The organism is Maribacter sp. UBA3344, assembly GCF_002362375.1.
Taxonomy (GTDB): domain Bacteria; phylum Bacteroidota; class Bacteroidia; order Flavobacteriales; family Flavobacteriaceae; genus Maribacter; species Maribacter dokdonensis.
The window spans coordinates 1-57,671 of sequence record NZ_DERI01000009.1 but is presented as its reverse complement, the minus strand read 5'-3'; the positions used below and the strand labels follow the sequence as shown (position 1 = coordinate 57,671).

The following is a 57,671-nucleotide window of genomic DNA, read 5'->3' as shown; positions in this document are numbered from 1 at the left end:
TTGCCCAGACACCGCAAACGGGATGCTTACTGTTGAGTTTAAAGTTAATCAAACACATATACTAGCGATAACTGGGCCAAATAATTTCTCTGCTAACTATACACAACAGAACGGGAGTACACTTATGGTTACTGATCTAGAACCAGGTTCTTATACCATTGTTGCCAATTCAGAAATCGGTCGACTAGTTGGCGCACCCAATGTTGAATTTAGTTTGAATATTGAAACCCCAGAAGAATTCATTTCAGGGAAGACGGTAATAGATTATACCGCTAAAAAAGCAAGCATTGTAGTTTCAGGCAGTAAAAATTATCAGGTTTTGGTTAATGACAAAACATATTCTTTTCAAGTGGAGAATGTTGACAATCACCAATTATCATTCCCACTAGATCAAGGGGCAAATGTTATCTCCATAGAAACCGATAAAATTTGCCAAGGAGTATTCAATGATAGTGTTGTAATCAGTAATGCCATTTTATCACCTAACCCGGTTGCCGATATATTAAAGGTTGACGGCTTAGATTTGATGACCAATGCTCAACTAATTCTATCAAACTTAAGCGGAGTTACCTTATTACAAGAATATCGCTTGATTGGCAACGGCACTTTAGAAATGAATATTTCTAACTTATCTCCAGGCATATATATGCTTACCATTATAGAGGGAGATAAAGAAATCAACTTAAAATTTGTAAAAAAATGAGATTAGCTATAAAATTAATTTTGGCAGGAATTCTAGTAGCTTCTTGCGGCGGCAAAGATAATGATACCACCACTCCACCTATAGAAAAAGAACTAGGCTCCTTTAATCTAATTTTTCCAGACAACAATTTAATTTGTACCGAAGGAGAAGACAATGGAACCGATGGTGTAAATATTGAATTTCAATGGTCGGCCTCTTCTAATGCAACATCTTATGATTTGGAAATCACGAACCAAGAAAACAATTCGACCGATACAAGAACCGTAAATGCAACCTCATTGGAAGTAGGTCTACCAAAGGGAACTCAATTCTCTTGGAAAGTTACAGCAATTCTTGAAGATAAATCTTTAGCAAGTGATACTTGGAATTTCTATTCCGAAGGTACAAGCACAGAGAATTTTGCGCCGTTCCCTGCTGAAATCACAGTTTCCGAAAATAATGACGGTACTGTGACCGTATCATGGATAGGCGAAGACCTGGATAATGACATTGTTAATTATGATGTATACATTGGCGTTTTTGGAAATTTGGAATTAATTCTAGAAAACACCACAAACCTGAACACCAACTATAGCATAACAGCAGGAGAACAGTATCATGTTCAGGTAATTTCTAAAGATAGTAATGACAATACGTCTACTAGCCAAACCTATTTTACCTTCTAGAAAGTTAAAGTTTATTTAAAGGGAGACGAAAATACATTTCTAGAACGTTAGCATATAGCGTACTTCTCTCATGAGGTACGCTATTTTTCATGAAAAGGATTTTAATCATTCTAGCTTTTACCATCTTTAGCGCTACCCAATTAGCGGCACAAGATGTTAAAGTTTTTCCTAATCCGGCAACCAACGTTATCAATGTACTTGGTCTAAAAAATGACAAGAATGCCGTTATAACCGTTAGGGATAGCTATGGCAACCAAGTAATCTTTCACCAATGGGACATTAAAAGAAACTCATTGAACATACCTGTTTTTAACCTAGAAAAAGGTTTGTACATGATTACCATACAATCTGAACATCAGAATATAAAAACAAAATTCTACAAGCAATAAAAAACCCTTGTCAATTGACAAGGGTCTTATTTTTTTTATACTTAGCAAACTTTTATCGTTTTACAAATATCAATTGTCCGTCTTCTGAAAAATTTGGAATATCCAAATCACTGGCATCAACCGTCATAATGTTTCCTTCTATAGAAACACCTATTGCCAACTCATCGCCATTTTCATCAATAGTTGTGACCGTTTCACCGTCAAAGGTATAGGTACTTTCATTAACATCCGAATCTGTAGGGCAAGGAATATCCAAACCTGTAGCGGTCGCATTTACTTCAATATAATTAGCAGAATTAGATGCGCTTGCCGTTAAATCCTCATTAAACTGTAATGTTATAATGAAGCAGTTATCAGCCGTAAGAAAATCCAATATTTGCTTTCCAAATTTTGCATCATCACTTGCTGTCTCATTATCTATTTCTAGCTCAGTAGCATCCCATGTACCAATTATGGCCGTGCTTTGAACTTCAGCTTCAGTCTGTGTTTCATCCTTATCCGAACTACAGGAAATTAGTGTTAACACTATCCCTGCAATACATAAAATATGCTTATACATCTTTTTGTTTTATTGGTTGTACACCCCTAAAAACGAAAAAAACTTGGTATTATTTCAAAAATCGATAAATGGATACCTTCAAGAATCAATTCTTTATAGAATAAACCTGTAAGTTGCTTTGAGCAAAATTGTATTATCCTTTTTCTGCCCTAGTATTTGTCGATCTAAATTTCTACCCAATGTTTCACTGGGATCACCTGTACCCACAACACCTTGAGACCATACCAAAAAGATTTCCGAACCAGGTATGTATTCCCACCTTAGTACAAGGTTTGATCTAAATTGAACATACGAAAAGTTAGGATTCTCTATTTGATAATCTATGGCACCATCAATATCTTCATCTATCAAATAATTATTGGTGTCGGCTGATCCTGATATTTGATTTTCGGAAAATAACGTTACACGTTCGCTCAAGTTCTCAGCAATAGGGTTATTTACATAATTAAAATCAGTGTAAGTTCCTCTAGAAATAAATGGCTCACCATAATATTGAATGGATAAGTTTGGATTTACACTATAATTAAAGCGGATAGCAGTACTAAATGTTTTCTGATCAATATTACCGGTAATATACCTTGCATCACCATCAAAACTAGTTTCCGTCACATATTGCGTTTTATTAGGGTTTTCTTCAAACTCAGAAGAGATAGAAAGATTAAAAGCATCAAAAGGTTGGTAGTATAATCTAAACACATATCGCTTTAAAGAAAAGTTATTTTCTGCCGCCTGGCTATTCACATACCCTAAAGTAAAGCTCATTTTTTTTCTACTATCCGAGCCAAAGAAAAGGTAAGCGAAGTTTTCATCAGACCAACGCCAACGAGGTCCGCCACGAAGAACGGTATTTGAAAAAATACGGGGTTTATGGGCAGCACCAACCTCTGTCCACCAATTATTTTTATAGTTTATAAAACCCTGGAATTCATATTGAATTCTATTATAATTTCCATCAAAATCAAACGTAGAGTATTGACTTAACCCTAAGTTTGCACGTCTATAAAAATTAGTAGGCTTTATGAACAACCTACGAACGTTAGCCGTTTGCTTAATTTCATCTGCCTGCCTTAAGAATCCAATATCATTGAGTTCCAATTCTGGAGACCTCCAAATAACTCCGCCATCATATCGCCAATTCCCACCTCCTGCTTTTCCGAGTGCCAACTTACCACCGCTACCCGTTAAAGAGGTACGATCAGGGTCTACATCAACATGACTAGCATCTACCCTTTGAAATAAGTGCGTAATACTATTCTGTGTTCGTTCAATAGCTTGTTGACTGCCCGTAATATGACTGCCTACAATATTTCCTTCAACATAATAATTTCTGTTTTTCCAACTATGTTTAAAATCTACCCCACCTGTGTAGGCACTACTTCTTAAAAAATCGAGATTATCAGGAATATTTCTATTCGTTGCAGTAAATATTCCTCCAATAAAAGAATTACGTTCGTTAAAATCCTTTTGTACCCTACCCACAATATAATTTGTAAGCGGCTCTACAAGTTCTGATCTTTCATTTCCTGCAAGATCCTCTATATCTGCATACATGTTGCCCGTAATACTTTCCAATAAGCCCAAAGACCATCCATTTTTGGTTTTACCTGAAAATTTTGCGGCACCCAGTATGGTTGAATTTGTAGGTTGATCTACAAATTCCGTTTCAGTACTGTTTGCAAACCCTTGTGGACTTCTACCAATTCTTCTACTGTAAAAAATATTATCATTACCATCGGCAAATTCAAAATCGAAAATATTTTTGTTTTCAATAAAGAACGGCCTACGTTCTTCAAAGAAGATTTGAAATCCGTCCAATGCAATAGCTCCTGGATCAGCATCTACTTGTCCAAAATCTGGATTAACCGTTAAATCTAGAGTAAGATCATTGGTCAAACCTATTTTGGCGTCTAACCCCACATTTAAACCATAATCACTACCATCACGAAAAGGGTTGCCCGCTTGTGACGGATAAGCATCATACTGATTTACCAAAAATGGTTGAATTTCCAACTGTTTTTGAGGCTGAATATCAATAAGACCTCTTAAGACTCCAAACTCACTAACCCAACCAGGAGCATCTAATGAGACAGGTTGCCAAAGTGACCGTTCTTCTTCCCTAAAGAAACGTCTGTTCAATTGAAGCCCCCAAATTTGCTCTTTTTGTTCTCCAAATTTTAATTGACTAAAAGGTATTTTCATTTCTGCCGACCATCCTTCATGATCAATCTGTGTAGCGGTATACCAAATAGGATTCCAGCTAGCATCCCAAAAATCGCCATTTTGAGAAATAAATTCATCCCCTTTTACACCGGCAGCAGAAACATTAAACGAAAAACCCGTTCTTTTATCGTTATAGCTATCAATGTTAATTTCTATCCAATCACCCGAAAAATTATCACGCCTTGCCAGCCTCTTTTCTATCTTAGAAGGTACACTATCATAACAGTGAATACCCACATAAAGAAATTTTTCATCATATGTAATCTTAAACTTTGTTGATTGACTAGGTTTTTCCCCATTATTAGGGTCAAATACGGTAAAATCACTAGCCCAAGGAACGCTGTTCCAAGCCAAATCGGTCAGCAAACCATCAATAGCAATGGTCTCACCTAAATTTACTTTTTGTGTAGTATATACTCTTTGTACCTTTGTTGTAACTGTTTGGGAAAAAGCAGTAGCTGAAATTATTAAATATAAAATACTTGTAACTAAGCATCTACGCATCATAACATGTTCTTTGATTGATTGATCGGTTATTACAAGAGACAATGAATATTTTAAATTGTTACAGAATCGGTAATAAAATCAATAAGAATAACAGTACTACGATGGCTATAAACCGGTTAGAAATTACATTTAATTAAAAAATGTAAAAAAATAAGAAACAAGTATTTGCAATTCAAGTTAATAATTGTAGATTTGCAGCCCCTTTCACGGGATTGATTAAAATAATAGTTAAAAATAGCAGTAGTGGATACATTAAGTTATAAGACCGTTTCGGCCAACAGAACAACTGTAAACAAAGAGTGGTTATTGGTAGATGCCGAAGGAGAAACATTAGGACGCATGGCTTCAAAAGTCGCCTATTTGTTAAGAGGAAAGCACAAGCCTAGTTTCACCCCTCATGTTGATTGTGGTGATAATGTTGTTATTATCAACGCAGAGAAAATTGTTCTTACAGGAAACAAGTGGTCTGATAAATCATATATGAGATACACTGGCTACCCAGGTGGACAACGTACTACTAGCGTAAAACAATTGTTGGATAAAAATCCAGAAGGTATTCTTGAAAAAGCAATAAAAGGAATGTTACCTAAAAACAGATTAGGTGCAGAACTTTTTAGAAACCTTAAAGTTTACGCAGGTACGGAGCATGGACAAGAAGCTCAAAAGCCTACTGTTGTTAATTTAAAAGATATTAAATAAGATGGAAGTAATTCATAAAATTGGTCGTAGAAAGACCGCTGTAGCGAGAGTATATCTTTCTGATGGAAATGGTGACATTACCATTAACAATAAAGATTTAAGCGTATACTTCCCAACTGCAACGCTTCAATACAAAGTAAAGCAACCTTTCAGCTTAACTGAAAGCTTAGATACTTACGACGTAAAAGTAAACGTTTACGGTGGTGGTATTACTGGACAAGCAGAAGCTATTCGTCTTGCTTTATCTAGAGCAATGTGTGAGATAGATGCTGAGAACAGATCAATCTTAAAACCAGAAGGTCTATTAACTAGAGACCCAAGAATGGTTGAACGTAAGAAATTCGGTCAGAAGAAAGCACGTAAAAAATTCCAATTCTCGAAACGTTAATTCGAGATTACAAGAGTACAGGGCACCCTTTTTGGGTGCCTATTTTTATATTTTATCACACTGGGAAACCAGATTATTAACAAGTTCATTGAAAGTCCGTTAAGGACAATTAAAAATCCTTTAATTCCAAAAAATTGAAGGTAAGATTAGTTTAGCATCTAAATGATGAAGGCTTCTTGATATTATATTTCGAGATACCACTTTGTCATTGCTAATTCAAAAGAACGTAAACTAAATTTAAAATGGCGAGAGTCGAAGTAAAACAATTATTAGAAGCAGGTGTACATTTTGGTCACCTAACAAGAAAATGGAATCCGAACATGGCTCCTTACATCTACATGGAGCGTAATGGGATTCACGTAATCAACCTTTACAAAACAGTTGCAAAATTAGATGAGACCAACGAGGCTCTTAAAAAAATTGCAGCGTCAGGTAGAAAAATACTTTTCGTAGCTACCAAAAAACAAGCTAAGGACATCGTTGCAGAAAAAGCAGCAAACGTAAACATGCCTTACATCACTGAAAGATGGCCAGGTGGTATGTTAACCAATTTTGTTACTATTCGTAAAGCCGTTAAGAAAATGGCTTCTATTGATAGAATGAAAAAAGATGGAACTTTCCTTACACTTTCTAAAAAAGAAAGATTGCAAGTTGACCGTTTACGTGCAAAATTAGAAAAGAACTTAGGTTCTATTTCTGAAATGACACGTTTACCAGGTGCATTGTTCATCGTTGATACAATGAGAGAGCACATTGCAGTTAAAGAAGCTCAAAAATTGAACATTCCAATTTTTGCAATGGTAGACACCAACTGTGATCCTAGAGATGTAGATTACCTTATACCTTCTAACGATGATGCTTCTAAGTCTATTGATATTATCATGACAGAAGTTACCAATGCAGTTGCCGAAGGTTTAGCTGAGCGTAAAGCTGAAAAAGGTGATTCTGAAGGTAAATCTGACAAAAAAGATAAAGGTGCCAAGAAAAAAGCAGTTGCAGACAAACCAGCGCCAACTCCAGAAAAAGTTGACACTAAACCTGCACCAGTTGTAGACAAAGTACCAAATGTTGAAGTAAACGTTGAAGCTACTAAAGAAGCTGTTGCGAACGATACAAAAGCAGAAGCTGATGACTTAACAAAAGTTGAAGGTATTGGCCCAAAAGCTGCTGAAGCTTTAGTTGCTGCCGGTATTGCTACTTACGAAGATCTTTCTAACGGAGATGCTGAAAAAATCAAGGAAATCTTGACAGAGGCAAGTTCTAGAATGGCTCATTTAGATCCAACTTCTTGGCCAAAGCAAGCTAAAATGGCTGCTGAAGGTAAGTGGGACGAGCTTAAAGAATGGCAAGACAACGTTAAAGGTGGTGTAGAATAAGTTACTACATTTGTTATAAAAATAAATCTAACGACCCCTTAAAACGGGTATATTAAAAGTAAAAAAAATGGCAAAGATTACAGCTGCAGAAGTTAATAGATTAAGAAAGACTACTGGTGCAGGAATGATGGATTGCAAAAAAGCCTTGGTTGAAGCTGAAGGTGATTTTGAAAGTGCAATCGAAATTCTTCGTAAAAAAGGTCAAAAAGTTGCAGCAAAAAGAGCTGACAGAGATTCTTCTGAAGGTGCAGCAATCGCTAAAGTAAATGATGACAACACTAGTGGTGTTATTATTTCTTTGAACTGTGAGACCGATTTCGTTGCTAAAAACGAAACTTTTGTAACATTGGCTACAGAATTAGCAGACTTGGCAATCAACTTTGATTCCAAAGAAGCTTTCTTGGCTGCTGATTATAAAGGTATGACCGTTCAAGAAAAACTTACTGAGCAAACAGGTGTTATCGGTGAGAAAATTGAGATAGGTGGTTTTGAAACGTTAAGTGCTCCTTTTGTAGGTTCTTATATTCACGCAGGAAACAAAATAGCTGTTTTAACAGGTCTTTCCGCTTCTGTACCAGGTGCTGAAGAAGTTGCTAAAGATGTGTCAATGCAAGCTGCCGCTATGAACCCTGTAGCATTAAACGAAGATGGTGTTGACCAATCCGTGATCGACAAAGAAATTGAAATTGCAAAAGATCAATTACGTCAAGAAGGAAAACCAGAAGCAATGCTAGACAATATCTCTAAAGGTAAAATAAAGCGTTTCTTTAAGGACAATACTTTAGTAAACCAAGATTTCATCAAAGATAGCAAACAAAGTGTTGCTCAATATGTAAAATCAGTTGATTCTAATTTAGAAGTAACAGGTTTTAAAAGAGTTGCATTAGGTTAATTACAATACAACTAACTCAATAAAAAACCGCCTTACTGCAAAGTAGGCGGTTTTTTTATTTAGCATCATTATTAAACCTTAGTCTTTTAACCAAGCCTTACGTAAGTCTATAATTTTCTGATCTACATTTTCTAAAGGAGCAATTTTCTTTACCTTTTTTACCGGTTGCCCTACCTTACCTTCAACCGAAACCAATTCACCATCTCTTTCTACAGTCATACTTACTACAGTTTCTGGCGTCCAACTAAAACTTTCCCCAATAATTGGTCTAAGCGACTCAAGATTAATCTCCTGTCCGTTTATCACCTTAAAAATATCACCTCCCTGTAGTTTTAAATCATCAAAGAAAGAATTCAACTCTATATTCTCACGTATAAAAACAACACTATCATTTTGCACATCAACATCCATATAAGGCACTTGCCCATCAAAAAAGTAACCTGTAGGCTCTTCAACATCTTTTGTAGCTAAACCTACCTTTGAAAAATAAACATCATAATCTATAGGTGTATCTCCAATAACATGTTCCTTAAAAAAAGTATCCACCTCCGGATAGGTCATCTGAACAATCTCACCGAATAAAACTTCATCTTCAAAAGGCACATCCGTACCATATTTTTTAGACAGCTCTTTCATCAACCAAAGCATACTCTTTTCGCCGTTGCTCTTTTCTCTTAATATAATATCTAAACACATATTTATTAAAGCACCTTTCTCATATACGTTAGCGTAATTGGGCTCATAAGGTTGCTCTAAAATATTCTTGCTCATTTCAGTGAAAGACATGCTATCATCATAAAATTTAGAATTGGTAATTTTACCCAACATGCGCTCATAAAAATCCTCTTCAGAAATTAAACCTTGCTGTACCTGAAATAAATTGGCAAAATACTCCGTAGTACCTTCGTACATCCATAAATGTTGTGACATTTTTGGGTCGTTAAAATCAAAATATTGTATTTCTTTAGAATGAACGGACAATGGTGTTACAATATGAAAGAATTCGTGCGAAACCACATCTACCATAGCTTGCTCCAAACGACCAATATCCATAGCTTCAGGTAAAACTACCACGGTAGAAGTATGATGCTCCAAAGCTCCAAAACCATGAGCATCGGGCTTATTTACATCAGACAAATACAAAAGAATATTATACTCTTTAGTACTATCTACATCCCCAAGAAACTTCTTCTGAGCCTCCATCATTTTTAACATTCTATTCTTTAAATCAGAAGCCTTGTACACGTTATTTGGTGAAAACAAGCTCAATGTTACCGTTATACCATTAATTTCAAAACTTTCAGTATTAGGTTTAGCGTACATTATAGGGTTGTCAATAACTTCAAAATACCTATTGGCAAGAAACGCGTCCCAAAGTGGATCAGGCTTACGGTCAATTTGATCAGAAAGGGTTGTTGTTGCAATTAAGTCCGCTGGCTTTTTAATATGAATAGCATAAGGAACCTCTTTAAACCCATCAAAATAGCCTACAAAACCATGTAGGTTCAGCATAAAATTACTGTCTTTCTCAATATTTGTACCTGCCGGGGAAAATACTGCATCAACCACTTCATTTTCCGTATCATAGGTATCATTTACCCAGTAACGTACTTTATCAAGCTGTGTTCCATTAGAAATACTCCAAGAATTTTCATCAAGCTTAACAAATTGCAATGGATTACCTTTATAATCCAAAGCTTCAAAATCCTGCAAATACTGTCCGTAGTTATCGCTACTATATGTACCTGGCACCGTTTTAGGAATTCTAAAAATAACCGTTGAAGAAGCAAAAGCACCAGGATCTACAATCACCTGCACCCTATCTTCTACCACATTGACCAAATCTATTGAAGTAAGAACAGGGCTTTTCTCAATAGCTGCCAATTGCTTACCGGCTCCACAAGCATATAATAGAAGAGCACTTGAAATAATTAATAAGGATTTTTTCATAAAATATTCAATTGTTAATTTTTAAAATAATGATATATCAAAGATAGAGAATAAGTAACCATAGTATCTTGACACCTATCTTTTACCAGAATAAAATATTGAACACGCCCATCAAAAATTTTCATTATTTTTGATGGCAAATTAAAAATAGAATGCACTACAAACGAATTCTTCTAAAATTAAGCGGTGAAGCCTTAATGGGTGAAAAGCAATATGGAATAGATTCTAACCGCCTAAATGAATATGCGGAAGAGATAAAAGAGGTAGTTGAAAAAGGAATTGAAGTTGCTATTGTTATTGGTGGCGGAAACATTTTTAGAGGCCTTACAGGTGCAGCAACAGGTATGGATCGCGTACAAGGGGACCACATGGGCATGCTGGCTACCGTTATCAACGGGTTAGCTTTACAAAGCGCCTTAGAAATGAGTGGTGTACAGACCAGATTGCAAACTGCTATAAAAATTAATGAAGTAGCCGAGCCTTTTATTAGAAGACGTGCCATGAGGCATTTAGAAAAAGGAAGAGTCGTTATTTTTGGCGGCGGTACAGGTAACCCATATTTTACAACAGATTCTGCTGCAGTTCTTAGAGCTATTGAAATAGAAGCTGATGTCATCTTAAAAGGTACAAGAGTAGATGGTATATACACTGCCGACCCAGAAAAAGATAAAAGTGCCACAAAATTTGACACTATTTCTTTTCAAGATGTACTTACAAAAGGACTAAAAGTAATGGACACGACTGCCTTTACCCTAAGCCAAGAGAACGAACTACCAATCGTAGTTTTTGATATGAACAAAAAAGGAAACCTATTGAAAATTGTTGACGGGCAAACCATTGGTACCACGGTCAACCTATAATTTTTGGTACAATTAATGTTATTGCGATAGTAATACACTTATTATATGAACGAGGAAATACAATTTGTTTTAGACGCTACAAAAGAAGGTATGGAAGCTGCCATAGCGCATTTAGAACGTGAATTTTTAAAAATTAGAGCAGGTAAAGCCAGTCCTACCATGTTATCTTCTGTATTGGTAGATTATTATGGCTCACAAACTCCACTAGCTCAAGTAGCCAATATCAACACGCCAGATGGTAGAACAATTTCTGTTCAACCATGGGAGAAAGGTATGCTTCAAGAAATTGAAAAAGCCATAATGAATGCCAATTTAGGCTTTAATCCTATGAATAATGGCGACATGATCATCATCAACGTACCGCCTTTAACAGAGGAGCGTAGAATACAGTTGACCAAGCAGGCTAAAGCTGAAGCAGAACATGCAAAAGTAGGAGTTAGAAGTGCAAGACAAGATGCGAACAAAGAAATAAAGGATTTGGATATTTCTGAAGACCTTCAAAAAAACGCAACCGCAGATGTACAGGATCTAACCGATGCTTTTACTAAAAAGATTGATGATTTCTTGAGCAAAAAAGAGGCTGAAATCATGAAAGTTTAAAGTTTTTCCAAAATATAGGATCACAAAGCTACCTGAATAGGGTAGCTTTTTTTATTTGTATAAAATTTAAACTTTTCAATCTAGGAACAATTGTAGCTAATAGTTACCTTTGCCACCTGCAAAAACAGTTATGGTAGCGAAACTTACGAAAGGATTTTGGCCTAAAACGGCAAACATAATTCTACGCAACAGAATCCTAATTTTACTATTGATTACCGGTTTTACCATTTTCATGGGCTGGCAATGGCAATACATGCGATTTTCTAGCTCACAAACCAACCTTTTACCAGATGATCACCCGGTTAACATACAATACCAGGATTTTTTAAGCAAGTTTGGCGAAGAAGGTAATGCTGTTGTTTTTGCCATACGGGATAGTGCTTTGTTTGAACCTACTAATTTTAACCGTTGGAATAGGCTCAGCAAACAACTTGCCGCTTTTCCAGAAGTTGAATTCGTTATATCAACCGACAACTTAAAAGAGTTGGTTAAAAATAACGACAAGCAAGAATTTGAAATGTTGCCGTTAATCAACGGTGAATTAAAGACCAAAAAAGAAATAGACAGTATAACAGATCATCTTTTTAATGATCTACCTTTCTATGAAAATCTACTTTTTAACAAGGAGAGCAAGACAATACGTACCATTGTCAATTTAGATAAGGATATAGTCAACACCACTGTTAGAAAAGATTTTATTCTACAGGACATCAACACCTTGGTTCGTAATTTTGAAAAGGAAACCAATCTCGATGTTCATATTTCCGGTATGCCCTATGTGAGGACCATGAACTCACAAAACATCATAGATGAAATAGGAAAGTTTATTTTGGCAGCGCTAGGCGTTACCTCCTTAATTTTCTTCTTTTTCTTTAGAAGCGTTAGAGCCACTTTCATTTCAATGTGTGTAGTTATCATTGGGGTAATGTGGGCTTTTGGTTTTCTAGGACTTTTACAATATGAAATTACGGTACTTACCGCCCTTATACCGCCACTAATTATTGTAATAGGTATACCAAACTGTATATTCTTGATCAACAAATATCAGCAAGAGGTTAAAAAACATGGTAACCAAGCACTTTCGTTGCAACGTGTAATCTCCAAAATAGGAAATGCTACGTTAATGACAAATATTACCACTGCTTCTGGTTTTGCTACTTTTATCATAACCGATAGTACTCTTTTAAAAGAATTTGGTATTGTAGCTTCTATCAACATCATTGGAATTTTCATTTTATCGCTTTTGATTATTCCTATAGTGTACAGTTTTATGCCATTACCAAAAACAAAGCATTTAAAACACTTGAACAAAAAATGGATAGATGCATTTGTTAATTGGATGGAACGCATCGTAAGACATAGAAGAATTACGGTTTATATAGTTTCTATATCACTATTGGTCTTAAGCATAATTGGTATTTACCAAATAAGAATCTCTGGCAGTCCTATAGAAGACATGCCTAAAAATGCAGAATTCTTTCATGATATAAGATTCTTTGAGAAAGAGTTTAAAGGAATAATGCCTGTTGAAATCGTAGTGGATACCAAAACTCCAAAAGGTGTTTTAAAGCCCGCTACACTTAAGCGTATGAATCAACTTGGAGAAGTAATCGATGAAATACCAGAACTTTCTTCTCCCGTTTCAGTAGTAAATTTGGTAAAATATTCCAAACAGGCCTTTTACAACGGCATACCAAAATACTACCAATTACCTACAAGTCAAGAAAACACTTTTATAATGGACGTTGCCCGTAAATCATCTGACAACGGAAATCTATTAGAGTCATTTGTGGATAGTACGGGACAAACCGCTAGAATTACTACATTCATGCGCGATGTAAACACAAGCCGTATGGAAGAAATAGAGCAACGTTTACTTGAGAATATCACTAAGATTTTTCCGGTAGAACGTTATAATGTTTATATGACCGGTAGCGCACTTTTATTCCTAAAAGGAACTAAATATTTGGTAAAAAACCTGATCATGTCGCTTGCTCTTGCCATTGCGTTGATTGCTTTATTTATGGCTTACTTATTCCGTTCTTTCAGAATGATCGTTATATCACTGATCCCTAATCTTTTACCTCTAGTAATTACGGCGGGTATTATGGGATTTGTAGGCGTACCCATTAAGCCATCTACAATTTTGGTATTTAGTATTGCATTTGGTATTTCTGTAGATGATACCATTCACTTTCTAGCCAAATACAGGCAAGAACTTACAGCGAATAAATGGCGTATTGAAAAATCGGTTTACAATGCACTTCGAGAAACAGGTGTTAGTATGTTTTACACATCAATTGTATTATTTTTCGGTTTTTCAGTATTTGTAATTTCCAATTTTGGGGGTACTGTAGCTTTGGGTTCATTAGTATCGGCTACCTTATTACTTGCAATGTTGGCTAATTTAATTTTACTACCCTCGTTATTGTTATCGCTGGAAAAGAGTATAGCTAACAAACAGACACTTAAAAAACCACAAATAGATATCTTGCCTCAAGAAGAAAACAACAATTGATCAATTTTCATTTTAAGGCAAAGTTTATATAACGGTATAGTCTCTTTATTTTTTAACAAAATCCTATCTTTGGAACTTTAATTTTCAATTCAACATCATGCGTTTAGTCACAATAAAAGAACTACTTTCAAGTAAAAACCTATTACAGGAAATAACCGTTAAGGGGTGGGTACGAACATTTAGAAGCAACAGATTTATTGCTTTGAACGATGGTTCAACTTTAGGTACAATTCAATGTGTAGTTGATTTTGAAAATTTTGATGAAGAATTATTGAAGAAAGTGAATACTGGTGCCGCCCTAAAAATATCAGGTACATTGGTAGAAAGCCAAGGCAGAGGGCAGTCTGTTGAAATCCAAGTTAGCCAATTAGAAGTACTTGGTATAGCCGATCCAGATGAATACCCAATTCAGCCAAAAAAACATTCACTGGAATTTTTAAGGGAGAAAGCTCACTTAAGAATTAGAACCAATACTTTTTCTGCCATAATGCGCGTAAGGTCAACCTTATCTTTTGCCATTCATAATTACTTTAGGGAAAACGGATTTAATTATTTTCATGCACCTATAATTACAGGGTCAGATGCGGAAGGTGCAGGGGAAATGTTTCGTGTAACTACCTTAGATGATAAAAACCCACCGCTTACAGAAGAAGGTGATGTGAATTATAAAGAAGATTTCTTCGGAAAAGAAACCAATTTGACCGTATCAGGCCAATTAGAGGCAGAAGCATATGCCATGGCCCTAGGCAAAGTTTACACTTTTGGTCCTACTTTTAGGGCAGAAAACTCAAACACCTCAAGACACTTAGCCGAATTTTGGATGATTGAACCAGAAATGGCGTTCTTTGATCTTGATGCAAATATGGATCTTGCCGAAGACTTCATCAAAAATGTAATTTCTTACACTTTAACCCATTGTCAAGAAGACCTTGAGTTTTTAGAGAAAAGATTGTTGGACGAAGAAAAGAGCAAACCACAAGCCCAACGTAGTGATATGGCCTTGATCGAGAAATTAAAGTTTGTTGTAGACAATAATTTTAAAAGGGTTAGCTATACCGAAGCAATTGAAATTCTTAAAAATTGTAAACCGAACAAAAAGAAGCAATTTACCTATCCAATTGAAGAATGGGGTACAGATTTACAGAGTGAGCACGAGCGTTACTTGGTAGAAAAACACTTTAAGTGTCCGGTAATTCTTTTTGATTACCCTGCCAAGATAAAAGCCTTTTACATGCGTTTAAATGAAGACGGCAAAACCGTTAGGGCAATGGATATATTATTCCCAGGTATTGGTGAAATCGTAGGAGGGTCTCAACGTGAAGAACGTTTAGATGTGCTAAAGGAAAAAATAAAAGATTTAGGTATTGACGAAAAAGAACTTTGGTGGTATTTAGATTTAAGAAAATTTGGAACGGCCGAACATAGTGGATTTGGTCTTGGATTTGAAAGATTGGTACTTTTTGCTACAGGCATGGGCAACATTAGAGACGTAATACCGTTTCCTAGAACACCACAGAATGCCGAATTTTAAGCAGATTTGGTTACTTTTACAAGTACTAGAAGAAAGTAATGCTAAAACAACATCTACAATTTAAATTATCCCAAAAATTATCTCCTCAACAGATTCAGTTGATGAAGTTAATTCAGCTGCCTACACAGGCGTTTGAACAACGACTTAAACAAGAATTAGAGGAGAACCCGGCACTAGAGACCGGTAAGGAAGATTTGGATAACGTTGTTGATGAGTATGATGATGTTTATGATGACAATGCCGATAGCGAAACCATCAACACTGAGGACATCAATATAGATGATTACTTAAGTGACGATGAAATCCCGGATTACAGAACCAAGGCTAATAATTACAGTTCTGATGATGAAGAAAAAAGTGTACCCTACGCAGCCGGAATATCCTTCAATCAGCATTTAATAAATCAATTGAATACTGTTTACCTTTCTGATGAAGAATGGAACATCGCAGAGTTTTTAGTAGGTAGTGTAGATGAAAGCGGTTATATAAGAAGACCTATTTCCGATATCATGGACGACCTGGCTTTTACACAAAATGTTTATACCGACGAAGAAACCATTACCAGAATATTATCTATTGTACAAGAGTTAGACCCACCAGGTGTAGGTGCACGTACTTTAGAGGAGTGTTTAATAATACAGTTAGAGCGAAAAGATGTCACTCCAAGTATTGAACTTGCAACAGAGATCTTAAAAAAGTCTTTTGAACACTTCACAAAGAAACACTATCAAAAATTAATTCAAAAACACAATATCACCGCAACGGAATTAAAGGATGCCATCGGTGAAATAGAAAAATTAAACCCTAAACCAGGTGGATCTTATTCCGGAAATAATAGAATAGTTGAACATGTAGTTCCGGATTTTGCAATAAGAATAACCGAGGGAGAACTAGAGCTAACCCTTAATGGTAGAAATGCTCCAGAATTACATGTGTCTAGAGAATACAGCAATATGCTAAAAGGCTATAAGGAAGCCAAGGACAAATCTAAATCTCAAAAGGACACGGTTATGTTCATAAAGCAGAAATTAGATGCCGCAAAATGGTTTATAGACGCTATAAGACAACGACAACAAACCCTATTCATCACTATGAACGCCATCATGCAGTATCAAAAAGAATACTTCCTGACTGGCGATGAACGTAATTTAAGACCGATGATCCTTAAGGATATCGCAGATGAAATAGGAATGGATGTTTCTACGGTTTCTAGAGTTGCCAATAGTAAATATGTAGATACACCTTATGGTACCAAGCTAATTAAAGAGTACTTCTCAGAATCGATGAAAAACGAACAAGGAGAAGATGTTTCTACACGGGAAATCAAGAAAATTTTAGAAACGGTTATTCAAAACGAAACCAAAAAGAAACCGCTTACCGATGATAAATTAGCGGCTATTTTAAAAGAAAAAGGTTATCCCATAGCTAGAAGAACTGTTGCCAAGTATAGAGAGCAATTGAATATTCCTGTTGCACGCATGAGAAAAGAAATCTAATGAAGGTTTTTTCACAAGTTATCTCATACTTACTTCATCCCCTATTCATACCCATTGGTGGCACTGTAGCTTACTTCCTCATTACACCCAAGTATACACCAATAGAAATAAAAAGTGCCAGTATACTGCCTATATTTATTCTTACTGTTATAATTCCAGTAGTAACTTACCTGATATTAAAAAATTTAGGTTTAGTAAACTCTATAGAGTTAAGTTCTATTAAAGAACGCAAATACCCACTTTACATTCACGCTAGCATCTTGCTGTTAATCTTATATAAAGTGATACCCAATAATTATGTAAGCGAGCTATATTTCTATTTCACCGGTTTATTAGGAGCTACGATAGCATGTATATTATTACTGTTTTTTAACTTTAAAACAAGTTTACACACCGTTGGTATAAGTGGTCTCTTAATGTACCTATTGAATTTGAGCATTCACTTTGAAATCAATTTAATATTGGCAATAAGCTTCTTTATATTACTAACAGGTGCAATTATAACAGCGCGTCTTTATTTAAAAGCCCATACAGCTATTGAAGTCATAATGGGTCTACTAATTGGCTTATTATCTCAGTTACTTACCGTACGCTTTTGGCTATAGAATATAGAAGATCAGACCAATACGTAAAGGTCTATATTGCAACACCTCTCCATTAACAGAAGCATTGCCATTAAACAGTTCGGTAAGCGCATAATACGCATGTAAATTAAAGGTATTGTACCCAAAACTTAAGGTTAGTCCATACTGAAATTTGGTAAGATCGGTATTCTTAAAACCCTCACTTATATCACCAAGATCATACTTTGACCTAGCACCTAAAATATAAGCGGCCTTGACACCACCATAAATACGCCAGAATTTGTAATCACTTGCGGTGGAATTCCGCCATCTAAATTCCAATGGGAATTCCAAAAGGTGAGTTTCTAACTTACTTCTAGTTATATCATCATTGATACTATAACTAATATCATCGTTTAGAATATCTGCAACCAAGTTTGAATAATAACTGTTTAACGCCAAACCAGCCCCTATCCCTATAGCCTTAGTTCCAGCTTTATTTAAAGGAATATCTTTGATAATACCACCTTGTAGACCATATGATAAATTACGTTGATTAGACCCCTCCGGATGGTTTAAAATGAAATTATACGAAAGACCAACATAGAATTGATCCTCAAAATATCGGGGGTTATCCAATGTATCTAAAACCTCTTGGGCATTAGATTGTATTACCACCAAGAATAAAACAATACAGAAACGCATAAAGTAAAGTTAATGAAATAAAAAACGCTTCAAATAAATTTGAAGCGTTTTAAAATAAGTAATATTCTACTAACTAACTATTGTAGATTATTGAAAGCATCACCTTCATAGGTAGTATAATTTACCTTTAAAGCATTAACCTTTCTTAACTCTTGTTTAATATCGGATATTAATCCCATACTTGCGTTCTTATCGACTTTAAGTGCCGTGGTCAAAACGTTTTGAAGTTCTTGTGGCTTTTTAGCCCTTTCCATCAAAATGTAATCACCAACTTCAGATGGACTAGATAATTTATCGTTTAATTGAATCTTTGGCTCACTACCAAATAATTTCTCATATTCTTTAGTTGGCTTACCAACATAAATATAAATTACACGATCCTTCTTTTCAAGCTTCTTTACTTCACTAGCGTTAGGAAGTACATTTTCTACTTTCAAAGAACTATCCTTCATCACGGTTACCGTCATAAAGAAAAACAAAAGCATAAATACAATGTCAGGAAGGGAAGCTGTTGATACCGCAGGTACCTCTCCATCTTTTTTCTTTGCAAATTTTGACATAGTGTTACTTTTATTTTAATTAATTAATCACTTGAAGTTTCGGCCTCAGACAATTTCTGTGGAAACAAATCTTGAATCTTCTTCACCTTTTCCTTCAACTCTTCCTTTACATCGTCATCAGTTTCAGGGTTAAGATATTCAGCTTCCATATCAACGAAGTTCTTCTTATATAAACGCTGTGCCTCTCTATTTCTTAGATCGTTGTAAGCTCCTACAAGTTCGTTCTGCACAGTTATGTAAGTACTATACTTTGTTTCACGATCGTTCTTTAAAGAGATAATCGCTTTAGAAGGATTATCTGAAGATTCAGCATTTTTTCTTCCTTGACAATAAGAACATGTTCCATCACCACCATTATCTAAAAAAGCCATGGCTTTTGATCTTAGGTCTTTAAGCTCAATCAACTCATCATCAGCCAATAATTGACCGTTCTTGTTGATATTTACTTGAAAGATGTTCTTTTGTTTAATTACTACATCCGTATCGGGCGGTTCAATTGGTGGAAGCATACGATCCAATCCTGCATCCGTTTCAATAGTAGTTGTTACCAAGAAAAAGATAAGTAAAAGGAAAGCTATATCCGCCATGGAACCGGCACTTACTTCTGGTGCTCCTGCTCTTCTAGCCATAGTTTTCTATTTTTTATTTACTAAACATATTTTTAACAGCTGGTATAACCAAAGAAAGTACAGCGATAATAGTTAGAATAAAGAATACATTCAATCCCATTCCAATCTTTTTAATCGTACTCTCATCTTCCATTGCCAAGAATTCAGGATCAACATCCGTTCCACTTGCCAAGACATAAGAAACACCAACTACCAATAAAAAACCTCCTACTACAAACAATGTCTTTTTAAGACCCTGTGGGTTAGAAAATAAGTTTTTTAAAGTAAACACTAAACTAACCACAACAGCAATACCTAACAAAAGGTAAGTAATGATAAACATAGTGTTCATAGCTCCACTTTGAGCAGCTTCAGCTGCCGGCATATCTGCACTTGGTAACAAGTACCAAAGCACTGCACTTAATACACCTATAGCAATTAATGCTATTTTAATAATTTTTTGCATAATTTTTAGGTATTAAAAGTGAAACTTATTTTTTGTGATCTACCAACATATCGATCAATGTAATAGAAGAATCTTCCATATCATTAACGATGCTATCAATTTTAGCGATAATATAGTTGTAGAAAATTTGAAGTATAATAGCCGTAATAAGACCGAATACCGTTGTTAATAATGCAACCTGAATATCACCTGCAATAAGAGATGCACTTAAGTTACCAACAGCAGCAATCTTTTGGAAGGCCTGAATCATACCAATTACTGTACCCATGAAACCAAGCATTGGTGCAATTGCAATAAATAAAGACAACCAAGAAACGTTTTTCTCCAATTGACCCATTTGAACACCACCGTAAGCAACAACAGCTTTTTCAGCAGACTCAATGCTCTCACCAGCTCTGTCTAAACCTTGGTAGTAGATAGAAGCAACAGGTCCTTTTGTATTTCTACAAACCTCTTTTGCAGCCTCAACACCACCTGACGCCAATGCATCTTCAACTTGTTGTTTCAACTTGGCAGAATTTGTACTTGCCATGTTCAAATAAATAATTCTTTCAATAGCAACTGCCAAACCAAGGATCAAACATAAAAGAACGATACCCATGAAACCGGCACCACCTGTAATAAACATTTCTTTTAAAACCTGAGTAAATCCTTTTTCCGCTTCAGGAGCTCCTTCTTGAACTAGCAACGCTACTGCTGCTACTTTTGCACTTACAATATTTGTACCTGCTACAAATGCCCCAGCGACTGCTAGGCTTGGGAATAATTTTTTCATTTTTTCAAACTTAAATTAGTTAGTTAATAGGGTTAAAGATAAAAAAAAAACAATATAAAAAAAGTAAAACTTACTTGCAGAGAGGAAGGGATTCGAACCCTCGATACCCTTTTGGGGTATACACACTTTCCAGGCGTGCGCCTTCGACCACTCGGCCACCTCTCTAAGTTACCTTTTTTAAGGGTGGGCAAATAACAAAAAAAATATTAGTTATCGAAATTAAACTACTGTTAAATTTACAGCATTTCTCCACGCAAAGAGGTTTCGAAAACGGTTTTAAACAGGTCATGGGAAACACCACTACCCAATAGATACATAGCCTTGGCTATAGCAGCTTCCGTCGTAATATCCTTACCATTAACCACTTGCATTTTCTTTAATCTGGAACTTGTTTCATAATGCCCCATCATAACCGCACCACCAGAACACTGGGTGACATTAATTATATGAATTCCTTTATTTATTGCATTATTTAATTTCTTTAAAAACCATTCTTCCATTGGAGCATTTCCCGACCCATAAGTTTCCAAAATCAGCGCTTTTAAATTTTTGGCGTTTAAAATTGCGTCGATAATATTTTCATTAATTCCCGGAAAAATTTTTAAAATAGCCACATTGTCATCCATATTTTTATGTGATTTTAACGGCAATTTTCGTTTTTGGGGCAGTAAATATTCTTTAAAAACCGATAAATGCACTCCCGATTCTATTAAATGAGGGTAGTTCAAAGAAGCAAAAGCTTGAAAATGTTCCGCATTTATTTTAGTAGTTCTATTTCCTCTATACAATTTATACTCAAAATACAACCCTACTTCTTGTATTACAGGTTTTCCTTTTTCATACAAAGCTGCAATTTGAATAGCAGTAATAAGATTTTCTTTAGCATCTGTCCTTAAGTCACCAATGGGCAATTGAGATCCTGTTAAAATTACCGGCTTTGAAAGGTTTTCCAACAAAAAACTTAAAGCAGACGCCGTATAACTCATAGTATCACTACCATGTAACACTACAAAACCATCATATTCATGGTATTTATCAGCGATAATATCTGAAATAGCGATCCAATGACCAGGGTTCATATTGGATGAATCTATAGGATAATCAAACGAAAAGCTTGATATCGTACAATCTAACTGATTAAGTTCTGGTATATTTTTTTGTAATTGCGAGAAATCAAAAGCCTTTAACGCTCCAGATGAATAATCTTTCATCATTCCGATCGTACCACCTGTATAAATCAATAAAATACTTCTTTTATCCATATTACAACTACCAATTATTCATTCAACTTTAAATACCGAACACTTCTCTAGAATTGTTAGTGGTCACTAATGCAATTTCTTCATTAGGAACCCCATAAACATCAGCCATTTTCTCCAATACATTGACGATGTACGCACTTTCATTTCTTTTCCCTCTATATGGAGTTGGCGCCAAATAGGGTGAATCTGTTTCCAGAACAATATGCTTTAATTCTATCTCCTTTAAAAATGTATCTATTTTACCATTCTTAAATGTGACCACACCACCTATACCCAATTTCATATTATACGAAATAGCTTTTTTCGCCTGTTCAAGTGTACCGGTAAAACAATGAAAAATACCTCTTAGTCCATTACCCTTTTCCTCCTCCAATACTTCAAATACCTCATCAAAAGCATCACGACAATGTATGACAATAGGCAAATTCTTTCTTTTAGCCAGTTGTATCTGCTTTTTAAAAGCAATTTTCTGCTCTTTTAAAAACTTCTTTTCCCAATATAAATCGATACCAATTTCACCCACTGCATAATAGGTATGTTTTTCAAGCATTTCCTCTACATGTAAGAGCTCTTGCTCAAAATTCTCATTTACATGTGTAGGATGTAATCCCGACATCAAAAACATGTGTCCTGGAAAATCCTTTTCAAGTGCCAACATGCTTTCCGTATAGGAAGAATCTATAGCGGGAATAAAAAACCTTTCCACTCCCAAATCAATTGCTTTCTCAATCGCTTCTTTTCTATCTTCATCAAAAGCCTCACTATATAAATGCGTATGCGTATCTGTTATAATCATGCGGCAAAAATAGGCTTATCTTTGAAAAAAATGAATTATGAGTACCCTCAAAAAATTTTTGAAGGATAAAGATTACGTACGCATTCCCTTAGAGTTAACCGCAACCGATCATTTTGAAATCTATGCCGAAATAAATTCGGTGCCAGGCAGATTTATATTGGACACAGGCGCATCGAATACCTGTATTGGTATGGATAAAATTGAGCGCTTTAAATTAATTTCCGAAGAGTCTGTTATAAAAGCTGCCGGTGCCGGTGCCACGAATATGGAAACGTTAGTCTCTAAGAGCAACACCATCAATTTAAATTCATGGGAATTTCATAATCTTGAAATTGTGCTTTTCGATTTAAAACATGTAAACGAAGCCCTTACCGCACATAATGCAGAGCCGGTAGACGGAATTATAGGTGCCGATATTCTAAAAAAATCCAAAGCAATTATCGACTACGGTAAAAAATGCATCTATTTAAAAAAGAAAAAGCGTTGAGTGACCTCAACGCTTTTTACTTTATTCTAGTTTTAGAAAATTACATTTCCAAAGCTTTCTTAACGTTATTGTCCATCAATATTTCTTCCGGATTTTCTATTGCTTCTTTGATTGCCACCAAGAACCCTACAGATTCTTTACCATCAATAATACGGTGATCATATGACAATGCAACATACATAATTGGTGCAATAGCAATAGCCCCGTCACGTGCAATTGGTCTTTCAACTATATTATGCATACCCAAAATAGCACTTTGCGGTGGGTTGATAATAGGCGTAGATAACATAGAACCAAATACACCACCATTAGTAATAGTAAATGTTCCACCAGTCATCTCATCAACGGTAATTTCACCTTCACGAGCTCTAATAGCCAATCTTTTCACTTCTGCCTCTACCCCTCTGAAGGTTAAGTTTTCAGCGTTACGAATAACAGGCACCATTAAACCTTTAGGACCCGATACCGCAATACTGATATCACAGAAGTCATAAGAAATCATTTCCTTACCATCAATCATAGAATTTACGGCAGGATACATTTCCAAGGCTCTCACTACAGCCTTTGTAAAAAATGACATGAAACCTAAACCAACCCCATGTTTGCTTTTGAAATCTTCTTTATACTTATTTCTTAGCTCAAAAATTGCAGACATATCCACTTCATTGAAAGTGGTCAACATTGCTGTTTCATTTTTTGCAGAAACCAATCTTTCGGCAACTTTTCTACGCAACATTGATAGCTTAGACCTAGATTCCCCACGACTACCACCTGTAGGCGACCCCATTGAAGGCACTGCATTTACAGCATCTTCCTTGGTAATTCTGCCATCTCTACCTGAACCGGAAACTGCACTACTATCCACACCTTTTTCATCTAAGATTTTCTTAGCTGCAGGTGATGGCACACCAGAAGCATAAGTTTCTTTAACCTGAGCTGGCTGCGGAGCTTTTTCTGTTTTAGGCTCCTCTTTTTTCTCTTCTTTTGGTGCACTTGCGGTTTTGGCTTCACCATCTGGTTTGGCCGCACCCGTATCAATTAAGCAAACAATGGCACCTACCGCAACAGCATCACCTTCCTCTGCTTTTAAAGTAATTGTACCACTTGCTTCAGCAGGCAATTCTAAAGTAGCTTTATCTGAATCTACTTCTGCAATCGCTTGATCTTTTTCTACATAATCACCATCTTCTACCAACCATTCTGCAATTTCCACCTCTGTGATAGACTCTCCCGGCGATGGGACCTTCATTTCTAGAATCATTCTTTCTATAATTTGATATGTTATTTTATTTTTTTGGTTTGGACATATTGTCCTTCGTTTTATCAAAAACGTAATCTATAACTTGTTGATGACGTGCTTTTGAACGCACAGAACTACCTGCTGCCGGAGCTGCATAAAAACGCCTTGAAGCAACCCTAAAAGTTCTAGCTTCATCAAAATGCATTAATAAATGACTCCATGCACCCATATTTCTAGGTTCTTCTTGAGCCCAAACAATATCGTTTGCATTCTTATATTTTGAAATAGCCTCCTTCATTTTCTTTTCCGGAATAGGGAACAATTGTTCTACCCTTACCAGTGCCACATCATCTCTACTGTTCTCTTCTTTAACAGCTAAAAGATCATAATAGAACTTACCTGTACAAAATACCAATGATTTTACTTTTTTAGCATCCGCAGTCTCATCATCTATGACCTCTTGGAAACCACCACCTGTTAAATCCGCTATTTTAGACACAGCTTTTGGATGTCTCAACAAACTTTTAGGAGTGAAAATGATCAATGGCTTTCTAAAATTAGCCTTCATTTGTCTACGCAAAATATGGAACATTTGCGCTGGTGTAGTTACATCTGCTATGTACATATTATCTTTTGCACACAATTGCAAGTAACGTTCCATTCTAGCGGAAGAGTGTTCTGCACCTTGACCTTCATAACCATGTGGCAAGAGCATTACCAAACCATTTTGAAGTTTCCACTTATCTTCTGCGGCAGAAATATATTGGTCTATCATAATTTGGGCCCCATTACTGAAATCTCCAAACTGAGCTTCCCATATCGTCAATGTTTTAGGGCTGGCCATGGCATAACCATAATCAAAACCTACAACACCGTATTCCGATAAAAGTGAATTATAAATCTGAAACTTTGCTTGCTTATCAGAAAGCTGGTTCAACAAGATTACTTCTTCCTCGCTCTCTTCAACTTTCATTACGGCATGACGGTGAGAGAAAGTACCACGTTCTACATCCTGTCCGGACATACGCACAGCATAACCTTCCTCTAAAAGAGAACCATATGCCAATAATTCACCCATGGCCCAGTCCAAATTATCCGCTTCAAAATACATATTGTAGCGATCTTTGACTAGTTTTTCTACTTTACGTAAAAACTTTTTACCCTTTGGCAAAGCAGTTATCACCTTGGCAATTTTATCTAATTTGGTCTTGGTGAACTTGGTATTCACCGGATCCATCATTTCCCATTCACGAACATTTTCAAAACCTTTCCATTCATCTGCCATGAACGGGGTTATTACAGTTTTATCTTCCTTACGTGAATCTTCAAGTTTTTCCTCTAATGAATCTTTATACTGTTTTTCCAATTCAGAAACATAGGTATCGTCAATAACACCTTCTTGAATTAGTCTTTCAGCATAAATATCCCTTGGGTTCTTATGCTTGGAAATAGCTTTGTATAGTTTTGGCTGGGTAAATCTTGGCTCATCACCTTCATTATGCCCATACTTTCTATACCCTAACAAATCTATAAATACATCGCTCTCAAATTGCATCCTATATTCCAATGCAAAAAGTGATGCGTGTACCACAGCCTCGGCATCATCAGCATTAACATGCAATACTGGACTCAAAGTAACTTTGGCTACATCTGTACAATAGGTAGATGTTCTAGCATCTAGATAGTTAGTGGTAAATCCAATTTGATTGTTTACTACAATATGTATAGTACCTCCGGTTTTATAACCATCAAGACCGGCCATTTGCACAACTTCATATACCAAACCTTGACCTGCTATAGCGGCGTCACCATGTACTACAATAGGAAGCACTTTTGAAATATCATCTTGATAGTCCGCATCTTGCTTTGCCCTTGCAATACCTTCAACCACTGCACCTACAGTCTCTAAGTGAGAAGGATTTGGTGCAATGCTCATGTTAATTTTATTTCCGTTATCAGATTTTCTATCTGAAGTCCAGCCTAGGTGATACTTAACATCGCCATCAAAAATCTCCTGCTCATAATCCTTTCCATCGAATTCACTAAAAATATCTTTAGCGGATTTTCCGAAAATATTGGTGAGAACATTTAATCTTCCACGGTGTGCCATACCCATAACAAACTGCTTTACGCCCATTTCTGCGGCACGCTCAACAATTACATCTAAGGCAGGTATCAATGATTCATTCCCTTCTAAGGAGAATCTTTTCTGACCTACATATTTTGTATGCAAAAAAGTCTCAAAAGAAATGGCATGATTCAACTTTTTAAGAATATGCTTTTTTCTATCCGGCTCAAAATCAGGATGGTTGTCATTGACATTAATCCAGTCTTGAATCCATTTTACGCGCTCTGGTTTTCGAATATACATATACTCAACACCAATAGCATCGCAATAGATACTTTGTAAATGTCTAACAATTTCTTTGAGGGCACTTGGACCTATACCAATTATATCACCTGCATTAAAAACGGTTTCAAGATCAGACGATGAAAGTCCGAAATTTTCTATTTCCAATGAAGGTTCATAATGTCTTCGCTCACGAACCGGGTTTGTTTTCGTAAATAAGTGACCTCTGCTTCTATAACCGTCAATAAGTCTGATTACCTGAAACTCTTTTTGCAAGGATTCTGGCATTTCACTCTTATTACCGTTTACTACAACAGTAGTTCTGTTCTCATCAATTTCAAGTTCATGTAATGAACTTTCCATTCCAAAGTCGAATCCTTGAAAAAAGGCTCTCCAACTTGGTTCTACACTATCCGGATTTACTAAATACTTATCGTATAACTCTGAAAAAAAAGAGGTATGAGCGGTATTCAAAAAGGAATATTTATCCATGAATTACTTTCTGTATCTTTAGAATAAATTTCTAACAAAAATACAACATTTACAATATCTAACGATAGAATGCCAAGTATTATTGAAAAAAATGAAACTTTAAAACAAAATCGCCCTATGAGCTTAAAAAAAATGATATTCATTGGTTTTATCACATTAAATATCACCTTTTCACTGGCCCAAACCACTAGGAACAATTCTGATTTCTGGAATAACGTAAGATTTGGTGGAAGTATTGGATTAGGATTTACAAATAACGGATTCAATGGGTCTATTTCCCCAAGTGCCATTTATCAATTTAATGAGCAATTTGCTTCTGGTGCCAGTTTAAGCTTCAACTATGCCAAATTTGATGAAGACAAATTTCTAGCATACGGCGGGAGTGTTCTTACTCTCTTTAACCCTTTTCCCCAACTTCAAATGTCCGCAGAATTTGAACAGCTTAGGATCAACAGAACAATTGCGACCTCAACTATAGATATTGAAGATAACTACTGGCTACCTGCATTGTTCATAGGTGCGGGTTACAGCACCCGAAACGTTACTATGGGATTGCGATATGATTTACTGTACGACGACAACAAAAGCATATACGGAAATGCACTAATGCCATTTGTACGCGTGTACTTCTAAAAATTACTACCTTACCAATACCAAACCAACCAACATGAATACATTGAAAAACAGGTATCTTTCATTAGATGTCTTTAGAGGCATGGATGTCGCTTTAATGATCATTGTGAATTCCCCCGGAAATGGCGATACCAGTTTTGGCATTTTAAAACATGCGGTTTGGAACGGATTTACGTTAACGGATCTAGTATTTCCTACTTTCTTATTCGTAGTAGGAAACGCTATGAGCTTTAGCATGAAAAAATACCAAAATGTGGCAAGTTCTGAATTCTTAAAAAAGGTTTTTAAACGTTTTGCCATTATTTTCCTATTAGGGTTTTTAATGTATTGGTTCCCATTTTTTGAAAATGGGAGTTTAAAACCAATTGCAGAAACCAGAATTTTTGGTGTACTGCAGCGTATTGCCCTCTGTTACCTATTTGCATCGATCTTATTACATTATTTCAAGACTCAATCTGTTTTGATCTTTAGCGCCATTGCTCTTATTGGTTATCATATTATCCTAATGGTATTCGGAGATTTATCATTAACCGGGAATGCCGTATTAAAACTTGACAAATTCATTATTGGAGCAGACCATATGTACCACGGAAATGGCGGTGTTGCTTTTGACCCAGAAGGATTATTAAGCACATTGCCTGCCATTGTAAATGTTATAGCCGGATTCTTTACTGGTAAATTCATTCAAAAGAACGGTCAGAATTTTGAGACCATTGCCAAATTGATTATGGTTAGCGGACTTCTCATAATAGCAGGATTTGCATGGGACCTCACATTCCCTTTCAATAAAAAACTATGGTCCAGTTCTTTTGTTTTGCTAACCATTGGAATAGATATTTTTATAATCTCCATTCTTATTTACTTATTAGATATGTCCAAACCTGAAAAATGGACTTATTTCTTTGAAGTATTTGGCAGAAATACACTGTTTATCTACCTATTATCTGAACTTTTTATCATCAGTTTGGCAGAAATATCAATGAAGGGCACAACCGCCTACAACTGGATTGCAGATAACATCTTTATACATATAGCAGGTGACTACTTTGGCTCGTTATTCTTTGCTTTATGGATAATGTTCACTTGTTGGTTAGTAGGTTATATCATGGATAAAAAAGGCATTTATATAAAGGTGTAATCTTGATATCATCTTATTGATACCTGTTACGGTACCACACTTTTTTATATTCCCTCTTTAAAATCAAAAAAGTAATTTGATCAGCTACATCTACAGTATCCGTAATTTGAATATGCTCAAACTCCTTTTCAGGAATATCTATGATATACATAAGATTAAGGTATTCTGCGAAATGCTCCATCATTAAGTAATAGACCTTTTCACGAATAAGGGCAATGAAGCTAACGCCATCTATAGTTTTCGTGATTTTCAATGGATTATTGGCAAGAATGAAATCTTTCTCCACTTGTTTAACCAATTTTTCAAAAAGGGAGTCACCTAATGCTATTTGCACCAACTGCCTACTAGTATCAACATTGATTTTCATGCAAAGCTTATTTTCAAGAATTAGCCAAACCTTCTATACCATTATTGTTTATAAACGACCCCTTCTTTCATCACAAAAACTACATCTGTAAGGGTTTCCACATTATTTAAAGGATTTTCATTTACAGCAACAATATCAGCAATATACCCTTCTTTAATTTGTCCTAAATCAGCCTCGCCTAAAAGCATAGCATTGGTTATTGTAGCTGAACGTAATGTCTCAATAACGGGCATACCCGCCTTGTTCATATAAACAAATTCCTTAGCATTATCACCATGGGGAGACACCCCTGAATCTGTACCAAAGGCTATACTTACCCCTTTCTTATAAGCTTTTGCAAAAGTTTCATTGAGTTTAGGTCCTATTTCCAAGGCTTTCTTAGCCACTACCGGCGGCAAATAGTTAGGTATTTTGGCTAACCTAGCAGCCTCTTGACCGGCAGAAATGGTAGGCACCATAAAAGTATTATGCTTGATCATAAGATCCATAGTTTCCTCAGACATTAATGTACCATGTTCAATAGTTTTAATTCCGCCTAAAATAGCTCTTTGCATACCTTCATCACCATGTGCATGTGCAGCGGTCAACATACCATAATCTTTTGCAGTATCTGTAATCGCTTTTATTTCTTCAATAGTAAATTGTGGGTTTTGACCACTTTTAGCTACACTTAAAACACCCCCAGTTGCGGTAATCTTAATAACATCTGCACCATCTTTATATCGTTGACGAACTGCTTTTCTGCCATCCTCTGGAGAATTGACCACCCCTTCTTTTGGCCCTGGATCACCCATTAATTCTTGACTTCTTCCGTTGGTAGGATCCGCATGACCACCTGTAGAAGCAAGAGATTTTCCGGCGGTGAAAATTCTTGGACCAACTATTGTTCCTTTATTAATTGCTTTCTTGAGGGCAATATTTACACCAGAACCACCTAAATCCCTAACTGTTGTAAAACCGGCCATTAAAGTCCGTTTAGCATACACTGTAGATTGAAATGCCACATCAGCTTCGTTCAAGGTAAATGCTTCTAAATATCTAGATGGGCTAGATTCGCTTTCTATATGCACATGCATATCTATAAAACCCGGTAATATGGTCTTGGATTTTAAATCTACCACCATATCCGTATCATTACCCGATACATAACCATTTTTAATCTCCTTGATCTTATTACGCGATACTATAATTGTCTTTTGAGATAAAATTTTACCAGATTCAACGTCAACAATTTTACCGCATTGTAAGTAAGTGTCCTGTGCATTAGCCAGACCTATAACAAACAGGAATAATACAAATAGAGAATTTTTCATAAGAGGTGGTATTTAAATTAAATAAGGGGAAATATAACCATATTTCCCCTTATTTATATTGATAGTATCAAAAAATCAATCCCTAATTTTCTGCTCCCAGATCCAAGCGTAATTCATTGCCTCTTCTAAAGTATATTCAGCTTTCCAACCTAACACTTTATTTGCCTTGGTAGTATCTGCATATGCTGTTGTAATATCTCCAGGTCTTCTATCTACAATTTTATAATTTAACTTTTTACCTGAAACCTTTTCAAAACTCTTAATAGCCTCTAAAACCGAGCTACCTTTACCCGTACCAACATTAAATACTTCGTAGTTAGATGCATTGTCACCATTAAGCAAGCGCTCTAAAGCTACCACATGTGCCTTGGCTAAGTCCACCACGTAAATATAATCTCTAATACATGTGCCATCAGGCGTAGGGTAATCGTCTCCAAAAACAGATAACTCTTTTCTAAGTCCAATACCTGTTTGAGTAATGAACGGCACCAAATTTTGTGGAACCCCTTTTGGCAATTCTCCAATTTTCGCACTTGGATGCGCTCCCATAGGATTAAAATATCGTAAGGCAATAGCATTAAGACCAGGAGTAACTTTACAGGTATCTGCAATAATTTCCTCACCCATTTGTTTGGTATTGCCATATGGAGATTCTGCCACCTTGACCGGTGCATCTTCGGTAATTGGCATTTTATCTGCCTGTCCGTATACCGTACAAGAAGAACTAAAAATAAAACTTGCCTTATTCTTTTTACAAAGCTCCTTTAATATGTATACCAAAGTACCAATGTTGTTTTCATAATACAATAATGGTTTCTCAACACTCTCTCCCACCGCCTTAGATGCGGCAAAGTGTATAACTCCAGTAACATCTTGGTATTTTTGAAAAAAGTCCTCGACTTTTTGTTTTTCCTTAAGATCCAGTTTTTCATAAAGTGGCTTTTTACCGGTAATGGCCTCAATACCCTCTAGCACACTTTCATCAGAGTTAGAACAATCATCAATTATGACCACTTCAAACCCTTTATTCTGTAATTCTACTACAGTATGTGAGCCAATAAAACCTAAACCTCCTGTTACTAATACTTTCATCTATTATATTATTTGAACGTTGCCAAATTAAAAAAACTTTGCACTACCCATTAACAAACCCGATAACCAACTGCGTAATATAGTTAATCTGTTCTTCATCCAATTCCGTATGCATTGGTAGAGAAATTACTTCTTTCACCAATTGATTGGTCACAGGAAAATCTGCCTCATTATACCTATCATCCAAATATGCCTTTTGTTTATGCAACGGGATAGGATAATATACACCAAAAGGAACTTCATTCTTTGCTAAAAATTGTCCCAGCTCATCTCTTTTGCCATTTGTTATTCTCAACGTATATTGATGAAACACGTGACAATCGCACACATCGCAAATTCCCTCACAATTATTCACGGTCACAGGGGTTATGATATGCTCTTGACCCTCAAACGCTTTGGAATATGCTCTTGCCGCATTTCTTCTTGCTTCGCAATAGCTATCTAATTTTGGCAATTTTGCCCTAAGTACCGCAGCCTGTATAGAATCTAGTCTAGAATTTACCCCAACCACATCATGATGGTAACGCTCATACATACCATGGTTAACAATACCACGAAGTGTATGTGCCAATTCATCATCATTAGTAAAAATAGCGCCGCCATCACCATAGCAGCCCAAATTTTTAGAAGGAAAAAAAGAAGTGGCACCAACATGCCCAATACTTCCGGCCATCTGCTTAGCACCATCCTTAGCATAATACCTGGCACCTATTGCCTGTGCATTATCTTCGATAACAAATAAATCATGCTTTTTTGCCAAATCTAGAATTGCATCCATATTAGCACATTGCCCAAAAAGATGTACCGGCACTATAGCCTTTGTCTTAGGGGTAATCGCCTTTTCGATCGCTTCAATGTTAATATTAAAAGTATCTGGATATACATCTACCAAAACCGGCGTAAGTTGTAACAATGCAATTACCTCAACCGTAGCGGCAAAGGTAAAGTCGGCAGTAATCACCTCATCCCCAGGTTTTAGACCCAACCCCATCATTGCAATTTGCAAAGCGTCTGTACCATTTGCACAGGGAATAACATGCTTTACCTGTAAATACTCCTCCAGTTCCTTTTGAAATGCATGAACTTCTGGACCATTGATAAATGCTGATGTCTCTAATATCTGAGAAATTGAGTTATTTACCTGTTCTTTAATTTCTTGGTATTGACCACCTAGGTCTACCATTTGTATCTTTTTCATCTGTTGTAATTACATGAAGTGCAACAAAAATACGAAACGGGCAACACTAATTTTATGGAAAGAAACGTAATTTAGCCCAAAAGCATCAGTTTGTATATTCTTTATAACTTCATAGCGGTAATTGCTTCTGTAATTTTAAAAGGCTTGGCATTGGTAAACACTAAGCTTTACCTTTTTGTAAATGGTAGAAAAAATTCGCTTTCCATAATTGAAAAGTCCATTTCTAAAGAAGATAAAGTAATTTGGATCCATGCCGCCTCTTTAGGTGAATTTGAGCAAGGGTTACCAGTATTGGAGCAATTAAAATTATCATATCCACATTACAAAACCCTACTTACTTTTTTCTCTCCTTCAGGGTACGAAGTAAAGAAAAACAGCAAAGTTGCCGATGTAATATGTTATCTACCGTTAGACACCAAAAACAATGTAAAATCATTTATAAAAATGGCACACCCAGATATTGCCATTTTCATCAAATATGAAATATGGCCTAATTACTTAGCCGCCCTTAAAAATTTGAACACCCCCACTTTTTTAATATCCGCCTTATTTAAAAAGAAACAATCCTATTTCAAGTGGTACGGTCATTTTATGCGTAAAGCTTTAAAAAGTTTCACTCATATTTTTGTTCAGAATTCCATGTCTTCAGACTTACTAAAATCTATTGGTCTAAAAAATGTGACCGTTGCAGGAGATACTCGTTTTGATAGGGTACTTGAAATAACAAAACGCAAAAACGACCTGGAATTTATGAAATTATTCAAAGATGAACAGTTCTGTTTTGTAGCAGGTAGTACTTGGCCTGAGGATGAAAGACTACTAATTGATTATATCAACCAAAGTAAATATGCTATTAAATATGTGATCGCGCCGCACACTATGAAAGCTGATCATATAAAAAATATAGTTTCATCTATTGATAAATCTGTTATATGCTATTCAGATTTAAATGAAAAGGTAGTATTAAATGATTACGATGTTATAATTATCGATTCCATTGGGTTATTAACCAAAATATACAGTTATGCAGACATTGCATATGTTGGCGGTGGTTTCGCTACAGGATTACACAATACATTAGAGCCTGCAGTTTTTGAGATACCCGTAATTATTGGGGAAAAATACGAAGGTTTTGCAGAAGCGGAAGAACTAGTAACATTAGGTGGTATTATTTCTGTAAATAGCTTTTTAGAATTAAATAAGCAAGTAGACGAATTCTTCAACGACAACGATAAACGGGAATTAACCGGACAAATCAATTCTAAATACATCAAAGAAAAGGCTGGGGCAACACCATGTATACTGAATGAATTAAATTCAGTTTTAGCGACAAAAAATTGAAGTATTCACACCAACCAAACTTATAAACTACCGAATATTTAGCTCAAAAATTCGACTACCATAGACTCAATTTGGGTGCATTCCTCTGATTATATGATACGTTAATCGATTTTACATCACTATATTACAGCACTTTACACTTCTAATACTTATATTAAGAACAGAACAATATAAGTATGATTATGGAACAAGAACTAACTTCTGGAGTAAAAATGCTCAACGGATTTCTCAAATTAATGATTACATGTTTAATTCTAATTCTTCTAGCAGTACCACTTGCAGGTATAGCAGATTGGTTAGGACTGATCAAATAATTACAATTAACATTTACATCAAAGCTTTTAAAAGTTGACTTCAAAACATTACTGATAGTTCAACATCGATGAAACACCAATTTTACGGTTAAAATGCATCTGTCAAGAACTATCAACCACAAATAAGTAAGGTTTTACGTTGTTTTTGTAAGTTTTTACAACAATTACTAGGTAAAAGTTGCTCATTTCAACTAACTTTAGTAGAGTAACTTTAAAGTAGGTAATGTTATGAACAATTTATCATTTAAAACAGGGGTAGAAACTTATCTATCCGTACTTATTATAGCAATGAATGCTTTTTTGGCTGTTGTTGCGGTAGGTGCAATATTAACCCTTTTAGGGATTGTCTAATCTTTTAAATTAAAGCTTATTGCAAAAAATTACATTATAAAAGCCCCTTTTAAAGGGGCTTTTTTATATTTATCCGTCATTAGAGAAAAGCTTCTTCCAACTACATTTACTTTATAATGCTTTTCATAAAATCCTCTTTATAGGCTCTACCAATAGGCACCCTCACATTCCTTTCCAATACCACATGATTTCCAATCACTTTTTTAATCTTGCTCATATTTACGATGTAAGATTTATGTACTCTTAAAAACTTAAGGCTATTTAGGTGCTCTTGCCAGTATTTCAAGGTTTCTTGAGACAGATATTTGTGTTTTACCAAATGAATCTCTGTATAGTCCGCATCGGATCTAATATGACTTATGTTCCTCACTTCAATCTTAACATGTTCATAGCCAGATTTTACAAAAATCACATCAGGTAAAACATTATCATTTTGAACCGTTCCATCCATTAAAAAATTTTCTTTGGTTGGCACTTTATGGACCGCTTGTACAAATCGCTTAAATGAAAACGGTTTTAAAAGGTAGTCTACCACCCCATACTCATAACTTTCCAAGGCATAATCTGAAAATGCCGTGGTCAATATTACGCTAGGTTTTTGCTTTAAAACATTCAAAAATTCAATTCCTGAAATCTTAGGTAAATGAATATCTAGAAAAATAAGGTCTACATGCTCCGTTTTTAGATACTCCATTGCCAAAATTGCATCGGCAAACGTAGCCTTTAACTGCAAGTTGCCAATATCTGAAATATACTTCTTAAGCACTCTTTGCGCTGGCGGTTGATCTTCTATTATAATACACTGCATCATAAGCTTGCCTGTATCAATTGTAATTTTAAATGTACATAATAAATATGCTGTTCCTTTTGAATATGCAATTTATGCGCGTTTGGGTATAGTAATTCGAGTCTTTTCTTCACATTTTGCAAACCTATACCATTTGAAATACTTTGGGTATTAGATAGTTTTAAGAATGAATTTCTACACTCAAAATTTAAAACTCCCTTCTCATCCAATGACACATTTACATCTATAAAAATACCATGAGACTGACTTGCCGTACTATGTTTAAAAGCGTTCTCTATAAAAACAGATAGAATTAAAGGGGCAATTAGATAGCCGCTCTTTATATTTTCGGTTTTAAAGTTAACACTACCTCGTTCCTCTATCTGCATTTCATTTAATTGCGTAAAGTTCTTTAAATGTTCCATTTCTTTGGGTAAGGCTACATACTTTTCCTTACAATCATAAAGCATATATCTTAGCACTGCAGACAATTCAAGAATAATAGAAGGCGTTTTTGAGGATTCTTCTATGGCATAAGAGTAAAGGTTATTTAAATTGTTGAATAAAAAATGTGGATTGATCTGTGACTTTAAAAACAACAACTCACTTTCCTTAACGGAAGTACGTAACTCTTCTACCTCCAATTGTTTTTTAGAGGCATCCCAAGCAAATTTGAACCCTACTAAAATTAATATTACCGGCATTACATCTAACAGACTATAGACCACTCCCGGAAAATACACTGCACGTGTATTGGGATAAAAAATTTGCTCTAGAACCAACTCTTCAAAAGATATAATAGCACTAATTAGAAGAATCAGAAAAAGAAAAAACTGCAAATATCTTTTCCTATAGTAATATTTGGGCAATAATAGGTAATTGATCACAAAGGCACCTATGGCGTAGTTTAAAAAAGCCAACACTTTAAAACCTTCAATTTCAGGTTCATTTCTATCGAACGTAAAAAAAAGAAAGACCACAATATGCAGTAGCACCTGAAAGATAATTTCTTTGGTTGTGCTATTATTAAATTTAGAATTTATGGTCATTATTTAAAAATACTACATAATTGGATTACGCTATTTATTAAGGCTGTCATCGACATTATTTTACTGGTAAACGCCACGACAAAAAGAAATGTCGTTTGCACTACTACAAACGTCGTTTGCAGAATTTAAGAATAAAACAAAATTAGTTATGTGCACTTTTACGGTTCAACTTATCAACCTTTAACATGTACAAACCAATTTACTACTCATTTATAATATTAGTTTCAATGCTTTTTAGCCAAACAGCATTGGCACAAAATACAATTACGATCACTGGTAAAATTATAGAGACCAATAATGGCGAACCTATAGAATTTGCCACAGTTTTGGTAGGCGATCCAATTAACCAAAAGCCAATTGTTGGCACAACTACCCTACAGGATGGCAGTTTTGTTCTTGAAACTACGGCTTCTGATTTTTATATTGAAGTCAGTTTTATAGGGTTTACCACCCAAAGATTTGACAATCCTACTATTACCAATAACAAAATTGAATTAGGCTCTGTTTCCATTTCAGAAGATTCACAACAATTAGATGAAGTTGTTGTAGAAGGCGAAATTAGCCAAACCGTATTTAAACTGGACAAACGTGTTTTTAATGTTGGGGCAGACTTAAGCAGTACCGGCGCTAGTGCATTAGAGGTTTTAAACAACGTACCATCTGTTAACGTTAATATAGAAGGAGCCGTAAGCTTACGTGGAAGTCAAGGTGTACAAATGTTGATCAACGGTAAACCTTCCGTAATTGCTAATGAGCAAGGGAACGCATTGGGAACCTTAACCGCAGATATGATAGAACGCATTGAGGTAATTACGAACCCATCTGCAAAATATGATGCAGAAGGCACATCGGGCATTATAAACATCGTCTTAAAAAAAGAGGAGCAAAAAGGACTTAACGGTGCCGTTACCCTCAATACAGGTGTACCCAACAACCACAGTTTGGGCCTAAGTCTTAACAGACGAACAGAAAAATTCAACTTATTCAGTCAAGTTGGTTTTGGTCGTAGAACTTTTCCAAGTGATGAGGAAACTGAAAACAGAAATTTAGAAGATGGTACCTACATTAGCAGTTTTGGAGAAAATGACAAAAACGAGACGTTTTTCAATCTCATCTTAGGAACCGATTATCATATAAACGAACTAAACATCATTACCCTTTCAGGAAATTTTGCCTATGAATGGGAGAAAGAAAATGCAGATGCCATTTTTAGCACATTTGATGCAAGCAACTCGTTGACCGATGCTTTTAGAAGACAAGAATTAACCGAAGCAACCAATCCAAAATACTCGTATGAACTTCAATACAAAAAAGACTTTGAAGGTAATGAAGAACAATCTCTACTATTAAGCGCTACCGGAAATCTGTTTGCGAAAGACCAGACCAGTAATTTCACGAATACTACAACTTTTGGTAATGAAGATGACATGCTTCAAAAAAGTAGAACAGATTTTAGCCAGGCAGAATATACGTTCAAAGCAGATTATACACATCCTTGGTCAGAAAAATTTACATTGGAAACCGGTGCACAATATCAAATTAATGATGTAGAAAACGATTTTGCCATAAGTAATTATGACGGTACAAACTTTATAGAAGACCCAAACCTGACCAATATTTTTGAGTGGACCCAAAAGGTATTGGGCATTTATGGCACTACAGCTTACGAAGGCGATAAATGGGGCCTTAAAGTAGGGCTTCGCTTTGAAGATACCGATGTTGCCACACTATTGAGAAACACCAACGTTGCCAATGACAACAAGTATAACAACTTATTTCCTAGTGGGCACACTTCTTATAAGATCAATGATGACCTTTCATTACAAGCAGGGTATTCTAAACGTATATTTAGACCACGACTATGGGATCTGAATCCGTTTTTCAATATTAGGAATAACTTTAGTATCAGTACCGGTAATGCTGATTTACAAGCTGAATTCACGGACAGTTTTGAGGTAACCAGTATCTATAAGATTGGTAAAATGTCTATGAACCTGGGCGTGTTTTACAGACATACTGAAGATGTTGTGGAACGGATCGTAGAATTTGAGGACAATGTAAGTATATCCAGACCAGAAAATGTGGGCACAAGCAACACTACTGGTATTGAATTCAATGCTAAATACATACCTGCAAACTGGGTGTCGTTTACAAATGATTTTAATTATAGCCACTTTGCCCGTGAAGGGGATTTTGAAGGAAGCTCATTTGATTTTACTGGAGATCAATGGTCTACGCGACTTACAGGTAAGTTTAAATTACCTGCAGATATTGACATTGAACTTATAGGTAATTACCGATCAAATTATAGAACCTTGCAACAAGAAGTATCTGAAAATTTATTTATGGATTTTGGGGCAAGAAAAAAGATTTTAAAAGGTAAAGCTATTGTAAACTTGAGCGTACGTGATGTATTTGCGTCGCGTATAAGTGAAAGTATAACCACACAACCTACCTACTACCTAAGAGATTATAGTAAGCGCGGAAGATTTATTACATTGGGTATAAGTTTTGGTTTCGGTAAAGGAGAGGCTATGGAGTTTTCTGGACAAAAACATTTTTAAGTTAAAACATATAAAACACATGTTCAGCTATTTTTAAATAATCTAAATACATACTACTGAACTACAGCTATTTAAATTGCTTCTAAACGTATGTGAATGTAAATTTATTAGGAACTTAAAATAGAAGATTATGTCGATAAGATTTGGAAATAGTTGTGTTAATTGTGATAATTTGGTTGAAGGCAACACGTGTAAAGTACATGGCGTAAAAGTAGGAAATAGTTATACGTGTGATAGTTTTGAAATGAAAGCAGCCTTAAAAGATGAGACTAATTGTGTAACCTGTGTAAAGTTTGAATCTAGCGATTGCGCTAACCCACAAAAAGCAGCTCCAGGTATGTCATGCAGTCACTGGGCACCACAGAATGCCACAGCATAGATAAAAATACAAGCTTAAAACAAAAGGACCGGTTGTTCCGGTCCTTTTTATTTCACTTTACTTCTACCCCTTTCCAAAAAGCGATATACCCTTTAATACCTTTTGCCAATTCTGATACTTCTGGATAATACCATGCGGCATCTTTGTTGACATCACCATCAACCTCTATATCATAGTAAGATGCTACTCCTTTCCAGGGGCAACTTGTATGTGTATCCGTAGTTTTAAAATATTCTTTTTTAATTGTTGAAGGTGGAAAGTAATGGTTGCCTTCAACCTGTACCATAGAATCACTTTCTGCAATTACCGTATTATTCCATATAGCCTTTACCATATTATTTTAGTTTATTTTATTTAAGTTTTGTTATTATAACCGATGTTGCGGACAAGGTTTTATGTACAGGACATTTATCTGCAATTTCCATTAACCTATTCTTTTGACTATCGTCTAAATCACCGAACAATTCTATACTTCGTTTAAAAGTATCGATCTTTTTAATAGTCGAAGTATTTTGAGAATCAGGAGCATGTTCTTTACCGTGATCAACATGTACTATAACCTTTTGTAAGTCCCACTTTTTTCTTGAAGCATACATTCTCAACGTCATGGCCGTACAAGCACCTAATCCTGAAGAAACATAATCATAAGGGGACGGACCAAAGTCATTACCGCCAAAATCCTTTGGCTCATCTGCGATCAACAAATGATTACCAGCCACTATTTCAGAGGTGAAACCCTCATTACCAATACTTACTGCCACCTGGTGAGATGTTTTTAAAGGTGTACCTTTAGGAATATCCAAATACCGCTCTGCCCAACCTGCAATAACATTACCTACATAGGTAGAATCTACACTATCCATCAAAAGATGATCGGCCTTATCAATAGAAATAAAGCTCTTTGGATGATGAGCATATTGGTACAATTCTTTTGCATTTTCAATATTTACAATGGTATCTTGAGGAGAATGCAGCACCAAATACGGTTTTCTTAAATTCTTTAGGACCTCTTTCATGGGTTTAGATTCAATATCATCTATAAAATCCTTTTTAATGGTAAAATCGCGTCCTCCGATATTCACTTTTGCCTTACCTGTTGCATTTATTTCATCTACATTGGACTTAAATAAATGTTGTACATGAGCTGGTGAAGACGGCGCCCCAATTGTAGAAACTGCAGCAACAGAATCTAATTCAGACGCAGCAAATATTACGGCAGCACCAGCTAAAGAATGACCAATTAATAAAGATGGAGCTTTATAATGCTGTTCTAAATATTTCGCAGCCTCAATAAGATCGGACACATTAGAGGAGAAGTTGGTCTCTTCAAATTCCCCTTCGCTCTCTCCAAGTCCGGTGAAATCAAATCTTAGCACGGCAAGACCTTTACTCACCAATGCCCTTGATATATTACGAACCGCAGAAAAGTTCTTATTACAAGTAAAACAATGCGCAAAAATAGCATAGCTATGAGGTTCTTGGTTATCAGGTCTTTCTAGTCGTGCCGCTAATTTTTTTCCTTGAGAATTAATAAAAGATACTTTTTCAAAACCCATAACTATTGTTTTAATTACAATTCAACCAATATTAAAGTATTAGAGGTGAATTCAACCAAAAACTTACAACACCTACTATACTTCTAAACCATATGATCTACACAAACCTACTCATAGTTATTATGAACCAACAGTTTATTTGGTACAGGTAATCACCCATAAATGCTGATTTGAAGCATTTTTCATACCCTTTACAGGCTCAATAATTTCTCTTACATCACTTATACCATAATCACTAAATTCCTTGTGAATAGAAGCGATGTCATGAAAATATAATTCAATATGATGTTTGGATAAATAATGGTTTTTGGAAATCTTGGTTCCTTTACCAAATTGATGATCATTAGTAGACAACGTAACAAAAACCATAGAACCACCTATATTAAGCTGGTTATAACAATTTCTAATTAAGTTACTTCTTTGTACACTATTTAAAAGGTGCAATAACGAGTAGCAAAAAATACCATCATACAACTTTTGATCAAATGGCATATCGGTTACATTACCATTATAAATTTTGAATTTATCAGGTACCAAATTAGATGCAATAGCTATAGCTGTAGCCGAAATTTCTATTCCTGTAACATTCATTGCCATAGCAATAAAGGGCAAGGCATTTCTACCATAGCCACAGCCGGGCATTAAAATTTCATCGTAGCCTTTAACCTTAAAACTATTGGCTACCATAACCGCGGCATCGGCTGGTTCCTTTCCCCACATGACAGTGTTTCTCTTAAAACTAAGCTCCCAAAAATCATCCATAACAATCAGTTTATAAGGCATACTTTATTACAGAAAAATGACTTTGTTCACCACTAACCTTAATTATGATCTCACACATATTTTATTGAACGTTAGCAATAGCCTGTAATAGCAATTATTTAAATTGCTCATTGGCCAAATCTGCATTGACCTTGGCACCGGTAAAGTTTCCGGTATTAACTGCGTTTGCAACTGACCTTAACATATTTGAATTATCTCCACAGGCATAAACACCTTTTATAGAAGTTTCTTGAAAAGGGGTAACATCAATATACCCGTCATCAGTAAAGGTACACCCTAGTTCTTGAGGTAATTGTGAATGCTGTTCAAATGGTAACGATGCGTATAGAGCTTCAAAAGAATGTTTTTCTCCATTGCTAAAACCTATACTTGTTAAATTACCCAAATCATGTTCAATTGAAGTAATATCAGCAACTATGAACTTAACTTGATTATTCTTTAATATTTGAATTTCATCTTCTTTTAAATCGGTCATATTTTTTATGATCAATGTTAGGTTACCAGTAAGATTCTTGATCAATGGAGCCAAATGTAAAGCTCTAGGTATACTGGCGTAAATAGCCGTTTTTTTACCTTTATTTTCAAAACCATGGCAATAAGGACAATGAATGATAGAGATACCCCAACAATCAGAAAAACCCGGTATATCTGGCATAATATCTTTTATACCGCTACTAAATATCAATTTATGGGCATTGAAAACTGTACCAGATAACGTCGTAATATTAAAACCTGATTCAGTTTTTTTGGCATTAAGGGCAAAATCTTCAATGAACTCCACGGTATCATAGTTAAGCACTTGATCTTTTGCTAGTTCATTAATACGGCTCGGCTCTACACCGTCTTGTGTAATAAAATTATGTGAGTGTGGTGTTTGCCTATTGCAGGGCTTACCACCATCAATAATTAATACGTTTCTCAATGACCTACCTAAGGACATTGCAGCTGATAAACCTGCATAACTACCTCCAATAATAATAACATCAAAAATTTTACTATCTACCATATAAGTGTATTTTGAATATTGATTTAAAACAAAACATTTTCATTAATGCGATTATGTCGCTTTAACACAATGCAAATGTAATGAAATTTTAGTATATTGCAACATAGTCGCATTAAAACTATGAAGAGAAGAAAAACACCATCTAAAACCGAAATTTTGCAAGTACTTAAATCTTCGGGGAACGCCTTGAGTCATGATATGATACAAGCCAATATTGAATCTGATATTGATAGAGCTACCATTTATAGAGTTCTAAACAGATTCTGTGAAGACGGTAAAGTACACAAAATTGTTGGCGACGATGGTAAACAATACTTTGCCCTATGTTCCAATTGTGGAGAAGAAAAGCAGCTACATTCTCACAACCACATGCATTTTAGATGTTTAGAATGCGGAAAAGTGGAATGTTTAGAACGAGATATATCTGTACCATTGCCGGATGGTTATGTGGCAAAAGTCCACAATCTAATTATATCCGGTTTTTGCAATAATTGCTCACAACTATAATCTCTTGTTGTAAAAACCTGATAGAATTCAACTGATGAAGTATCAGAAAGAAAACATTCAAAGTATCCATAAAAAAAGCCTCTCAGTTTCCTGAAAGGCTTTCGTTGTACAGGCGGAGAGACTCGAACTCTCACACCTCGCGGCACTAGATCCTAAGTTCAGCTTTTAAGCATATCAAATCATACCAAAATAATACAAATCATTGATATTTAATTACTTATAATTTTATTTATACTCATTTGAATCGATATGAAACCATAAAATGTGTTACCCATGTGTTACCCCGAATGTTTATCTTTATAAAAAATCGGTAAGATATGGCAACCTTAAAAACAGTTTTACACACTAAAACCGACACAAAAGGAAACAGAGATTATAGACTTGCTCTAAGGCTCACCGTAAATCGTAAACGAAGTTATTACCATTTGGGGCAAAAGGTAGACCCGAAATTTTGGGACGAAAAAGCCGGAAAAGTAAAATCTTCCCATTCAAGAAATAAGCAGTTGAATAGGCTAATAAGAAAGAAGTATGATGAGATTGAAGATATCATATTTGAAATGGAAACTTCGAAACAGAATTATTCCGCAAAACAAATTATAGACTCCATCAGAAAAAACACCAAGAGGCTATCGTTTTTCGAACTTGCCGATGAGCATGTCGAAGATTTAATCAAAGCAAATAATCATAATAGGGCAATCTCTGATAGAAGTAAAATAAACAGAATAAAAGAATTCGCTAAAAAACGGAACTTCGAATTTGAGGAAATTGATGAGAATTTATTAAAAAAATTAAAAATTTATCTCAGAACTACATCAGGACTATCTGAACGCTCAGTAATGAATATATTCGTTATGATTCGATTACTGTACAATAAAGCTATTAGCAGAAAAATTGTGGATAGAAAATTCTATCCTTTTGGTAAGGACAAAATAAAGATTAAATACCCCCAGACCATTAAAATCGGTCTTGATGAACATGAAATTCGAAAAATCGAAGAACTTGACTTGGACACAAGAACAGCAGTTTGGCATACTAGAAACGTTTTTCTTTTTTCATTCTATTTAGCGGGAATCCGGATTTCGGATGTCTTAAGAATGCGTTGGAGTGATATTGTGGCTGAAAGGCTATACTACAAAATGAGTAAGAATGATAAGGCTGATTCTTTAAAACTTCCAGAACCTGTAATTAAAATTTTATCCCATTACCAAGTCGATAAAAAAAACAAGTACGATTATATTTTTCCAGAACTTAAGACAATACCCATCAATGACTCTAAGGCTATTTACTCTAGAATTAAAACTTCAATCAAAAGACTAAATACGAACCTAACTGTAATTGCAGACCTTGCCGAAATCGACAAAAAAATCACCAATCACATTGCCCGTCATAGTTTTGGAAATATAGCCAGTGATAAAGTTTCTCCGCAAATGCTTCAAAAATTATATCGACATACTCATCTAAGCACTACCATAGGTTATCAAGGCAACTTCATTCATAAGAATGCTGATGAAGCTTTAAACGCAATAATTAATTTTTCTAAATAATCATAGAATTGTAAATATCTACAACGAAGTAATTTTTTCTATCCCGTAAAAGCTTAATTAAAGAGAATACTAAAAGAGACCGGGAATAGGACTATCTATGAAAAAGGTTTTATCCCCTTTAAAATGCCCCATAAAACGGCCGTTTTGTGAATCCCCATAACAACAGGAGGAAAATTGATATTGAGGTTTAACCTGACCTTCATTTCCCAAGAAATTTTCTTATAATAAGGTCAGTTTACCTTCCGTAGTCACTTTTATTGATTAAAGCGCTGCTAAAGACCCTAAACTTGTGACCAATAGATAATGGTTAATTCGAATTTTTATTTCTCCAGGTCCTTTTAATAAGTCTTCAATTGTTTTGGTCATTGTTTTTTCTATAATAATTACTCCTGTGGTGACATCCACCCCCTCACTGTATTTCAGGGAACACTTGATATTATACCTATGAATTCTTTCAGCCATCAATACCTACCTAATTATTAGGTAATGATTCTTGCGAAACATCAAAACATTGTACTATACTCTACATTCCATAATTATATGAGAATTCGAAAGGCCTCAATTACAGATTATTAAAATCAATTTCGCACAATTTTATAAATTTTTGTCGTTATGTAAGGTAGGGTATAGGAGCGTTGAGTTGTTTATACCAAATAAACCCCAAATCATTTAACATGAAAAATTCACAATTAGTAGATTTAAATTATTTCAAGTTCGTCTTTTTCCTATCGATTATGACACTTGTTGGCTGTTCTAAAGAAGATTCCCCCAATGGTCCAGGTACGCTGAGTGTTAGCGCGAAAAGCTCTTTCAGTAGTCCTACTGGGAAATCCCTTACGGCCAAGACCACCAATAATGATGTAGTGGTCACTGATTTTCGAATGAACCTTAAAGAATTTGAGTTGGAATTCGATCTTGAAGATTCGGGAGATGACTATGAGGCCGATGATAACGAGCAATGGGACGATAACGGCTATTATGATTTCGAGGATGATATCGAACTAGCCGGTCCTTTTGAACTTGATTTGATGGCCGGACAGATCGGTTTCCTGAACGTTTCCCTACCCATGGGCAATTTTGAGGAACTGGAATTCAAGTTCGACACAAGTACCGATGCTACAAGCGATCTGTTCGGAAAATCCGTACTTATCCAAGGTACGATTCAAGGAACTCCTTTTATCTTTTGGCACGATTTTGAAGATGAGGTAGAAGTGGATTTCGAAGATCCGACCTTTGATATTGCGATTTCTTCTACCCCAGAAAGTATCGTGATCGATTTTGACTTAAGCCTGGTTTTTGACAGTACGGTAGGGGTGAATCTATCCCAAGCTTCTGATGGTAATGCCGATGGAACAATTGAAATCAGTCCTTCTGACCCAGATGGAAATAATGATTTGGCCCAGAGCATTCGTAATGCCATTAAAGCACAGATTGACCTTTTAGAAGATTAATCTAAATCTATTTTCCAAAACTTCTTAAGCGACAACCCAAATCCCTTTATGAAATTTAAAAGCCGGTTTTACCGGCTTTTGATTTTGGCATCAAAAAAATAATAGGATGTCCCATACCAAAAAATTCCTAGGTTCAATGACTTCGATTTAAATAGGTAATCGTAGATAGTATTTTAAAACGAACGATTTTCAGGACACTGCCCTGAATTCTTATCTCGGTCTTTTTAACTGTCCTTATATAAAACGTCTATATCCCTTTCAAATACCTTCTACAAGCTATCTTGAATAATTCGAAATACATCCAGTAACAGTATGTTGCCAAATAAAAGGGACAATAAAGTAGGGTTTTGCCCGTTAATGTTGTTATTAAAATGAAATAATCAAATCTTATAAATGTTATGAAACTTACAAATTTATTTTTTACAATTCTTACTGCCGTCGCGGCGACCACTTTTGTTGGATGCAGCAAAGATGACGATGCTTTTGCAAGGGTATCCGTTAATGGGACCGAGTTAAGAGCCACCCCATCTGATTTTGTTGTTGGTGACCGTTCAGATTTTAATGGCGATGTTGATGCAAGCTTTACGGGAAATGGCGGTTCTGCAACACGCGTATTTAGTTGGAACAACAATCTTACCACTGCAGATTATAATGCTGACATTACGGCAACTACCGAAGGTACTTTCAATATGGTTGTGTTGGATGCCGATGGCAATACCGTTTTAAACAGGTCTTTGAACGGAGCGGTTGAGCCTGATTCCTTTTCTGGGGTAACCGATGCAGGAACCTCTGGTATATGGTCGGTAACGATTACCGTTAACTCTTTCACTGGTGACGGAAGTTTTTCGTTGAGCGAGGGCAATTAAATTCTAAAATTTATTATTAAAGTAAAAGACCCCTCAGCGGGTCTTTTTTCATTTTTAATGGTGCAGCATCTTGAAGTAGTATTAAATAACGAACCATTGTAGAAACAACTTTTTTCAAACCTCATAGAAATCATTATAAAAAATCTAAATACTATTCTATTGGTCACTAATGAAAAAAAGCGGTGTTACTTTATTTCGGCCAGACATTTTGATGAAACGATGACGGAATATGTCGAGGTCAATTTTTACGGTATCTGATGCTGTCATCATTTTGTCATCAAAAAAAATAATGATGACGGAACAGCCTTTGAAATATTAAAAAATGATGCGGTGATGACAAATCGATGATGCTTAAAGCATAATGATTATGGGCTGTTACGGACATTGTCATCATATCATCAAAAATTTAGGTAAAACTGTCCGGCTACTGAAAGAAAAAAATAATTGTTTCATCGTCGTGAAGGTTGAAGGGTCCACCGTCCAACAGTATTGACCGTTTCACTAAAGCAAACTTTACTGATTACATTTGACACCAGTTTTGTAAAGCAATTTTCTCCTGAATGTTATCCGTGAAATTTTAGAAAATATGGAAAAGTACCTACCTAGTTACCTAGGAACGAAAGAGGCAAGTGGCACTAGGACATGGAACTGGGTAACTTCTATAATCCTAATCCTACCTAAAGGTTACCTCTCCTTCCTAAACGGTAATATAGGTTACTTGAATTTAAGTACCGACCTAAGCTTTAGGCCCTTTCATTATTAAGTTGGGTAAGAAGGTAGGTGAAATTGGAAATAATAAGCTGGTGAAGAAAAAAAGATTTAAAATTTCAGATTTTCAAAATGCGTCCTTGAAAATGGATGTATTAGAAACGGACCACAAACTTAGTACGATCAGCAATAAAGAAGATTCTATTTTTTCCTTCATCAGCAGTCTTTAATGAATATAAAAGGGTAGAAATTAAGCAGGAAAACTTAAAAGCTTAGCTTGAAAAGTGTACCACTGAAGACCGAAAAGTAATATTGGCAGTATGGCACAAAAATGGATTTGGTCAGGAAGCGCGAGATGTGTTCTTGTGGCCACAAAAACAAACTCGCTTTACTCCCGATGGTCGCAAAGTGAAAGAAATCGAAGAAAAGTGTTCCAAATCAAAAGTAGGGGCGCCCTATTTCGATTTTACCTTACGCTTATCTGCCGGAACACTATAAAATCGAAACAGGATCCAGGCGCAATTAAGTCATGGTAAGATTTGGGGCTCGTCCCTGAAACACCCATAAAAGACTAACAATTATTCAATTTGACATCAAAAGGTTGGAAATGGTATCATCTAAAATGTCCAACCGAAAAATATCCAATTGTGTTACCCATGTGTTACCCAGAACTAAAAAAGCCGACTCCTAAAAGTCGGCTTTCCCTTGTTGTACAGGCGGAGAGACTCGAACTCTCACACCTTGCGGCACTAGATCCTAAGTCTAGCGTACATTTGCCCAAACAAGAACAAAGTCATTCATTTCCAATTGTTTAAGTGATTTCACATTTTATTTGATATCATCTAATATCAATTGATTTCAGCATTTGTTGTACCTATGTTGTACCCAAAGAACCCAATAATATTGTATCTTTATACTGGTTCTAGAACCAAATGTTGTACCTGATTTGACTTTCGTATTAAAAACAGGTAACAATGTCATCAAACGCAAAAATAGTTCTTCGCAAAAAGTCGAATAAAGAAGGTCTTTACCCTCTTGCTATTCGCATCACAAAAAATCGTAAATCAACATACCAATACATAGGTCACTATATTGAATTGGAAGATTGGGACGAAAAGAATATTCGTGTTAAAAAGTCAAACTCCAATTTTGACAATCTAAATAGTTTACTATCCCAAAAACTTTCAGAAGCTAATAAAGCGCTTATCACGTTGCAATCTGATAATAAAGATGCATCCGCGAACCAAATAAAGAAAGAAATTTATTCATCTGGAAATAGCTCAACCTTTTTTGAATTGGCTCAAGAACATCTTGACGATTTGGAAAGTTCGGAAAAATTAAATCGTTTGTCTACGGATAAAGCTTGGGTAAGTTTTATTATTAGGTTCAATAAAACTAAACAGCTTTCATTTCAAGAAATAGATGAACGTTATCTTAAAAAGCTAATGCTAAACTTAAAGGTAAAACATTCTCTTTCAGAAACCTCGATTATGAATATTTTGGTTCTTATCCGGCTTTTGTTCAATAGGGCTATCAAGCATAAAATTGTAAGTCGAGAATTGTATCCATTTGGAACAGACAAAATTCGGATTAGGTTCCCTGAAACCTCCAAAGTTGGTCTGAATATTTTAGAGATTCAAAGAATTGAAAACCTCACTAATTTATGTCCAATAGAAACACATACTAGAAATGTATGGCTGTATAGTTTCAATTTTGCCGGTATGCGTGTCTCTGATGTTTTGCGAACAAGATGGTCAGATATTTATGACAATAGACTGCATTATAGAATGCATAAAAACGCAAAGCTTCTATCATTAAAAATTCCTGAAAAGATACTGAAGATTCTAGACCAATATAGAGAAGATAAAAGAAGCGATGATGATTATGTTTTTCCTGAATTGAAAAAGGCCGACCCTGAAAATGCGAAAGACTTATATAACAAGAGAAAAACTGCTACAAAGAGGTTTAATAATAATCTAAAATCAATCTCTAAAAAGGCTAAAATAAATAAGAAAATAACTATGCACATCGCCCGTCATAGTTTTGGGAATATTGCTGGGGATGCAATACATCCTTTAATGCTTCAAAAATTGTATCGCCACAGTGATTTGAAAACCACCTTGAACTATCAAGCCAATTTCATCCATAAAGAAGCAGATGATGCATTGGATAGTGTTATAAACTTTTAAGGAAAATCAAAAAAACAACGAGCGGATATTTTGAATATGCTAAACCTGTTTGTAACAACAAAATGTCTGCTCTTTATGATTTCCAATAACAGATTTAGTCTTTCCTAAATAGAAACTAAATTTGAATTGGATATGCTAATTTTTGATTGAAGCATTTAACCAACATTTTATACAGTTCTGGATGTTTCTTTTTAAGCAAGTCTGGACGCTCGAAGAAATACTCTGAAGCTACTGCAAAGAATTCTGCTTGGTTTGTACCACCATATTTTCGGATATCAGAATGGTTGTCGTTTATGGCTTCCATTTCCTTATGGATTAAATTCAGCCAAGGTATGGCGTATTGATACTCTAATAATCGTTCTGGCACACCATCTGTTCTATCATCCAACTTATCAATTAAATGTACGAATTCGTGTATGCCAGTATTGCTTTTATCTGTTGTGTTTTTAAAACCGTGATACAATGCTTTTTTGGATAAAATCATTTGCTTCTCAAAACGTCCATTCCCAACAATTCCTCCAATATGGCGTGAGTTATCCTTACTGCTAAATTGCATATCTTCATTAAAATTGTCCGGGTACAATAAAATACCACTTAAATTAGTGTAATGCCATTCTTTAAATCCAAAAACAGGTATTACTGCACTCGCAGCAATTAAAATTTTGTCCAATTCTTCCAATTCAAACTGCACAGCATCTATATAAACTTCACTTAAAAACTCCATCATTCTTTGTTGAAAAACAAGTTGCCTGCCATTAGAAAGGTTTTTATAATAAAGAACATTCTTCATTAATAATTTGTGCCAATGCTCTGGAAAAGGCTTTACGCTATGGCGTTTCGCTTTTCTGTAAAATTGAATAGCAAAGAGAAGAATCATAACAAAAATTAAAATATAAACCATATTATACCGAGCTATTAATCTACTGGTTCCGCTTTAAAGCCTACTTTTTGCAATGTAGCCTTTACATCTTCTTCTGAAGCACCATCGCTTTCTACTGTTAGAATTTTATCTGGGTTGGCAGTATCCACCTCCCAACTTTCTACACCTTCTTGCTTGTTTAAAAAAGGGGTCACTTTTGATACACAACCACCACAATTGATATTCGTTTTAAATTTTAAAGTTTTCATAGTATTTGAATTTAAAATTAATAATAGAGGTCATTTTAAAAGTTATCAATTATTTTTTTATGCTTCTTTTTGCACATTACTTCGTTAAAATTTTGAACGATAGCCCTGCTATCCTTAAAAGATTTTATCTCGTTCTGTATCAAAAATAATCTATAAAAATTCTAACCATAACTTTCAAAACGGCCTCTTAAAGTTTTACTCGTTTAAGCCTTAAGCTATTCAGAACTACTGATACGCTACTGAAAGCCATTGCCATTCCTGCAATCATTGGGTCCAATAAAAATCCATTTACGGGATACAAAACGCCTGCTGCAATTGGAATCCCAATGAGATTATATATGAATGCCCAAAACAGATTCTGTCGTATGCCCAATACGGTTCTTTTTGAGAGTTCCAACGCTTTTGGAATGGATTGCAAATCTGACGTTATCAAGGTCATTTTCGCTACGTCCATTGCGATGTCCGAACCTTTACCCATTGCGATACTTACATTGGCTTGTGCCAAAGCGTGGGAATCATTGATACCATCACCAACCATAGCTACTATCTTACCATCAGCTTGTAATTTTTCAACAAAAGTTGCTTTTTCAGAAGGCATTACTTCTCCTTGGTAATTCGTTATTCCCACTTGTTTTGCCACGGCAGATGCGGTTTTATTATTATCTCCAGTAAGCATATAGACCTCGATACCTCTTTCTTGAAGCATTGCTATAGCCTTTTTTGAAGTTTCCTTAACCTTGTCTGCAATAGCGAGTATCGCCAGCACTTGTTTTTCATTGCCAAAGAAAATGACTGTTTTCGCTTGCTCTTCGAGACTTTCTGCTATTTGCATCAAGGAAGCATCGATTTGAATATTTTTCTCAAGCATTAGTTTATGATTCCCCACATAGTATTGTGAACCATTTTCTGTTTGAGCTTTTACACCCATCCCTGTGATACTTTCAAAAGAAGCAATTTCAGCTTGCTCAACTTTTTCATCCTTTAAATGGTTGACTACCGCTTCTGCCAAAGGATGTTCTGATTGTGCTTCGATAGCCAAAAGAATTTGTTTGTATTCATTTTTATTTTCAAGTTTATCCCTCCAGAATATATCAGTTACTAAAGGTTTTCCCTCTGTAATGGTGCCCGTTTTATCAAGAATGACCGCATTCACTTTATGACCAAGTTCTAAAGTTTCGGCATCTTTTATAAGAATATTGTTTTCTGCACCTTTACCAATACCCACCATAATGGCAGTAGGTGTTGCCAAACCTAACGCACAAGGACAGGCTATAACCAATACTGCTACAGATGTCAACAAGGCTTGTGAAAATGCATTATCGCCTCCAGCCGACATCCAAACAATAAAGGTAATAATAGAAATCCCTAATACAATCGGAACAAATATTCCTGCGATTTTATCAACCAATTTTTGCACAGGTGCTTTGCTTCCCTGTGCTTCCTGAACCATTTTTATGATTTGGGAAAGCAGGGTTTCGCCACCTACTTTTTCAGCAGTAAATTGAAAGCTACCTTTTTGATTTACAGTACCTGCAAATACCTTTTCATCCTTTATCTTTTCTACAGGAACGGGTTCTCCTGTAATCATACTTTCGTCAACAAAAGAACTTCCTTTAGATACCAATCCGTCAACAGGAATTTTATCTCCAGGTTTTACAAGAATAGTTTGCCCTACCTGAACAGATGAAATGGGGATTTCAATTTCTTCCCCATTCTCAATAATCTTTAGCGTTTTGGGTTGTAAACCCATCAGCTTTTTAATGGCTGAAGAGGTATTGGATTTTGCCTTTTCTTCCAAGAGTTTCCCCAAGGAAATAAAGGTTATAATGACAGTAGCCGCCTCATAATAGACGTGAGGCTCGATACCACGACTCAACCAAAATTCAGGAAAAAAGGTGTTGAAAATACTAAACAAAAATGCAATTCCGGTACTCAAGGCCACCAAGGTATCCATATTCGCCTTACCGTGTTTCGCTTGCTTGAAAGCATTGACAAAAAAGCTACGCCCAAACCAAAACAGAATAGGGAAAGCCAATAGTAAAGAAATCCACTTACCTGGTTCCCATTGCATAAAAAACATTCCTAATACAAAAATTGGAAGCGTAAGAATGGCTGACCAAATAGTGCGATTTTTTATGTCTTGATAGTGCTTTTGCTGTAGTTCTTGTTGTACTTCCGAAGGATTCTCCGCATCAATGATAATATCATAGCCCACTTCGCGAAGTGCATTTTGAAGCTGATTAGGACTCAACTCTTTGTCGTACTCTACAAGAACAGAGCTATTGGCAAAATTTACGCTTGCATCAAAAACGCCTTCCGTATGTTTTAATACAGATTCAACGCTTGCTGCACACGATGCGCAGGTCATTCCTGTAACCGGGAATGATTCTTTTATTCCCGTTTTTTGCTCCTTAGTTTCAGTCTCGAATATATTGATTGTCTCCATTTATCACTCGCTTTATTTTACACAAATTTCGGAATAGAATATAGGTAAGCGGTTACGTTATTCGCTGAAAAAGTTGTAAAATTTGCTTGTTGAATATACTGTCAAACTATCTTTTTTATACAATCATAACCTACTAAGATGATAGTTGTTTGAAATAAATTCCATTTAAAATATTGATATTACCTCACGTTTATATTCACCCCCATATTAAATAACTTTTTTAATATTTAATGTAGCAATTTATTTTTTACAAGACCTTATAAAAAAGTACCTACAACTGCACCAAAAATCACAACCAAAATAGAAACATAACCTGCGCCTGCCAGTACATACATAGGGCCAGGACACGCACCTGCAAGAGCCCATCCTAAACCGAATATAATTCCACCTATTAAATATCGAGCGACACTTTTATCTTTAGGCTTTAGACTCATTTCACTTCCGTCAAACGGTTTAATTTTTTTTCTTTTGATTATCTGAACGCCAATGATTCCAAGCACCAAAGCTGAACCTATTATTCCGTACATATGAAAACTGCCAAACTGGAACATCTCATAAATACGAAACCACGATGCGGCTTCGGATTTGAGCATTATAATTCCGAAGAAAATACCAATTGCTAAATATGTGATGTATCTCATTTTTAAAAGATTAAAGGGTAAATTAAATGTATCATTACCAACCCACCGATGAAGAAGCCTATAACAGCTATAAGTGAGGGCAATTGCAGATTACTTAATCCGGAAATGGCGTGTCCCGATGTACAACCACCTGCATATCTTGGACCAAAACCAACCAATAGACCGCCTATTAACAATACAGCGATTATAAAAGGATTAGCTAAAGTATCTGTAGCGAATATTTCTGGTGGCATATAGCTTTCTCCAGCACTTGTAATATTGTAGTCGTCCGAGAGCTGTTGGGCAACTTTAGGGTTAATTTCAACCGTATATGTGAGCATAATATGGAAAACTTATGGATATAGCCGCAAATACCGTAATACCAATTAAAAAACCTTTGGTTTGAAACCACTTTGGCTTTGCATCTACTTCACAACAATCCTCTGCTTTTTTTCGGTTTTAGATAATCATACCACGCATAGCCAATTGCTATGACAGCGATACCAATTAAATAAGGTCTAAAAGGTTCCATCCAAGATAAAGCCGATGCACTTCCCCCAACGCCGGCTATTAATGCGATAACTGGTGGTATGCAACAAGATGATGCGGCTACAGCAGCAAACAAACCTGTATAAGCTGCATTTTTCGATGTTTTTACGGTACTCATTATTAAAAATTTATGCTGTTTTTCTTTTTAATTGAATTGACTTAAAAATACTATCCAGAATATCGGTCTCATCCTCGTTCAATGAATAGTATAGGGTTTGTCCTTCTCGCCTTGAGCTTATAATAGCTGCATCTTTCATTTTTCGTATATGCTGTGAAACCGCGGGAACACTCATACCTAAAATGTCGGATAAATCACAAGGACACAGTTCTTTTTCCATATTTAAGAGAAATAGAATTTTCAAACGAACCTCATTACCTGAGATGGATAGTAGTTTTGTTATTTTATCGAAATCATTGGTCATACCATCAATGACCGTTTTGCAGTTTAGCAACTGCTTATGGTCAGCTTCAGCTCTCGTACAAGAAATTTCCATTTTCATAATAATTATTTAGGCGAACTAAGGTATAATTAATTACGTATTTAAGCAAATACTTAAAAATATAGTTCTTAAGCAATAGAGAAATTTTAGGTATTTTGGTGTTAATTACGTCTTGTGGGTGAAAACTAATTATAGATAAAAGCTGAAGATCCTAAAGAAATAGAAACTTAAATATAGAAGAGCGAGGGCACTCATTATTTGAATACTTTTTCTCAACCAAGACAATTTGGCAAGTTTTGAAACAGAACTTGAAAAAAGACCTACAACCAAAAAAGGAAGTCCTCTTCCAATACCAAAGCATAGGGCGAGAAGTAGACCATATATTAAATTCGCTTTTGCAACTGCAAAAGACAATAAGAGCAATAAAGGTGCGGCTGCTGTACCTAAACTAAATATAAATCCATAAATGAATGAACCACCAATTCCTGGTTTTCGTAAGGATTCAAGTTGTTTTACACGTAAATATGGTCCGTAAAATGCAACTCCTGCTGCAATTAATGTTATTATTGCCATACTTAAAGCCCAATATTTACCAAATATTTCGGTCAGGAAAATTCCTGAATAGCCTGCAATTGCTCCTAATAATGTCAAACAAACTACAATACCGATAAAAAACGAAAAAGTTACTGCAAAGCCTGTTTTTGATTCTCGCACAGAAGTACTTCCAACATAACCTGCAAATCCAAGTCCAACAGGTAACGTGCAAGGACAAACACCACTTGAAATCAATCCTGCCACAAAAGCTATTCCTAAACTTAAAATTGAGCCGTCTTGAAATGCAGCAGTAAATTCATTTAAAAAATGCTCCAAATTCATTGAGATAATTTTTTCACAGTTCCCGCATTATAACCAATTTCATTAATGGATTGCTTTATCTTGTCTATTGAAATGATATTTGGATTGTAATGTAGTGTTGCATTTTTGTTTTCAAGACTAACTTTTACTTCATTTATACCGTTCAAATCAGAAAGTGTCTTTTTCACATTTGCTACACAAGACATACAGCTCATTCCTTCAATAGAAATTTCAACAGAAACGTTATCAGCTTGATTTACGTCAGTTTGCTTACTTTTATTACTGTTTTCAGCACAACCCATTAAAAGCATAAATAGTAACAATAATGAAGAATTGAAAACGGTTTTCATATAACAGCTTTTTTGGGTTCATATCCTGATTTGGTCAGGGCAGTTTCTATTTCTGATTCATTTATCTTGTCTGGATTAAATTCCACTCGTACCGATTTCTGTATCGCTTTGGTTTTTACCTTTTTAATTCCTTCTAATTCTGTTAAGATGTCCGTTATTTTTTCGGCACAACCTTGACAAACCATATTGTCAATGGTTAAAGTTATAGTTTGCATATTTTTTTCTGTATTTGTTTGTAGAAATTCATAAATAGATTCAATTTCTTTCATTTTATCTGTAAGCTCGTAAAGATTTAAGTTTGGGAACTGCTTTCTTATGGTTGCAATTTTTTCCTCTTGACCGCAATTGCCTGGGCAAGTTTCTAATGCTTCTGCAATTTTAATAGCCAATGCTTTTCTGAACACTTCATCTAAAAGAAGATGTTGGGCTTTTTCAAACCCCTTGTTAACCGCTTTAAACTGATTGAGAATTTGAGCAGGATTATCACTTT

The 57,671-nt window shown here is 35.4% G+C and carries 57 protein-coding genes, 1 tRNA gene and 1 pseudogene (1 of these 59 running past the window's edge); 26 read left to right on the top strand and 33 right to left on the bottom strand.

Going from position 1 to position 57,671, the window contains the following annotated elements; translation table 11 throughout:
• The 3 genes from B2Z27_RS05350 to B2Z27_RS05340 form a co-directional block, all read left to right on the top strand.
• Window positions 1-703, top strand: the end of a protein-coding gene (locus tag B2Z27_RS05350) for a leucine-rich repeat domain-containing protein (protein WP_286812845.1). It extends 2,630 nt beyond the left edge of the window; 703 of the gene's 3,333 nt are visible here — the last part of the coding sequence; its start codon lies off the left edge, out of view; the stop codon is at window positions 701-703.
• Window positions 700-1,368 (top strand): hypothetical protein, encoded by a 669-nt coding sequence (locus B2Z27_RS05345; RefSeq protein WP_210707554.1) that lies wholly within the window; start codon window positions 700-702, stop codon window positions 1,366-1,368. The genes B2Z27_RS05350 and B2Z27_RS05345 overlap by 4 nt, the downstream gene beginning before the upstream one ends.
• A gap of 89 nt (window positions 1,369-1,457) precedes the next feature.
• Entirely contained in the window at window positions 1,458-1,757 is a 300-nt protein-coding gene (locus tag B2Z27_RS05340) for a T9SS type A sorting domain-containing protein (protein ID WP_286812844.1), read from the top strand.
• Window positions 1,758-1,809: 52 nt separating this feature from the next.
• Here the strand turns inward: B2Z27_RS05340 and B2Z27_RS05335 are convergent, their stop codons facing one another.
• Window positions 1,810-2,316, bottom strand: a complete 507-nt coding sequence (locus B2Z27_RS05335) for a hypothetical protein (RefSeq protein WP_071341241.1) — start codon at window positions 2,314-2,316, stop codon at window positions 1,810-1,812.
• A gap of 93 nt (window positions 2,317-2,409) precedes the next feature.
• Window positions 2,410-5,043 (bottom strand): DUF5916 domain-containing protein, encoded by a 2,634-nt coding sequence (locus B2Z27_RS05330; RefSeq protein ID WP_339631282.1) that lies wholly within the window; start codon window positions 5,041-5,043, stop codon window positions 2,410-2,412.
• 243 nt (window positions 5,044-5,286) lie between these two features.
• Between B2Z27_RS05330 and rplM the strand changes: the two genes are divergently transcribed.
• From rplM to tsf, 4 genes are all read left to right on the top strand, one after another.
• Window positions 5,287-5,742: a 50S ribosomal protein L13 gene (rplM, locus tag B2Z27_RS05325; RefSeq protein ID WP_036151839.1), complete on the top strand. Its 456-nt coding sequence runs from the start codon at window positions 5,287-5,289 to the stop codon at window positions 5,740-5,742.
• 1 nt (window position 5,743) lies between these two features.
• Window positions 5,744-6,130, top strand: coding sequence for a 30S ribosomal protein S9 (gene rpsI, locus B2Z27_RS05320; RefSeq protein WP_058103966.1), 387 nt, complete (start codon window positions 5,744-5,746; stop codon window positions 6,128-6,130).
• Window positions 6,131-6,372: 242 nt separating this feature from the next.
• The gene (gene rpsB / locus B2Z27_RS05315; protein WP_058103967.1) at window positions 6,373-7,506 is read left to right on the top strand and encodes a 30S ribosomal protein S2; all 1,134 of its coding nucleotides are present in this window, start codon (window positions 6,373-6,375) and stop codon (window positions 7,504-7,506) included.
• 67 nt (window positions 7,507-7,573) lie between these two features.
• Window positions 7,574-8,398 carry a translation elongation factor Ts gene (tsf, locus tag B2Z27_RS05310; RefSeq protein WP_058103968.1) on the top strand — a complete coding sequence of 275 codons (825 nt, stop codon included), beginning with the start codon at window positions 7,574-7,576 and terminating at the stop codon, window positions 8,396-8,398.
• A gap of 78 nt (window positions 8,399-8,476) precedes the next feature.
• On the opposite strand, the gene B2Z27_RS05305 is transcribed toward tsf, so the two are convergent.
• The gene (locus tag B2Z27_RS05305; protein ID WP_286812843.1) at window positions 8,477-10,348 is read right to left on the bottom strand and encodes a peptidase M61; all 1,872 of its coding nucleotides are present in this window, start codon (window positions 10,346-10,348) and stop codon (window positions 8,477-8,479) included.
• 152 nt (window positions 10,349-10,500) lie between these two features.
• Between B2Z27_RS05305 and pyrH the strand changes: the two genes are divergently transcribed.
• From pyrH to B2Z27_RS05275, 6 genes are all read left to right on the top strand, one after another.
• Window positions 10,501-11,208 carry a UMP kinase gene (gene pyrH / locus B2Z27_RS05300; protein WP_058103970.1) on the top strand — a complete coding sequence of 236 codons (708 nt, stop codon included), beginning with the start codon at window positions 10,501-10,503 and terminating at the stop codon, window positions 11,206-11,208.
• 45 nt (window positions 11,209-11,253) lie between these two features.
• Window positions 11,254-11,808, top strand: coding sequence for a ribosome recycling factor (gene frr, locus B2Z27_RS05295; protein WP_058103971.1), 555 nt, complete (start codon window positions 11,254-11,256; stop codon window positions 11,806-11,808).
• A 130-nt stretch (window positions 11,809-11,938) separates the two neighbouring features.
• Window positions 11,939-14,326 (top strand): efflux RND transporter permease subunit, encoded by a 2,388-nt coding sequence (locus B2Z27_RS05290; protein ID WP_071341237.1) that lies wholly within the window; start codon window positions 11,939-11,941, stop codon window positions 14,324-14,326.
• A gap of 97 nt (window positions 14,327-14,423) precedes the next feature.
• Window positions 14,424-15,857: an asparagine--tRNA ligase gene (asnS, locus tag B2Z27_RS05285; RefSeq protein ID WP_215996610.1), complete on the top strand. Its 1,434-nt coding sequence runs from the start codon at window positions 14,424-14,426 to the stop codon at window positions 15,855-15,857.
• Between the two features lie 38 nt (window positions 15,858-15,895).
• Window positions 15,896-17,353, top strand: coding sequence for an RNA polymerase factor sigma-54 (gene rpoN / locus B2Z27_RS05280; protein ID WP_286812842.1), 1,458 nt, complete (start codon window positions 15,896-15,898; stop codon window positions 17,351-17,353).
• Window positions 17,353-17,958: a hypothetical protein gene (locus B2Z27_RS05275; protein WP_286812841.1), complete on the top strand. Its 606-nt coding sequence runs from the start codon at window positions 17,353-17,355 to the stop codon at window positions 17,956-17,958. Before rpoN ends, B2Z27_RS05275 begins: the two co-directional genes overlap by 1 nt.
• Here the strand turns inward: B2Z27_RS05275 and B2Z27_RS05270 are convergent.
• From B2Z27_RS05270 to B2Z27_RS05235, 8 genes are all read right to left on the bottom strand, one after another.
• Window positions 17,953-18,621, bottom strand: a complete 669-nt coding sequence (locus B2Z27_RS05270) for a porin family protein (protein WP_286812840.1) — start codon at window positions 18,619-18,621, stop codon at window positions 17,953-17,955. The two genes, B2Z27_RS05275 and B2Z27_RS05270, sit on opposite strands and share 6 nt — an antisense overlap.
• Window positions 18,622-18,698: 77 nt before the next feature.
• Window positions 18,699-19,181: an ExbD/TolR family protein gene (locus tag B2Z27_RS05265; RefSeq protein WP_058103977.1), complete on the bottom strand. Its 483-nt coding sequence runs from the start codon at window positions 19,179-19,181 to the stop codon at window positions 18,699-18,701.
• A 23-nt stretch (window positions 19,182-19,204) separates the two neighbouring features.
• Window positions 19,205-19,810, bottom strand: a complete 606-nt coding sequence (locus tag B2Z27_RS05260) for an ExbD/TolR family protein (protein ID WP_058103978.1) — start codon at window positions 19,808-19,810, stop codon at window positions 19,205-19,207.
• Window positions 19,811-19,823: 13 nt separating this feature from the next.
• Window positions 19,824-20,255, bottom strand: a complete 432-nt coding sequence (locus tag B2Z27_RS05255) for a hypothetical protein (RefSeq protein WP_058103979.1) — start codon at window positions 20,253-20,255, stop codon at window positions 19,824-19,826.
• Window positions 20,256-20,280: 25 nt separating this feature from the next.
• Window positions 20,281-21,030 (bottom strand): MotA/TolQ/ExbB proton channel family protein, encoded by a 750-nt coding sequence (locus tag B2Z27_RS05250; protein WP_058103980.1) that lies wholly within the window; start codon window positions 21,028-21,030, stop codon window positions 20,281-20,283.
• 77 nt (window positions 21,031-21,107) lie between these two features.
• Window positions 21,108-21,195, bottom strand: a tRNA-Ser gene (locus B2Z27_RS05245).
• Between the two features lie 71 nt (window positions 21,196-21,266).
• On the bottom strand, window positions 21,267-22,292 hold the full coding sequence (locus tag B2Z27_RS05240; protein ID WP_286812839.1) for an asparaginase: 1,026 nt from the start codon (window positions 22,290-22,292) through the stop codon (window positions 21,267-21,269).
• Window positions 22,293-22,320: 28 nt separating this feature from the next.
• Window positions 22,321-23,088, bottom strand: coding sequence for a TatD family hydrolase (locus B2Z27_RS05235; protein ID WP_286812838.1), 768 nt, complete (start codon window positions 23,086-23,088; stop codon window positions 22,321-22,323).
• Window positions 23,089-23,125: 37 nt separating this feature from the next.
• Between B2Z27_RS05235 and B2Z27_RS05230 the strand changes: the two genes are divergently transcribed.
• Window positions 23,126-23,575: a retropepsin-like aspartic protease gene (locus tag B2Z27_RS05230; protein ID WP_286812837.1), complete on the top strand. Its 450-nt coding sequence runs from the start codon at window positions 23,126-23,128 to the stop codon at window positions 23,573-23,575.
• A gap of 40 nt (window positions 23,576-23,615) precedes the next feature.
• Here B2Z27_RS05230 and odhB read toward each other — a convergent pair whose 3' ends face one another.
• Together odhB and B2Z27_RS05220 are read right to left on the bottom strand one after the other, a co-directional pair.
• Entirely contained in the window at window positions 23,616-24,836 is a 1,221-nt protein-coding gene (odhB, locus tag B2Z27_RS05225) for a 2-oxoglutarate dehydrogenase complex dihydrolipoyllysine-residue succinyltransferase (protein WP_286812836.1), read from the bottom strand.
• Between the two features lie 25 nt (window positions 24,837-24,861).
• Window positions 24,862-27,657: a 2-oxoglutarate dehydrogenase E1 component gene (locus tag B2Z27_RS05220; protein ID WP_286812835.1), complete on the bottom strand. Its 2,796-nt coding sequence runs from the start codon at window positions 27,655-27,657 to the stop codon at window positions 24,862-24,864.
• Between the two features lie 117 nt (window positions 27,658-27,774).
• Between B2Z27_RS05220 and B2Z27_RS05215 the strand changes: the two genes are divergently transcribed.
• On the top strand, window positions 27,775-28,290 hold the full coding sequence (locus tag B2Z27_RS05215) for an alpha-ketoglutarate decarboxylase (RefSeq protein ID WP_286812834.1): 516 nt from the start codon (window positions 27,775-27,777) through the stop codon (window positions 28,288-28,290).
• A 34-nt stretch (window positions 28,291-28,324) separates the two neighbouring features.
• Window positions 28,325-29,428, top strand: a complete 1,104-nt coding sequence (locus tag B2Z27_RS05210) for an acyltransferase family protein (RefSeq protein WP_286812833.1) — start codon at window positions 28,325-28,327, stop codon at window positions 29,426-29,428.
• Between the two features lie 13 nt (window positions 29,429-29,441).
• On the opposite strand, the gene B2Z27_RS05205 is transcribed toward B2Z27_RS05210, so the two are convergent.
• The 4 genes from B2Z27_RS05205 to B2Z27_RS05190 all read right to left on the bottom strand — a co-directional run bounded on the left by B2Z27_RS05205 (window position 29,442) and on the right by B2Z27_RS05190 (window position 33,398).
• On the bottom strand, window positions 29,442-29,795 hold the full coding sequence (locus B2Z27_RS05205) for a hypothetical protein (protein WP_099189858.1): 354 nt from the start codon (window positions 29,793-29,795) through the stop codon (window positions 29,442-29,444).
• A 41-nt stretch (window positions 29,796-29,836) separates the two neighbouring features.
• Window positions 29,837-31,108, bottom strand: a complete 1,272-nt coding sequence (locus tag B2Z27_RS05200; RefSeq protein WP_286812832.1) for a metal-dependent hydrolase family protein — start codon at window positions 31,106-31,108, stop codon at window positions 29,837-29,839.
• A 75-nt stretch (window positions 31,109-31,183) separates the two neighbouring features.
• The gene (gene galE / locus B2Z27_RS05195; protein ID WP_210707566.1) at window positions 31,184-32,200 is read right to left on the bottom strand and encodes a UDP-glucose 4-epimerase GalE; all 1,017 of its coding nucleotides are present in this window, start codon (window positions 32,198-32,200) and stop codon (window positions 31,184-31,186) included.
• Between the two features lie 43 nt (window positions 32,201-32,243).
• Window positions 32,244-33,398, bottom strand: a complete 1,155-nt coding sequence (locus B2Z27_RS05190; RefSeq protein ID WP_286812831.1) for a DegT/DnrJ/EryC1/StrS family aminotransferase — start codon at window positions 33,396-33,398, stop codon at window positions 32,244-32,246.
• Window positions 33,399-33,488: 90 nt separating this feature from the next.
• On the opposite strand from B2Z27_RS05190, the gene B2Z27_RS05185 reads away from it, so the two are divergent.
• The 3 genes from B2Z27_RS05185 to B2Z27_RS05175 all read left to right on the top strand — a co-directional run bounded on the left by B2Z27_RS05185 (window position 33,489) and on the right by B2Z27_RS05175 (window position 35,404).
• A complete protein-coding gene (locus B2Z27_RS05185; RefSeq protein ID WP_286812830.1) occupies window positions 33,489-34,739 on the top strand; it encodes a 3-deoxy-D-manno-octulosonic acid transferase in 1,251 nt (416 codons plus the stop codon).
• A gap of 182 nt (window positions 34,740-34,921) precedes the next feature.
• The gene (locus tag B2Z27_RS05180; protein ID WP_257786203.1) at window positions 34,922-35,053 is read left to right on the top strand and encodes a hypothetical protein; all 132 of its coding nucleotides are present in this window, start codon (window positions 34,922-34,924) and stop codon (window positions 35,051-35,053) included.
• Window positions 35,054-35,281: 228 nt separating this feature from the next.
• Complete coding sequence (locus tag B2Z27_RS05175) at window positions 35,282-35,404, top strand: hypothetical protein (RefSeq protein WP_257786202.1); 123 nt, start codon at window positions 35,282-35,284, stop codon at window positions 35,402-35,404.
• A 106-nt stretch (window positions 35,405-35,510) separates the two neighbouring features.
• Here the strand turns inward: B2Z27_RS05175 and B2Z27_RS05170 are convergent, their stop codons facing one another.
• Together B2Z27_RS05170 and B2Z27_RS05165 are read right to left on the bottom strand one after the other, a co-directional pair.
• A complete protein-coding gene (locus tag B2Z27_RS05170; protein ID WP_321826463.1) occupies window positions 35,511-36,215 on the bottom strand; it encodes a response regulator transcription factor in 705 nt (234 codons plus the stop codon).
• A complete protein-coding gene (locus B2Z27_RS05165; protein ID WP_286812829.1) occupies window positions 36,212-37,240 on the bottom strand; it encodes a sensor histidine kinase in 1,029 nt (342 codons plus the stop codon). The genes B2Z27_RS05170 and B2Z27_RS05165 overlap by 4 nt, the downstream gene beginning before the upstream one ends.
• 227 nt (window positions 37,241-37,467) lie before the next feature.
• On the opposite strand from B2Z27_RS05165, the gene B2Z27_RS05160 reads away from it, so the two are divergent.
• Together B2Z27_RS05160 and B2Z27_RS05155 are read left to right on the top strand one after the other, a co-directional pair.
• Complete coding sequence (locus B2Z27_RS05160) at window positions 37,468-39,804, top strand: TonB-dependent receptor domain-containing protein (RefSeq protein WP_286812828.1); 2,337 nt, start codon at window positions 37,468-37,470, stop codon at window positions 39,802-39,804.
• A 130-nt stretch (window positions 39,805-39,934) separates the two neighbouring features.
• A complete protein-coding gene (locus B2Z27_RS05155) occupies window positions 39,935-40,183 on the top strand; it encodes a hypothetical protein (RefSeq protein ID WP_058103995.1) in 249 nt (82 codons plus the stop codon).
• A gap of 52 nt (window positions 40,184-40,235) precedes the next feature.
• Here B2Z27_RS05155 and B2Z27_RS05150 read toward each other — a convergent pair whose 3' ends face one another.
• From B2Z27_RS05150 to B2Z27_RS05135, 4 genes are all read right to left on the bottom strand, one after another.
• A complete protein-coding gene (locus tag B2Z27_RS05150) occupies window positions 40,236-40,517 on the bottom strand; it encodes a DUF427 domain-containing protein (RefSeq protein ID WP_286812827.1) in 282 nt (93 codons plus the stop codon).
• A gap of 16 nt (window positions 40,518-40,533) precedes the next feature.
• Entirely contained in the window at window positions 40,534-41,739 is a 1,206-nt protein-coding gene (locus B2Z27_RS05145) for a bifunctional alpha/beta hydrolase/OsmC family protein (protein ID WP_286812826.1), read from the bottom strand.
• 135 nt (window positions 41,740-41,874) lie between these two features.
• Window positions 41,875-42,501: a class I SAM-dependent methyltransferase gene (locus B2Z27_RS05140; protein WP_091606943.1), complete on the bottom strand. Its 627-nt coding sequence runs from the start codon at window positions 42,499-42,501 to the stop codon at window positions 41,875-41,877.
• A gap of 115 nt (window positions 42,502-42,616) precedes the next feature.
• Window positions 42,617-43,528 carry an NAD(P)/FAD-dependent oxidoreductase gene (locus B2Z27_RS05135; protein WP_286812825.1) on the bottom strand — a complete coding sequence of 304 codons (912 nt, stop codon included), beginning with the start codon at window positions 43,526-43,528 and terminating at the stop codon, window positions 42,617-42,619.
• A gap of 120 nt (window positions 43,529-43,648) precedes the next feature.
• Between B2Z27_RS05135 and B2Z27_RS05130 the strand changes: the two genes are divergently transcribed.
• The 5 genes from B2Z27_RS05130 to B2Z27_RS05110 all read left to right on the top strand — a co-directional run bounded on the left by B2Z27_RS05130 (window position 43,649) and on the right by B2Z27_RS05110 (window position 50,793).
• Window positions 43,649-44,035 carry a Fur family transcriptional regulator gene (locus tag B2Z27_RS05130; protein ID WP_215996628.1) on the top strand — a complete coding sequence of 129 codons (387 nt, stop codon included), beginning with the start codon at window positions 43,649-43,651 and terminating at the stop codon, window positions 44,033-44,035.
• Between the two features lie 317 nt (window positions 44,036-44,352).
• On the top strand, window positions 44,353-45,579 hold the full coding sequence (locus B2Z27_RS05125) for a site-specific integrase (RefSeq protein WP_286812824.1): 1,227 nt from the start codon (window positions 44,353-44,355) through the stop codon (window positions 45,577-45,579).
• 674 nt (window positions 45,580-46,253) lie between these two features.
• A complete protein-coding gene (locus tag B2Z27_RS05120) occupies window positions 46,254-47,030 on the top strand; it encodes a hypothetical protein (RefSeq protein ID WP_286812823.1) in 777 nt (258 codons plus the stop codon).
• 398 nt (window positions 47,031-47,428) lie between these two features.
• Entirely contained in the window at window positions 47,429-47,896 is a 468-nt protein-coding gene (locus tag B2Z27_RS05115; RefSeq protein ID WP_286812822.1) for a hypothetical protein, read from the top strand.
• Between the two features lie 1,682 nt (window positions 47,897-49,578).
• Window positions 49,579-50,793: a site-specific integrase gene (locus tag B2Z27_RS05110; RefSeq protein WP_210707477.1), complete on the top strand. Its 1,215-nt coding sequence runs from the start codon at window positions 49,579-49,581 to the stop codon at window positions 50,791-50,793.
• Window positions 50,794-50,908: 115 nt separating this feature from the next.
• Here B2Z27_RS05110 and B2Z27_RS05105 read toward each other — a convergent pair whose 3' ends face one another.
• The 10 genes and pseudogenes from B2Z27_RS05105 to B2Z27_RS05060 form a co-directional block, all read right to left on the bottom strand.
• Complete coding sequence (locus B2Z27_RS05105) at window positions 50,909-51,694, bottom strand: zinc-dependent peptidase (RefSeq protein ID WP_286812821.1); 786 nt, start codon at window positions 51,692-51,694, stop codon at window positions 50,909-50,911.
• 14 nt (window positions 51,695-51,708) lie between these two features.
• The gene (locus B2Z27_RS05100; protein WP_045079529.1) at window positions 51,709-51,921 is read right to left on the bottom strand and encodes a heavy-metal-associated domain-containing protein; all 213 of its coding nucleotides are present in this window, start codon (window positions 51,919-51,921) and stop codon (window positions 51,709-51,711) included.
• Window positions 51,922-52,108: 187 nt separating this feature from the next.
• Window positions 52,109-54,367 (bottom strand): heavy metal translocating P-type ATPase, encoded by a 2,259-nt coding sequence (locus B2Z27_RS05095; protein WP_286812820.1) that lies wholly within the window; start codon window positions 54,365-54,367, stop codon window positions 52,109-52,111.
• Window positions 54,368-54,624: 257 nt separating this feature from the next.
• A complete protein-coding gene (locus tag B2Z27_RS05090; protein WP_286812819.1) occupies window positions 54,625-55,008 on the bottom strand; it encodes a DUF6691 family protein in 384 nt (127 codons plus the stop codon).
• Between the two features lie 2 nt (window positions 55,009-55,010).
• Window positions 55,011-55,316: pseudogene (locus B2Z27_RS05085) on the bottom strand (YeeE/YedE family protein); the annotation flags it as partial.
• A 101-nt stretch (window positions 55,317-55,417) separates the two neighbouring features.
• Window positions 55,418-55,654 (bottom strand): mercuric transporter MerT family protein, encoded by a 237-nt coding sequence (locus B2Z27_RS05080; RefSeq protein ID WP_286812818.1) that lies wholly within the window; start codon window positions 55,652-55,654, stop codon window positions 55,418-55,420.
• Between the two features lie 10 nt (window positions 55,655-55,664).
• The gene (locus B2Z27_RS05075; RefSeq protein WP_286812817.1) at window positions 55,665-56,036 is read right to left on the bottom strand and encodes an ArsR/SmtB family transcription factor; all 372 of its coding nucleotides are present in this window, start codon (window positions 56,034-56,036) and stop codon (window positions 55,665-55,667) included.
• 129 nt (window positions 56,037-56,165) lie between these two features.
• Window positions 56,166-56,852: a cytochrome c biogenesis CcdA family protein gene (locus B2Z27_RS05070; protein ID WP_286812816.1), complete on the bottom strand. Its 687-nt coding sequence runs from the start codon at window positions 56,850-56,852 to the stop codon at window positions 56,166-56,168.
• Window positions 56,849-57,181, bottom strand: coding sequence for a heavy-metal-associated domain-containing protein (locus B2Z27_RS05065; RefSeq protein WP_286812815.1), 333 nt, complete (start codon window positions 57,179-57,181; stop codon window positions 56,849-56,851). Before B2Z27_RS05065 ends, B2Z27_RS05070 begins: the two co-directional genes overlap by 4 nt.
• On the bottom strand, window positions 57,178-57,671 hold a 494-nt coding region (locus B2Z27_RS05060; RefSeq protein ID WP_286812814.1), incomplete at its 5' end, for a heavy-metal-associated domain-containing protein. The genes B2Z27_RS05060 and B2Z27_RS05065, both read right to left, overlap by 4 nt.

What these genes read in the sequence shown, in the direction of transcription:
- B2Z27_RS05345 (WP_210707554.1), top strand. Translation starts at nt 700, where the DNA reads ATGAGATTAGCTATAAAATTAATTTTGGCAGGAATTCTAGTAGCTTCT.
- B2Z27_RS05340 (WP_286812844.1), top strand. Translation starts at nt 1,458, where the DNA reads ATGAAAAGGATTTTAATCATTCTAGCTTTTACCATCTTTAGCGCTACC.
- B2Z27_RS05335 (WP_071341241.1), bottom strand. Translation starts at nt 2,316, where the DNA reads ATGTATAAGCATATTTTATGTATTGCAGGGATAGTGTTAACACTAATT.
- B2Z27_RS05330 (WP_339631282.1), bottom strand. Translation starts at nt 5,043, where the DNA reads ATGATGCGTAGATGCTTAGTTACAAGTATTTTATATTTAATAATTTCA.
- rpsI (WP_058103966.1), top strand. Translation starts at nt 5,744, where the DNA reads ATGGAAGTAATTCATAAAATTGGTCGTAGAAAGACCGCTGTAGCGAGA.
- rpsB (WP_058103967.1), top strand. Translation starts at nt 6,373, where the DNA reads ATGGCGAGAGTCGAAGTAAAACAATTATTAGAAGCAGGTGTACATTTT.
- tsf (WP_058103968.1), top strand. Translation starts at nt 7,574, where the DNA reads ATGGCAAAGATTACAGCTGCAGAAGTTAATAGATTAAGAAAGACTACT.
- B2Z27_RS05305 (WP_286812843.1), bottom strand. Translation starts at nt 10,348, where the DNA reads ATGAAAAAATCCTTATTAATTATTTCAAGTGCTCTTCTATTATATGCT.
- pyrH (WP_058103970.1), top strand. Translation starts at nt 10,501, where the DNA reads ATGCACTACAAACGAATTCTTCTAAAATTAAGCGGTGAAGCCTTAATG.
- frr (WP_058103971.1), top strand. Translation starts at nt 11,254, where the DNA reads ATGAACGAGGAAATACAATTTGTTTTAGACGCTACAAAAGAAGGTATG.
- B2Z27_RS05290 (WP_071341237.1), top strand. Translation starts at nt 11,939, where the DNA reads ATGGTAGCGAAACTTACGAAAGGATTTTGGCCTAAAACGGCAAACATA.
- asnS (WP_215996610.1), top strand. Translation starts at nt 14,424, where the DNA reads ATGCGTTTAGTCACAATAAAAGAACTACTTTCAAGTAAAAACCTATTA.
- rpoN (WP_286812842.1), top strand. Translation starts at nt 15,896, where the DNA reads ATGCTAAAACAACATCTACAATTTAAATTATCCCAAAAATTATCTCCT.
- B2Z27_RS05275 (WP_286812841.1), top strand. Translation starts at nt 17,353, where the DNA reads ATGAAGGTTTTTTCACAAGTTATCTCATACTTACTTCATCCCCTATTC.
- B2Z27_RS05270 (WP_286812840.1), bottom strand. Translation starts at nt 18,621, where the DNA reads ATGCGTTTCTGTATTGTTTTATTCTTGGTGGTAATACAATCTAATGCC.
- B2Z27_RS05265 (WP_058103977.1), bottom strand. Translation starts at nt 19,181, where the DNA reads ATGTCAAAATTTGCAAAGAAAAAAGATGGAGAGGTACCTGCGGTATCA.
- B2Z27_RS05260 (WP_058103978.1), bottom strand. Translation starts at nt 19,810, where the DNA reads ATGGCTAGAAGAGCAGGAGCACCAGAAGTAAGTGCCGGTTCCATGGCG.
- B2Z27_RS05255 (WP_058103979.1), bottom strand. Translation starts at nt 20,255, where the DNA reads ATGCAAAAAATTATTAAAATAGCATTAATTGCTATAGGTGTATTAAGT.
- B2Z27_RS05250 (WP_058103980.1), bottom strand. Translation starts at nt 21,030, where the DNA reads ATGAAAAAATTATTCCCAAGCCTAGCAGTCGCTGGGGCATTTGTAGCA.
- B2Z27_RS05240 (WP_286812839.1), bottom strand. Translation starts at nt 22,292, where the DNA reads ATGGATAAAAGAAGTATTTTATTGATTTATACAGGTGGTACGATCGGA.
- B2Z27_RS05235 (WP_286812838.1), bottom strand. Translation starts at nt 23,088, where the DNA reads ATGATTATAACAGATACGCATACGCATTTATATAGTGAGGCTTTTGAT.
- B2Z27_RS05230 (WP_286812837.1), top strand. Translation starts at nt 23,126, where the DNA reads ATGAGTACCCTCAAAAAATTTTTGAAGGATAAAGATTACGTACGCATT.
- odhB (WP_286812836.1), bottom strand. Translation starts at nt 24,836, where the DNA reads ATGATTCTAGAAATGAAGGTCCCATCGCCGGGAGAGTCTATCACAGAG.
- B2Z27_RS05220 (WP_286812835.1), bottom strand. Translation starts at nt 27,657, where the DNA reads ATGGATAAATATTCCTTTTTGAATACCGCTCATACCTCTTTTTTTTCA.
- B2Z27_RS05215 (WP_286812834.1), top strand. Translation starts at nt 27,775, where the DNA reads ATGAGCTTAAAAAAAATGATATTCATTGGTTTTATCACATTAAATATC.
- B2Z27_RS05210 (WP_286812833.1), top strand. Translation starts at nt 28,325, where the DNA reads ATGAATACATTGAAAAACAGGTATCTTTCATTAGATGTCTTTAGAGGC.
- B2Z27_RS05205 (WP_099189858.1), bottom strand. Translation starts at nt 29,795, where the DNA reads ATGAAAATCAATGTTGATACTAGTAGGCAGTTGGTGCAAATAGCATTA.
- B2Z27_RS05200 (WP_286812832.1), bottom strand. Translation starts at nt 31,108, where the DNA reads ATGAAAAATTCTCTATTTGTATTATTCCTGTTTGTTATAGGTCTGGCT.
- galE (WP_210707566.1), bottom strand. Translation starts at nt 32,200, where the DNA reads ATGAAAGTATTAGTAACAGGAGGTTTAGGTTTTATTGGCTCACATACT.
- B2Z27_RS05190 (WP_286812831.1), bottom strand. Translation starts at nt 33,398, where the DNA reads ATGAAAAAGATACAAATGGTAGACCTAGGTGGTCAATACCAAGAAATT.
- B2Z27_RS05180 (WP_257786203.1), top strand. Translation starts at nt 34,922, where the DNA reads ATGGAACAAGAACTAACTTCTGGAGTAAAAATGCTCAACGGATTTCTC.
- B2Z27_RS05175 (WP_257786202.1), top strand. Translation starts at nt 35,282, where the DNA reads ATGAACAATTTATCATTTAAAACAGGGGTAGAAACTTATCTATCCGTA.
- B2Z27_RS05170 (WP_321826463.1), bottom strand. Translation starts at nt 36,215, where the DNA reads ATGATGCAGTGTATTATAATAGAAGATCAACCGCCAGCGCAAAGAGTG.
- B2Z27_RS05165 (WP_286812829.1), bottom strand. Translation starts at nt 37,240, where the DNA reads ATGACCATAAATTCTAAATTTAATAATAGCACAACCAAAGAAATTATC.
- B2Z27_RS05160 (WP_286812828.1), top strand. Translation starts at nt 37,468, where the DNA reads ATGCTTTTTAGCCAAACAGCATTGGCACAAAATACAATTACGATCACT.
- B2Z27_RS05155 (WP_058103995.1), top strand. Translation starts at nt 39,935, where the DNA reads ATGTCGATAAGATTTGGAAATAGTTGTGTTAATTGTGATAATTTGGTT.
- B2Z27_RS05150 (WP_286812827.1), bottom strand. Translation starts at nt 40,517, where the DNA reads ATGGTAAAGGCTATATGGAATAATACGGTAATTGCAGAAAGTGATTCT.
- B2Z27_RS05145 (WP_286812826.1), bottom strand. Translation starts at nt 41,739, where the DNA reads ATGGGTTTTGAAAAAGTATCTTTTATTAATTCTCAAGGAAAAAAATTA.
- B2Z27_RS05140 (WP_091606943.1), bottom strand. Translation starts at nt 42,501, where the DNA reads ATGGATGATTTTTGGGAGCTTAGTTTTAAGAGAAACACTGTCATGTGG.
- B2Z27_RS05135 (WP_286812825.1), bottom strand. Translation starts at nt 43,528, where the DNA reads ATGGTAGATAGTAAAATTTTTGATGTTATTATTATTGGAGGTAGTTAT.
- B2Z27_RS05130 (WP_215996628.1), top strand. Translation starts at nt 43,649, where the DNA reads ATGAAGAGAAGAAAAACACCATCTAAAACCGAAATTTTGCAAGTACTT.
- B2Z27_RS05125 (WP_286812824.1), top strand. Translation starts at nt 44,353, where the DNA reads ATGGCAACCTTAAAAACAGTTTTACACACTAAAACCGACACAAAAGGA.
- B2Z27_RS05120 (WP_286812823.1), top strand. Translation starts at nt 46,254, where the DNA reads ATGAAAAATTCACAATTAGTAGATTTAAATTATTTCAAGTTCGTCTTT.
- B2Z27_RS05115 (WP_286812822.1), top strand. Translation starts at nt 47,429, where the DNA reads ATGAAACTTACAAATTTATTTTTTACAATTCTTACTGCCGTCGCGGCG.
- B2Z27_RS05110 (WP_210707477.1), top strand. Translation starts at nt 49,579, where the DNA reads ATGTCATCAAACGCAAAAATAGTTCTTCGCAAAAAGTCGAATAAAGAA.
- B2Z27_RS05105 (WP_286812821.1), bottom strand. Translation starts at nt 51,694, where the DNA reads ATGGTTTATATTTTAATTTTTGTTATGATTCTTCTCTTTGCTATTCAA.
- B2Z27_RS05100 (WP_045079529.1), bottom strand. Translation starts at nt 51,921, where the DNA reads ATGAAAACTTTAAAATTTAAAACGAATATCAATTGTGGTGGTTGTGTA.
- B2Z27_RS05095 (WP_286812820.1), bottom strand. Translation starts at nt 54,367, where the DNA reads ATGGAGACAATCAATATATTCGAGACTGAAACTAAGGAGCAAAAAACG.
- B2Z27_RS05090 (WP_286812819.1), bottom strand. Translation starts at nt 55,008, where the DNA reads ATGAGATACATCACATATTTAGCAATTGGTATTTTCTTCGGAATTATA.
- B2Z27_RS05080 (WP_286812818.1), bottom strand. Translation starts at nt 55,654, where the DNA reads ATGAGTACCGTAAAAACATCGAAAAATGCAGCTTATACAGGTTTGTTT.
- B2Z27_RS05075 (WP_286812817.1), bottom strand. Translation starts at nt 56,036, where the DNA reads ATGAAAATGGAAATTTCTTGTACGAGAGCTGAAGCTGACCATAAGCAG.
- B2Z27_RS05070 (WP_286812816.1), bottom strand. Translation starts at nt 56,852, where the DNA reads ATGAATTTGGAGCATTTTTTAAATGAATTTACTGCTGCATTTCAAGAC.
- B2Z27_RS05065 (WP_286812815.1), bottom strand. Translation starts at nt 57,181, where the DNA reads ATGAAAACCGTTTTCAATTCTTCATTATTGTTACTATTTATGCTTTTA.